At 68.0% G+C, this 55,916-nt stretch carries 51 protein-coding genes and 1 tRNA gene (2 of these 52 only partly in view); 23 read left to right on the top strand and 29 right to left on the bottom strand.

Going from position 1 to position 55,916, the window contains the following annotated elements:
- Nucleotides 1-625 carry the 3' portion of a MalY/PatB family protein gene (locus tag ACZF5Y_RS00550; RefSeq protein ID WP_497533870.1) on the top strand. It extends 548 nt beyond the left edge of the window, so 625 of the gene's 1,173 nt are visible here — the last part of the coding sequence; its start codon lies off the left edge, out of view; it ends in the stop codon at nt 623-625.
- 206 nt (nt 626-831) lie between these two features.
- Here ACZF5Y_RS00550 and ACZF5Y_RS00545 read toward each other — a convergent pair whose 3' ends face one another.
- From ACZF5Y_RS00545 to ACZF5Y_RS00485, 13 genes are all read right to left on the bottom strand, one after another.
- The gene (locus ACZF5Y_RS00545; protein ID WP_497533869.1) at nt 832-1,851 is read right to left on the bottom strand and encodes a PLP-dependent cysteine synthase family protein; all 1,020 of its coding nucleotides are present in this window, start codon (nt 1,849-1,851) and stop codon (nt 832-834) included.
- A gap of 375 nt (nt 1,852-2,226) precedes the next feature.
- Complete coding sequence (locus ACZF5Y_RS00540) at nt 2,227-3,615, bottom strand: M20/M25/M40 family metallo-hydrolase (protein ID WP_497533868.1); 1,389 nt, start codon at nt 3,613-3,615, stop codon at nt 2,227-2,229.
- A gap of 122 nt (nt 3,616-3,737) precedes the next feature.
- Nucleotides 3,738-6,758 carry a thioester domain-containing protein gene (locus tag ACZF5Y_RS00535; RefSeq protein WP_497533867.1) on the bottom strand — a complete coding sequence of 1,007 codons (3,021 nt, stop codon included), beginning with the start codon at nt 6,756-6,758 and terminating at the stop codon, nt 3,738-3,740.
- Nucleotides 6,759-6,937: 179 nt separating this feature from the next.
- Entirely contained in the window at nt 6,938-7,657 is a 720-nt protein-coding gene (locus tag ACZF5Y_RS00530; RefSeq protein WP_497533866.1) for a B3/B4 domain-containing protein, read from the bottom strand.
- Nucleotides 7,623-9,044 carry an amino acid permease gene (locus ACZF5Y_RS00525; protein ID WP_497533865.1) on the bottom strand — a complete coding sequence of 474 codons (1,422 nt, stop codon included), beginning with the start codon at nt 9,042-9,044 and terminating at the stop codon, nt 7,623-7,625. Before ACZF5Y_RS00525 ends, ACZF5Y_RS00530 begins: the two co-directional genes overlap by 35 nt.
- Nucleotides 9,041-10,156 (bottom strand): histidinol-phosphate transaminase, encoded by a 1,116-nt coding sequence (gene hisC, locus ACZF5Y_RS00520; protein ID WP_497533864.1) that lies wholly within the window; start codon nt 10,154-10,156, stop codon nt 9,041-9,043. The genes ACZF5Y_RS00525 and hisC overlap by 4 nt, the downstream gene beginning before the upstream one ends.
- 146 nt (nt 10,157-10,302) lie before the next feature.
- Nucleotides 10,303-10,791 (bottom strand): Lrp/AsnC family transcriptional regulator, encoded by a 489-nt coding sequence (locus tag ACZF5Y_RS00515; protein WP_497533863.1) that lies wholly within the window; start codon nt 10,789-10,791, stop codon nt 10,303-10,305.
- A gap of 31 nt (nt 10,792-10,822) precedes the next feature.
- Nucleotides 10,823-11,395 (bottom strand): GNAT family N-acetyltransferase, encoded by a 573-nt coding sequence (locus tag ACZF5Y_RS00510; protein WP_497533862.1) that lies wholly within the window; start codon nt 11,393-11,395, stop codon nt 10,823-10,825.
- Nucleotides 11,392-12,435 carry an LLM class flavin-dependent oxidoreductase gene (locus tag ACZF5Y_RS00505; RefSeq protein WP_497533861.1) on the bottom strand — a complete coding sequence of 348 codons (1,044 nt, stop codon included), beginning with the start codon at nt 12,433-12,435 and terminating at the stop codon, nt 11,392-11,394. The genes ACZF5Y_RS00510 and ACZF5Y_RS00505 overlap by 4 nt, the downstream gene beginning before the upstream one ends.
- Nucleotides 12,432-13,460, bottom strand: a complete 1,029-nt coding sequence (locus tag ACZF5Y_RS00500; protein ID WP_497533860.1) for an LLM class flavin-dependent oxidoreductase — start codon at nt 13,458-13,460, stop codon at nt 12,432-12,434. The genes ACZF5Y_RS00505 and ACZF5Y_RS00500 overlap by 4 nt, the downstream gene beginning before the upstream one ends.
- 61 nt (nt 13,461-13,521) lie before the next feature.
- The gene (locus ACZF5Y_RS00495; RefSeq protein ID WP_497533859.1) at nt 13,522-14,283 is read right to left on the bottom strand and encodes an amino acid ABC transporter ATP-binding protein; all 762 of its coding nucleotides are present in this window, start codon (nt 14,281-14,283) and stop codon (nt 13,522-13,524) included.
- Nucleotides 14,280-15,032 carry an amino acid ABC transporter permease gene (locus tag ACZF5Y_RS00490; RefSeq protein ID WP_497533858.1) on the bottom strand — a complete coding sequence of 251 codons (753 nt, stop codon included), beginning with the start codon at nt 15,030-15,032 and terminating at the stop codon, nt 14,280-14,282. The genes ACZF5Y_RS00495 and ACZF5Y_RS00490 overlap by 4 nt, the downstream gene beginning before the upstream one ends.
- 66 nt (nt 15,033-15,098) lie before the next feature.
- Complete coding sequence (locus tag ACZF5Y_RS00485) at nt 15,099-15,965, bottom strand: transporter substrate-binding domain-containing protein (protein ID WP_497533857.1); 867 nt, start codon at nt 15,963-15,965, stop codon at nt 15,099-15,101.
- 178 nt (nt 15,966-16,143) lie between these two features.
- On the opposite strand from ACZF5Y_RS00485, the gene ACZF5Y_RS00480 reads away from it, so the two are divergent.
- The 6 genes from ACZF5Y_RS00480 to ACZF5Y_RS00455 all read left to right on the top strand — a co-directional run bounded on the left by ACZF5Y_RS00480 (nt 16,144) and on the right by ACZF5Y_RS00455 (nt 22,776).
- Complete coding sequence (locus tag ACZF5Y_RS00480) at nt 16,144-17,295, top strand: AAA family ATPase (RefSeq protein WP_497533856.1); 1,152 nt, start codon at nt 16,144-16,146, stop codon at nt 17,293-17,295.
- A complete protein-coding gene (locus ACZF5Y_RS00475; protein ID WP_497533855.1) occupies nt 17,280-17,924 on the top strand; it encodes a Pr6Pr family membrane protein in 645 nt (214 codons plus the stop codon). Before ACZF5Y_RS00480 ends, ACZF5Y_RS00475 begins: the two co-directional genes overlap by 16 nt.
- Nucleotides 17,925-17,998: 74 nt before the next feature.
- The gene (locus ACZF5Y_RS00470; protein ID WP_497533854.1) at nt 17,999-18,208 is read left to right on the top strand and encodes a heavy-metal-associated domain-containing protein; all 210 of its coding nucleotides are present in this window, start codon (nt 17,999-18,001) and stop codon (nt 18,206-18,208) included.
- A gap of 2 nt (nt 18,209-18,210) precedes the next feature.
- Nucleotides 18,211-20,457 carry a heavy metal translocating P-type ATPase gene (locus ACZF5Y_RS00465; protein WP_497533853.1) on the top strand — a complete coding sequence of 749 codons (2,247 nt, stop codon included), beginning with the start codon at nt 18,211-18,213 and terminating at the stop codon, nt 20,455-20,457.
- 124 nt (nt 20,458-20,581) lie between these two features.
- A complete protein-coding gene (locus tag ACZF5Y_RS00460) occupies nt 20,582-21,766 on the top strand; it encodes a MarP family serine protease (RefSeq protein WP_497533852.1) in 1,185 nt (394 codons plus the stop codon).
- Between the two features lie 86 nt (nt 21,767-21,852).
- Nucleotides 21,853-22,776: an ankyrin repeat domain-containing protein gene (locus ACZF5Y_RS00455; protein ID WP_497533851.1), complete on the top strand. Its 924-nt coding sequence runs from the start codon at nt 21,853-21,855 to the stop codon at nt 22,774-22,776.
- Between the two features lie 26 nt (nt 22,777-22,802).
- Here ACZF5Y_RS00455 and ACZF5Y_RS00450 read toward each other — a convergent pair whose 3' ends face one another.
- The 3 genes from ACZF5Y_RS00450 to ACZF5Y_RS00440 form a co-directional block, all read right to left on the bottom strand.
- Nucleotides 22,803-23,453 carry a GntR family transcriptional regulator gene (locus tag ACZF5Y_RS00450; RefSeq protein WP_497533850.1) on the bottom strand — a complete coding sequence of 217 codons (651 nt, stop codon included), beginning with the start codon at nt 23,451-23,453 and terminating at the stop codon, nt 22,803-22,805.
- A 69-nt stretch (nt 23,454-23,522) separates the two neighbouring features.
- Nucleotides 23,523-24,752 (bottom strand): sensor histidine kinase, encoded by a 1,230-nt coding sequence (locus ACZF5Y_RS00445; protein WP_497533849.1) that lies wholly within the window; start codon nt 24,750-24,752, stop codon nt 23,523-23,525.
- The gene (locus ACZF5Y_RS00440) at nt 24,749-25,423 is read right to left on the bottom strand and encodes a response regulator transcription factor (protein WP_497533848.1); all 675 of its coding nucleotides are present in this window, start codon (nt 25,421-25,423) and stop codon (nt 24,749-24,751) included. The genes ACZF5Y_RS00445 and ACZF5Y_RS00440 overlap by 4 nt, the downstream gene beginning before the upstream one ends.
- Before the next feature lie 125 nt (nt 25,424-25,548).
- Between ACZF5Y_RS00440 and ACZF5Y_RS00435 the strand changes: the two genes are divergently transcribed.
- The 5 genes from ACZF5Y_RS00435 (at nt 25,549) to ACZF5Y_RS00415 (ending at nt 30,140) form a co-directional block, all read left to right on the top strand.
- Complete coding sequence (locus tag ACZF5Y_RS00435; protein ID WP_497533847.1) at nt 25,549-26,025, top strand: hypothetical protein; 477 nt, start codon at nt 25,549-25,551, stop codon at nt 26,023-26,025.
- Between the two features lie 39 nt (nt 26,026-26,064).
- Complete coding sequence (locus tag ACZF5Y_RS00430) at nt 26,065-27,132, top strand: peptidoglycan-binding protein (protein ID WP_497533846.1); 1,068 nt, start codon at nt 26,065-26,067, stop codon at nt 27,130-27,132.
- A complete protein-coding gene (locus tag ACZF5Y_RS00425; protein ID WP_497533845.1) occupies nt 27,129-27,854 on the top strand; it encodes an ABC transporter ATP-binding protein in 726 nt (241 codons plus the stop codon). The genes ACZF5Y_RS00430 and ACZF5Y_RS00425 overlap by 4 nt, the downstream gene beginning before the upstream one ends.
- Nucleotides 27,842-29,047 carry an ABC transporter permease gene (locus ACZF5Y_RS00420; protein ID WP_497533844.1) on the top strand — a complete coding sequence of 402 codons (1,206 nt, stop codon included), beginning with the start codon at nt 27,842-27,844 and terminating at the stop codon, nt 29,045-29,047. The genes ACZF5Y_RS00425 and ACZF5Y_RS00420 overlap by 13 nt, the downstream gene beginning before the upstream one ends.
- An 85-nt stretch (nt 29,048-29,132) precedes the next feature.
- On the top strand, nt 29,133-30,140 hold the full coding sequence (locus ACZF5Y_RS00415) for a putative FMN-dependent luciferase-like monooxygenase (RefSeq protein WP_497533843.1): 1,008 nt from the start codon (nt 29,133-29,135) through the stop codon (nt 30,138-30,140).
- 36 nt (nt 30,141-30,176) lie between these two features.
- Here the strand turns inward: ACZF5Y_RS00415 and ACZF5Y_RS00410 are convergent, their stop codons facing one another.
- On the bottom strand, nt 30,177-31,577 hold the full coding sequence (locus ACZF5Y_RS00410; protein ID WP_497533842.1) for an MFS transporter: 1,401 nt from the start codon (nt 31,575-31,577) through the stop codon (nt 30,177-30,179).
- Between the two features lie 117 nt (nt 31,578-31,694).
- On the opposite strand from ACZF5Y_RS00410, the gene ACZF5Y_RS00405 reads away from it, so the two are divergent.
- Nucleotides 31,695-32,264: a helix-turn-helix domain-containing protein gene (locus ACZF5Y_RS00405; protein ID WP_497533841.1), complete on the top strand. Its 570-nt coding sequence runs from the start codon at nt 31,695-31,697 to the stop codon at nt 32,262-32,264.
- Between the two features lie 35 nt (nt 32,265-32,299).
- On the opposite strand, the gene ACZF5Y_RS00400 is transcribed toward ACZF5Y_RS00405, so the two are convergent.
- Both ACZF5Y_RS00400 and ACZF5Y_RS00395 read right to left on the bottom strand, forming a co-directional pair.
- The gene (locus ACZF5Y_RS00400; RefSeq protein ID WP_497533840.1) at nt 32,300-32,917 is read right to left on the bottom strand and encodes a TetR family transcriptional regulator; all 618 of its coding nucleotides are present in this window, start codon (nt 32,915-32,917) and stop codon (nt 32,300-32,302) included.
- Nucleotides 32,918-33,406: 489 nt separating this feature from the next.
- Nucleotides 33,407-33,868 carry a MarR family winged helix-turn-helix transcriptional regulator gene (locus tag ACZF5Y_RS00395; protein WP_497535353.1) on the bottom strand — a complete coding sequence of 154 codons (462 nt, stop codon included), beginning with the start codon at nt 33,866-33,868 and terminating at the stop codon, nt 33,407-33,409.
- 169 nt (nt 33,869-34,037) lie between these two features.
- Here ACZF5Y_RS00395 and ACZF5Y_RS00390 point away from each other — a divergent pair, with 169 nt between their 5' ends.
- Together ACZF5Y_RS00390 and ACZF5Y_RS00385 are read left to right on the top strand one after the other, a co-directional pair.
- Nucleotides 34,038-35,282, top strand: a complete 1,245-nt coding sequence (locus ACZF5Y_RS00390; protein WP_497533839.1) for an MFS transporter — start codon at nt 34,038-34,040, stop codon at nt 35,280-35,282.
- A 45-nt stretch (nt 35,283-35,327) separates the two neighbouring features.
- Entirely contained in the window at nt 35,328-36,152 is an 825-nt protein-coding gene (locus tag ACZF5Y_RS00385; protein WP_497533838.1) for an aldo/keto reductase, read from the top strand.
- A gap of 252 nt (nt 36,153-36,404) precedes the next feature.
- Here the strand turns inward: ACZF5Y_RS00385 and ACZF5Y_RS00380 are convergent, their stop codons facing one another.
- The 4 genes from ACZF5Y_RS00380 to ACZF5Y_RS00365 all read right to left on the bottom strand — a co-directional run bounded on the left by ACZF5Y_RS00380 (nt 36,405) and on the right by ACZF5Y_RS00365 (nt 40,599).
- Entirely contained in the window at nt 36,405-37,775 is a 1,371-nt protein-coding gene (locus ACZF5Y_RS00380) for an LCP family protein (protein ID WP_497533837.1), read from the bottom strand.
- Between the two features lie 139 nt (nt 37,776-37,914).
- Nucleotides 37,915-38,340 (bottom strand): DUF1801 domain-containing protein, encoded by a 426-nt coding sequence (locus tag ACZF5Y_RS00375; protein ID WP_497533836.1) that lies wholly within the window; start codon nt 38,338-38,340, stop codon nt 37,915-37,917.
- The gene (locus ACZF5Y_RS00370) at nt 38,337-39,467 is read right to left on the bottom strand and encodes a PQQ-dependent sugar dehydrogenase (protein WP_497533835.1); all 1,131 of its coding nucleotides are present in this window, start codon (nt 39,465-39,467) and stop codon (nt 38,337-38,339) included. The genes ACZF5Y_RS00375 and ACZF5Y_RS00370 overlap by 4 nt, the downstream gene beginning before the upstream one ends.
- 58 nt (nt 39,468-39,525) lie before the next feature.
- Nucleotides 39,526-40,599, bottom strand: coding sequence for an alanine racemase (locus tag ACZF5Y_RS00365; RefSeq protein WP_497533834.1), 1,074 nt, complete (start codon nt 40,597-40,599; stop codon nt 39,526-39,528).
- Nucleotides 40,600-40,658: 59 nt separating this feature from the next.
- On the opposite strand from ACZF5Y_RS00365, the gene ACZF5Y_RS00360 reads away from it, so the two are divergent.
- Together ACZF5Y_RS00360 and ACZF5Y_RS00355 are read left to right on the top strand one after the other, a co-directional pair.
- Nucleotides 40,659-41,099 carry a MarR family winged helix-turn-helix transcriptional regulator gene (locus tag ACZF5Y_RS00360; RefSeq protein WP_497533833.1) on the top strand — a complete coding sequence of 147 codons (441 nt, stop codon included), beginning with the start codon at nt 40,659-40,661 and terminating at the stop codon, nt 41,097-41,099.
- 172 nt (nt 41,100-41,271) lie between these two features.
- The gene (locus ACZF5Y_RS00355) at nt 41,272-42,735 is read left to right on the top strand and encodes an MATE family efflux transporter (protein ID WP_497533832.1); all 1,464 of its coding nucleotides are present in this window, start codon (nt 41,272-41,274) and stop codon (nt 42,733-42,735) included.
- A gap of 24 nt (nt 42,736-42,759) precedes the next feature.
- Here the strand turns inward: ACZF5Y_RS00355 and ACZF5Y_RS00350 are convergent, their stop codons facing one another.
- On the bottom strand, nt 42,760-43,392 hold the full coding sequence (locus ACZF5Y_RS00350) for a hypothetical protein (protein WP_497533831.1): 633 nt from the start codon (nt 43,390-43,392) through the stop codon (nt 42,760-42,762).
- 254 nt (nt 43,393-43,646) lie between these two features.
- Here ACZF5Y_RS00350 and ACZF5Y_RS00345 point away from each other — a divergent pair, with 254 nt between their 5' ends.
- The 3 genes from ACZF5Y_RS00345 (at nt 43,647) to ACZF5Y_RS00335 (ending at nt 45,617) form a co-directional block, all read left to right on the top strand.
- Nucleotides 43,647-43,958: a DUF2853 family protein gene (locus tag ACZF5Y_RS00345; RefSeq protein WP_497533830.1), complete on the top strand. Its 312-nt coding sequence runs from the start codon at nt 43,647-43,649 to the stop codon at nt 43,956-43,958.
- Nucleotides 43,959-44,078: 120 nt separating this feature from the next.
- Entirely contained in the window at nt 44,079-44,921 is an 843-nt protein-coding gene (locus ACZF5Y_RS00340; RefSeq protein ID WP_497533829.1) for an alpha/beta fold hydrolase, read from the top strand.
- Between the two features lie 57 nt (nt 44,922-44,978).
- Nucleotides 44,979-45,617, top strand: coding sequence for a TetR/AcrR family transcriptional regulator (locus tag ACZF5Y_RS00335; RefSeq protein WP_497533828.1), 639 nt, complete (start codon nt 44,979-44,981; stop codon nt 45,615-45,617).
- Nucleotides 45,618-45,620: 3 nt separating this feature from the next.
- On the opposite strand, the gene ACZF5Y_RS00330 is transcribed toward ACZF5Y_RS00335, so the two are convergent.
- From ACZF5Y_RS00330 to arr, 3 genes are all read right to left on the bottom strand, one after another.
- Nucleotides 45,621-47,246: an MFS transporter gene (locus ACZF5Y_RS00330; protein WP_497533827.1), complete on the bottom strand. Its 1,626-nt coding sequence runs from the start codon at nt 47,244-47,246 to the stop codon at nt 45,621-45,623.
- The gene (gene glsA, locus ACZF5Y_RS00325) at nt 47,243-48,277 is read right to left on the bottom strand and encodes a glutaminase A (RefSeq protein ID WP_497533826.1); all 1,035 of its coding nucleotides are present in this window, start codon (nt 48,275-48,277) and stop codon (nt 47,243-47,245) included. Before glsA ends, ACZF5Y_RS00330 begins: the two co-directional genes overlap by 4 nt.
- 150 nt (nt 48,278-48,427) lie before the next feature.
- Nucleotides 48,428-48,853, bottom strand: coding sequence for an NAD(+)--rifampin ADP-ribosyltransferase (arr, locus tag ACZF5Y_RS00320; RefSeq protein WP_497533825.1), 426 nt, complete (start codon nt 48,851-48,853; stop codon nt 48,428-48,430).
- A 130-nt stretch (nt 48,854-48,983) separates the two neighbouring features.
- Between arr and ACZF5Y_RS00315 the strand changes: the two genes are divergently transcribed.
- Nucleotides 48,984-53,579 carry a type VII secretion EssC family protein gene (locus ACZF5Y_RS00315; RefSeq protein WP_497533824.1) on the top strand — a complete coding sequence of 1,532 codons (4,596 nt, stop codon included), beginning with the start codon at nt 48,984-48,986 and terminating at the stop codon, nt 53,577-53,579.
- A 31-nt stretch (nt 53,580-53,610) separates the two neighbouring features.
- On the opposite strand, the gene ACZF5Y_RS00310 is transcribed toward ACZF5Y_RS00315, so the two are convergent.
- Entirely contained in the window at nt 53,611-54,180 is a 570-nt protein-coding gene (locus tag ACZF5Y_RS00310) for a GNAT family N-acetyltransferase (protein ID WP_497533823.1), read from the bottom strand.
- A gap of 257 nt (nt 54,181-54,437) precedes the next feature.
- Nucleotides 54,438-54,520, bottom strand: a tRNA-Leu gene (locus ACZF5Y_RS00305).
- A 134-nt stretch (nt 54,521-54,654) separates the two neighbouring features.
- Here ACZF5Y_RS00305 and ACZF5Y_RS00300 point away from each other — a divergent pair.
- Nucleotides 54,655-55,530, top strand: coding sequence for an FHA domain-containing protein (locus tag ACZF5Y_RS00300; protein WP_497533822.1), 876 nt, complete (start codon nt 54,655-54,657; stop codon nt 55,528-55,530).
- Nucleotides 55,527-55,916, top strand: the 5' portion of a protein-coding gene (locus ACZF5Y_RS00295) for an FHA domain-containing protein FhaB/FipA (protein WP_497533821.1). 186 nt of this gene lie beyond the right edge of the window; 390 of the gene's 576 nt are visible here — the first part of the coding sequence; its start codon is at nt 55,527-55,529; its stop codon lies off the right edge, out of view. Before ACZF5Y_RS00300 ends, ACZF5Y_RS00295 begins: the two co-directional genes overlap by 4 nt.

Below are 55,916 nucleotides of genomic sequence, written 5' to 3'. Positions count from 1 at the left end.
GCTCCTGCCGCTCGTCGACATCGTTGAGCGTCACGGCGGGCGCGTCTGGGCAGACGAGATTCACGCCCCCATCATCTACGACGGCCGGGCGCACGTACCCTACGCCACGCTCTCGCCCGAGGCGGCGGCGCACACCATCACCGCGACCTCCGCGTCGAAGGGGTGGAACATCCCGGGCATCAAGTGCTCGCAGATCATCTTCTCGAACCCCGCCGACGCGAAAGCGTGGCCGCAGATCGGGCGCTGGCCATCGCACACGACCGGCCACCTCGGCGTGCTCGGCACCATCGCCGCCTTTGACGACGGCCGCGACTGGCTCGAGGACCTCGTGGCGCACCTCCAGGGCCACCGCGACCGGTTCGCCCGGCTCACGGCCGAGCACTTGCCCCACGCCCGCCTGATTCCGGCACAAGCAACGTACCTCGGCTGGCTCGACCTCCGCGCCTACGAGGTGCGAGAAAGCCTGCAGCGATTGCTGCTGCGCGACGCGAACGTGGCCGCAACCGACGGCCGGCACTGCGGGCGCGATTTCCGGGGCTTCCTGCGCCTGAACTTCGCGACCCCGGGCGCGATCCTCGACGACACGTTTGCCCGCATCGCGGCCGTGCTCCCGCACGGGGAATAGCGCTCGAGCAGCGTACACCCCGGCCCCGCACGTACCAGGACCGCGAGTGAGCAATCTCTGAACCTGCAGCACAGAGGCCCCGCGAGTGAGCACTATCTGCTCTCCCGCGGGGCCCACACCTCCATGAATTACTCACCCATCCCCACACCCCACGTGCTGCTTGCGCAGAGGGGATGGGTGAGAGTCTGAGGTCGACCGGCTCGGGGCTACCCGAACACTCCGGCCGACAAATATCGCTCACCCGTATCCGGGATCACCGCGACGATCGTCTTCCCCGCGTACTCGGGAAGACGCGCGAGGCGCAGCGCCACGGTGAGCGTCGCCCCTGCCGATGGGCCGACGAAGAGCCCCTCTTCGCGCAGCACGGTTCGCGCGGTCGCATACGCTTCCTCGGCTTCGACCTGCTGCACCTCGTCAGGTACGGACGCGTCGAAGTTCGGGGGCAGCTGATCTTCTTCGAGCCCCTCCACCTGGTGCACGCCGTCGATCTCGGCCGGGTGGGTCTGCTCCTCGCTCGGCAGCGACGCCTCCCCCGGCTCCGCGACGACGACGCGAAGATCGGGCTTCTGCTCTTTCAGATAGCGACCGGCACCCGACACGGTGCCCCCGGTGCCGACCCCGGCGACGAAGACGTCGACCTCGCCCAGCGAATCCCGCCAGATTTCGGGGCCGGTCGTCTCGTAATGCGTCTGCGGGTTCACGGGGTTCGAGAGCTGGCTCGTGAGATACGCGTCCGGGTTCTCGCGCTCGATTCGCTCGAACAGTTCGGTGAGTCCGTCGGGGTCGATGAAGATGCCGTTCGGCACCGAGATGAGTTCGACGCCGAGCGCCTCGAGAATCTTGCGCTTGTCCGGGCTCGTGTTGTCGCCGAGGTAGAACTTCGTCGGGTAGCCGCGTGCGGCGGCGATGGCGGCGAGCGCGATCCCCGTGTTGCCACTGGTGACGTCGACGATCGTCTTGCCGGGCCGCAGATCGCCTTGCGCCTCGGCATCGCGGACGATAGCCCACGCGATGCGATCCTTCACACTCGACAGCGGGTTGAAGAACTCGACCTTGGCCAGGATGCGGGCCTGTGCGCCGCCGCGCTCGGCGAAGCGGTGCAGCTCGAGCAGTGGTGTGTTGCCGATGAGCTCCGTGATGTCGTGCGCGATCGGGCGGGAGATGCCATCGGCGACGCTGTCGGCGGCAACGGTGTCAACGGATTCGGCGGTCTCGATCGCGGCCATGTCATCTCCTCACGGTGCACCGCGGGGCTTCGCGGTGAGGCCACACTACGAGTCGTGAAACGGCGGCGCGAGCATCGGCGTCACGCGGATTCACGGGGCGTCACACCCGGCAACATCATGAATCGTGATGAACGCCGACCCTCCCCGCAGTTGCCCGCAGCTCCTCGCCGTTCTTCGCCACCCTCGCCACCCTCGCCTCCGGAAGCTTCGGCATCTTTGGTTCAACAGGAGAAATCGCGCGCTGCGTCCCCAACCCCGAAGAACCATCCGCAAGACGCGATTTCTCCTGTCGGAGCGAAGGAGGGGAACGCGCGTACCCGGGCGCACACCTGAGCAGCCACGCTTGCGCGCGCCCACGCCGCACCGCGCCCACCCCTACGCGTCGCGCAGCAACTCCGCCGTCACGCGCGCGCAGAAGTGGATCGCGCTGACCGGCACGTGCTCGTCGGCGGCGTGAAATTGCCCGTAGACGTCGAAGTCGAGGGGCACGCGGAGCGGAAAGAAGCCGTACCCGGCAATGCCGATCGACGAGAAGTGCTTGTTGTCGGTGCTCGCCGGCAGCAGGTAGGGCACGGCGACGGCCTTCGGGTCTTGCACCGCGAGCGCCGCGCGGATCGCACCGACGAGCGGGCCGTCGACCGGCGCCGTGTTCGCCGGCCACCACGGCCCCTCGGTCACTTCGATGTCGGGGCCCGCGAGTTCGGCGAGACGCGCACGCACCTCGTCTCCCTGCCCGGGAGCGATGCGGATGTCGAGCTGCGCCTGAGCGATGCCGGGAATGATGTTCACCTTCGACCCGGCCTGCAGCACGGTCGGCGTCGCGGTACTGCGCGAGCTGGCCGCGACGGTCTCGCCCACGAAGCCGAGCTCGGCGAGGGCGCGCGCAAGCCCCTCCTCGGTCGCGGTCGCCTCGTCGGCAATGCCGAAAGCCTTGAGAAACGCTTCGAGCGCCTCGCCCCGCACGAGCGGAAAACGGTGCTCGCCGATTCGCGTCACCGCGCGGGCCAGTGCCAGTACGGCGTGATCGGGTTCGGGGCGCGATCCGTGGCCGGCACGGCTGCGCGCGGTCAGGGTCGCCGATGCGACACCCTTCTCGCCCACGGCGACGAGGTACGCTCGCCGAGCGTCGCCCGGCGCTACTGCCCCGCTCGCGTCGCGCGCGGGCAGCGGTGCCGAGAACCCGCCGACCTCGCCCACCGACTCCGTGACTCCGGCGAACAGTTCGGGGCGGTGCTGCACCAACCATCCGGCGCCCCAGCGGCCTCCGTTCTCTTCGTCGGCCAGGAACGCGACGACCAGGTCGCGCCGCGGCCGGATGCCCTCGCGTGCAAAATGCCGCAGCACGGCGACGACGGCGCCGCCGAACGGTTTCATGTCGACCGCTCCGCGCCCGTAGAGCATGCCGTCGTGAATCTCGGCTCCGAACGGCGGGTGCGTCCACTCCTGCCCCACGACAGGTACGACGTCGTGGTGCGCGTGCACCAGAAGCGCTCCGGCCGCCCGGTCCGTGCCCGGAATGCGCACCACGAACGATCCGCGCCCGGGCTTCGGCTCGATGAGCTCTCCGGCAATGCCGACCTCGGCGAGGCGGTCACGAATGAACTCGGCGGCGCGGGTCTCACCGTCACCGATCGTCGCGGGGTCCCCGGTATTGACGCTGTCGATGCGAATCAACTCGCGTGCAAACTCCAGCGCCTCCGTTTCGAGAGTGGAGGGTGCTTCGGGGTCGGCAAGCTCAGCAGCCGTCGGCTCGGACGTCGTCATGGGCGGGGTCCTTTCGCTCGGAGCACTTCCATTCTGGCGACCGGCAAGACCTGGCGGTGGCTGAGGCCCCGATATGACGCGAAGCGACACCGTGCGGGCGCCGCGGGCCGAGCCACGCCCCCTTACTCGACGAGCTTTCTGGCTTCGCGCGTGTGGCGCACACCGATCCACCACACCCCGCCCGCAACGATCGTGAGCAGGATGGCCGAGGCCCCGAGACCCCACAACCCGTTCGCACTCGCACCGGTCACGGACAGACCCGGTGCGCTGGCGGCCGCACCGGCCGCACCGGCCGCAAGGTCAACGGCGGTCGCGGGGACGCTCGGAGTGCTGGGCTGGCCCGTGGTGTCCGGATCAACCGAACGCACCGGCTCAGCCGGATCGCCAGGCCCTGCGGGTTCGGGATCACCCGGGCCGACGGGATCCACCGGATCTCCGGGCCCGTCCACCTCGATCGCGGCGGCCACCTCGAGCGGGGCGCTCGCTGATCGAGACGAGTCCGCGCCGACGCCGAACAGCCGATCCTGCCCGATGCTCGCCGCCGCGGGCACCGTGATCGTCGCAGCGAACGCGCCCGACTCGTCGGCCACCGCCTGCAGCACCTCGATCCCATCGGCCTCAAGGGTCAGCGCCACGGCCTCGCCGGAGCGGTACCCGCTGCCGCTCACACCGACCGCGCCACCGATGGCAGCTCGATCGACGCTGGTGGTGAGTTCGGCCGGGGGTGCGACCGCGTACGAGAACGCATAGGTGGCCGACCCGGTGATCGAGGCGACTCCGAGCTGCACGAGCACGGGGCCGTCGGCGTTCGGCGTGGTGAGCGCGCGCGCCGTCGTCCAGTTCACCGCGGACGTGCGCGCGGTGAGCACCGCGTCTCCGGCGTCGGCGTCTCCGGCGCGCACCCAGAATTCGGATCTCGGCGCGACCACGAGCTCGGAGACTGGCTCGGCCGTCGGATCGGTGAGCAGCGTTGCATCGGTGGCGTCCGCGAAGCTCACCGACAGGGCGCTCGAACCGTCGACGGTGAAGGGGCCGATGAGGTCGCTCGCCGACTCACGCACGAACACGTCGGTCGCGGCGGTCACCGTCGCCGACGGTGCGGGTGCGGCGACGGGATTCGCATCGGCATCGGCAAGCAGGTATCGGTAGACCTGCACCACGTTTGCCGCATTCGCGTACTGCCGGTACTCGTAGTTCGGTTGTGCACCGAATACGCCGAAGCCTTCGAACGACACTCCGGCGATCTCGACCGCCTGGGTCGGATCAGCAGCGCCCGAGAACACGATGCGGTAGCGCGTGGTCGCCGATCCGTAAGTCGCTCCCGAGGGAATGTTGCCGCTGACGCGCGTCTCACTCGAGCCGCCTGCGAACGCGTGGGTGACCGAACTGGTCGAGACGTCCGAGAACGTCATCCCGTCCGTGCTGCGCTGCAGCTTCCACGATGTCGGAGTGGCCCCCGCCGCAGCACCGTCACGAGTCGTCACGGCGTACGATCGCGGCTCGAAGTTTGCGGGGAACGTGAAGTCGATCGCTGCCTGGCCAGGTGCTGGTGCCTGCCAAGCGGTGGTCGCATCGCCATCGAGCACCGCCGCGGCCGAAGCGCCGTCGGCAGCCGTCGCCGCGTTCGGTGTGGCATAGCGGGTCGTATCGAGTTCTTTGCCGTCGGTGGCGTGCCAGATAGCGGCCTGCGTGGCGGCAATGGCTTCCCAGTTCTTGATGGTGGCGGATCCCGGAGCCAGCAGACCCGCGGATTGCACCGCGGCGGTCAGCTGGGAAGTGGTGCGCGTCGGGTACGACTGCTGCAGGATCCGAGCGACACTGCCCTGCGCGGCGTTGTCTGCAAGGTGCGGTGCCGCGTTCCAGTCGCCCTCGGTGAAGGCCGAGCCGCTTGCGAGAACCGGCCCCTGCGCGGCATTGATCGCGGTACCGGCGAAGCGCGCGGAGTACACGTCAGCGCTGCGATCTGAGCCGTTGCCCGTCAACCCGATGAGATCGGTCGTCGTCGACGTGCCGTCGGTGAAGGTGAGCTTCTCGAGCGTGGCGCTCAGCTCACCGCGCGGCATGTAGGTGTAGCTGCGCGTGGTGGCCGCACCGTTGGCGTCGAACTGGCCGGGGGCGTTGCGATCGATCTGCCACGTCACCGGCAGTTCAGTGTTCGCCGACTGACTCGAGGTCGAGAGCACCGCGAGGTTCTCTCGGGCGGCGAAAGGCGAGACGTTCTGCTTGCCCAGTGCCGCGTTCACGACTGTGGTGGAGATCGCGGCGGTCTGCGCGCGAACGGTCGTGGCACCATCGGCCGCGGGTGCCGCGGTCGGCTGCACCCAGAACACGGTGCCGGGCTGCTGCGCGCCCGTCAGCGCCTGGCCGGTCGAGCCGACGATGTTGGCTCCGCCGGATGTGGAGAGCGTGGCGGGCGCGCTCGACGTCAGGGTGAATGGACCGAACGCCGCGTCTGCCTCGACGGAGAACGCGGTGCGGCCGTTCTCCGCAGCGAGACTCACGGTCGGAGCGGCGCCCGTGGAGGCATCTTTGCCCGCCGATTCCTGCACGAGGTATTGGTAGAAGAGTCGCGTGCGCGCAGAGTTCGCTGACGTCGCGGTGAGGTCGAGGTCGACCCCATCGGTGATGTGCCAGATGGCCGCCTGTTGCGCCGCGATCGCCTCGCTCTCGCTGAAGGTGCCCGTCGGGAAGGTGGCGAACTGCGGAATGGCACGCAGGCGATCGCGCAGCACCGCGGTGGAACTCGCGGGGAATCCATTCTTCAAGATCCATTCCACGGCTCCTCGGCCGGCCACGGCGGATGCCTGCGGCAGACCCGACCAGTCGGCCTGCGTGTAGTTGTGGTTGCTTGTGGGCGGAGTGCCGGTGAAGTCGACCGAGTAGCTCGACGAGCTCGCGGCCGATCCCTGACCCTGCAGCGCGTACTGCTTGGTCGCGTAGGTCGAGGTGCTCCCGACGATGCGGATTCCTGCGCCCGACGACGACGAGCCGAAGTACTTGTACGTGTCACCTACCGCAGCTGCGGCGGGTGACACCGCGCCGAGCGCAGCGGCGAGGGCGAGCAGGCCTGCCGTAGCGGCCGCGGCGAGCCGCGTGCGCCGATACTGCGTCCGCACGCGAACAGGGATCTCGTGAATAGGCATGAGCGAGAATCTAGATTGCTTTTGCACAGGATCCAATCGCATACGTCACTTTATGCAATACGTCCCATAAGCAAAACCGCAACGGGGCATGGTTTCCCATGCCCCGTTCTCGCCAGTGAAGGGTAAGCAATCCGCGCGGTGGCCCCGTTTGGGCGCAAGAGCCGCCTCCCCAATGACCCCTACCCGAGATCGACGACCGGATGCTCTCGATCGATCCAGCCCAACGTGCACGTCGCATTGAGTTCCGTATGCACCAGGTCCGCGAGCGCGCGTTGAGCTGCGCGCAGACGATCCTCGTTCTCATGAGCAAAACCGTCGATCGGAAACACGACATCCGTCGTCTGCGAAGAAATTTTTCCGACATCACTCTGGCGCCGGGTCCACCGGCGCGTGCGCACCTCGTCCCCGCTCGCATACACGATCTCTCCAACTTCGGGTCGCTCGAACGTTTCGCCACCGAAGGGCACGAATATATCGGCAGCATTGGCTCGACGTACCCAAAGGTCACCGGCGAACGATTCGATGTCGTGCGCACCGATCGGAACGCGATGAGTGATCGACACCGCGTTTCCCGCATCGACGATGGGCGTGATGCTCGGCAGCCCCTTGCCCTTGGCGACGCGCGTGAGCAGCGCCTCAATTGAACACAAGAACTTGTTCGGGTTGATCCCGACCTCGGTGAATGCCGCGCGATACGGGGCCACGTCATCCGACCCCTTCACCCGCACGCCGGCGAGCTCGGTGCCGGCAACAGCCACCGCGGCATCGAGTTGCGCCGCGACCGCCGGTGCAACTTCGGAGATCCGGATCCCTCGTGCGACCACCACAGCGATACAGAGCTGCGGCAGGAGATCGAAGACCTCGCTACGGACGCCGAACCTTGCCGCGATCACCGCCACGCTGCGTCGCCGCCGCGATGATTGCCAGCAGCGCCGTGAGCCCGAAGGTCAGCAGCAGCTGCGTGCGCGCGGCGGTATCGAACATCACGAGCACCATGACCGCGAGCAGCAGCGCAAGCGTCGTGTACGACAGCCACGGGAACCCCCAGAAACGGATGGGCAGCTCGAGGCCCTCGCGATCGGCCCGGCGTCGCAGCACGATCTGCGACACCACGATGGACGTCCACACGATGAGCAGCGTCGACCCGACCACGTTGAGCAGCGCCGGAAGCACCGCATCTGGCCACGCCCAATTGAGGCCGACGGTGACGAAGCTGAAGAGCACCGACCCCGAGACGGCGGCCCACGGCACCCCGTTGCGGGTGATCGAACGCACGACCCGCGGAGCCATGCCGCGCTCACCGAGCGAGAACGCCATGCGCGAGGCTCCGTAGATATTGGCATTCATTGCCGAGAGCAGGGCCACCACCACGATGATCGACATCGCGAGGTCGACGCCGGGCAGTTTGAGTGCGCCGAGCACGGCGGCGAACGGCCCCGATTGCACGGCGGCGTCGTCCCAGGGCAGCACGGACACGATGACGAAGATGGAGCCGATGTAGAAGATCAGGATGCGCACCATGACGGAGCGCATCGTGCGACGGATGTTGCCGCTCGGATCTTCGGATTCGGCCGCCGCGATCGACACGACCTCGGTGCCGCCGAAGGCGAACATCACGATGAGCAGCGCACCGGCGATACCGACGAAGCCAGTCGGCGCGAAGCCGCCGTGGGCGACGAGATTCTGCAGGCCGAGCGGCTCATTGCCGGGAAGCAGGCCGACGATCGCGAGGATGCCGACGACGAGGAAGAGGAGGATCGCGCCGACCTTGATGAACGCGAACCAGTACTCGAACTTGCCGTAGTTCGCGACGCCCAGCAGGTTGATGGTGGTGAGCGCCACGATGAAGACGAGCACCCATACCCACTGCGGCACCACCGGGAACCAGGCGGACACGATTGCCGCAGCCCCGGTTGCCTCGGCCGCGATGACGACGACGAGCTGGATCCAGTACAGCCAGCCCACGGTCGCCCCCGCGGTGCGCCCGAATGCCCGGTGCGCGAAGGTGCTGAACGCCCCCGAGCTCGGGTACGCCGCCACCTGCTCGGCGAGCATCGCCATGACGAGCACCACGATGAAACCGGCGACGATGTAGCTGATCAGCACCGCGGGGCCGGCGATGTTGATCGCGCTGCCCGAGCCGACGAACAGACCAGCGCCGATGGCGCCGCCGAGGCCCATCATGGAGACCTGGCGCCTCGTGAGCGTAGTGCGCAGCGTTCCCGTGTCGAGGAACTCGCGGTCGTCCGGCGCCGTCGACCGAACGCCCAGATCCTGCGCGCTCATCGGACGACCGCCTCGGCGCCGAACTGCGCTGCAGCATCCTGACTGACCGTGCCTGCCGGCGCGAGCGCGGCGAGCACCCGATCCGTGTCGCTGGGAATGCCGCACGAGATGCGCACCCCCTCGCCCGGGAAGACACGCGCAATGACGCCGCCCGCCTCGAGCAGGTCGCCGATCTCCTCGGGGGTGCGCCCGTTCGTGGCCCCGGCCGCGACCCACACGAAGTTCGCCTGCGAGCGCGCCGGGTCGTAGCCCCAGGCGTCGAGCGCCACGAAGAGCCGCTCGCGCTGACCGGTCACCTCGGCGATGCGCGCGGCGAGCTCCTCCTCAGCGGCGAGCGACGCGACGGCGGCCGCCTGCGCGAGATTCGTCACGCCGAACGGCACGGCCACCTTGCGCAGCTCCTCGGCGGTCTCGCCTGGCGAAACCGCGTAACCGATGCGCAGGCCAGCCAGCCCGTAGGCCTTGGAGAACGTGTGCAGTACCGCGACGTGTGGAAATTCGCGGAACAACTCGAGCCCGTTCGCGCGGTTCGGAGTGCGATCGAAGTGCACGTAGGCTTCATCGATCACCACGAGCACGTCGCGCGGCACCGCATCGACGAACGCGCGCAGGGCCTCCGCCGGAACGACGGTGCCGGTCGGGTTGTTGGGGTTGCAGATGAAGATGAGGCGCGTGCGCGGGGTGATGGCGGCGAGCATCGCGTCGAGATCGTGGCGCGCGTGCGCGTCGAGCGGCACCTCGACGGGCGTCGCCCCTGCGATGCGCACGAGCGACGGGTAGGCCTCGAAGGATCGCCACGCGAAGACGACCTCATCGCCCTCGCCCGCGGTGGCGTGGATCAGTTGCGACGCGACCTCGACGGATCCGGCGCCGACGGTCACGCTCTCGACGGGTACCCCGTGCCGCTCGGCGAGTGCTTCGCGCACCGCGCTCGCACCCATGTCGGGGTAGATCTGCACGCGATCGAGCTCGGCTGCGACGGCCGAGACGACGGAGGGCAGCGGCGGATGCGGGGACTCATTGGACGACAGCTTGCTGGCCCCTGCGGGGGCCGGTCGCCCCTGACGATAGGGCGGCACTGCGGCGAGGCTCGTACGACGATGTAGCGACATGATTCTCCTGTGAACATGAGCGGTCGGATGCGACCAGACACACGTTAGGGAATCGCAGGGCGCTAGACAATAGCGCTTATTTTGACTGTAAGTGTTGCGCAGAAATGCTGCGGAATCGCCGCCTGCACCTCACAACTTGTGCACTACTACGCGGATGGTGCGTTCGACGACTGCGGCGCGCTGTGCACGAGCGGGAGTGTGCGGTTGGTGAAGTGAGTGGCGAGCGCGATGCGCGTGGAGACGCGGATCACCCCGTCGGTGTTCGAGATGAGATCGAGCACGCGCTGCAGGTCGATGGTGGATCGCGACACGAACGACGCCATCATGTCGAAGTCGCCGGTGATCGTGTGGAGTTCCGTGATCTCGGGAATGCGCGCGAGCCCCTCGGCGATGGTCGTGTGGCTTACGTCCTGCCGCACCTGAATCGTGCAGAAGGTGCGGAGCACGAAGCCGAGCGCCGAGGGGTCGATCGACGGCGCCTCCGACGAGATCACGCCGCTGGCTCGCAGTTTGTCGAGCCGACTCTGCACCGTCGCGCGGGCCACCCCGAGTCGCCGGGCAGTCTCGATCACCGAGATGCCGGTGTCGGTGCACAGCAGCGTGATCAGGCGCACGTCAAGCGAGTCGATGTTCATCGGCACCATCATAGAACCGGCGCCCACCGCGTCAGGCGGCGAGCGGAGCCGCGGGTGCCGCGTACCGATAGCGGTACGCGAAGAGATCGAACTGGCGCACCCCGCCGATCCAGAGCCCGTCGTTCTCGGTCGCGCGCTCAAAACCGAGCGACTCGTAGAGCGCCTGCGGCCCGGTCATGTGCGGTGCGGTTTTCAGCACCACCGCCGACCAGCCCTCGAGGCGACCCACCTCGATGACGTGGCGCATGATCTTCGCACCCACCCCGCGCCGTCGCGCCCGCACCGATACGGCGAGCAGCCGCAGATCGAGCTCGTCGGGCGCAAAGTCCTCGTGCAGCAGGTCGCCGCCCGAGCGCCGGGTGGTGACGCTGCCGACGAGTTCGCCCGTGCCATCGACGGCGACCCACACGTCGTACGCGCGATCCCGCACCTCCGCGTACTGCATCTCGTCGCGAGCGTGCTGCGACGGCCCGTAGTCGGTGTCGTAGGCCTCCCACACGAGCGCGTCGGTCGCCGCGTACTCGTCGGGCCGCACTCGGCGCACCTGAATGCCGGTGTCCGTGCTGGCAATCGAGTCGGCCGCTCCTGTGGTCGGCTCGCTCATCCGATGCCCCGCTCGGTCGCCGGCGTCCAGCCGAGCGCCGGCCCCAGCCGAGTCGCGAGCGTCTCGATCAGGTGCTTCCATTCGGCGAACTCGAACTCGAACGGCAGATGCACTTGGTAGTCGTCGGCGCGCTGGAACGCAGCGTCGGCGCGAATCTCATCGACGAGCTCGTCGACGGTGCCGATGAGGTCGGTCGAGATGATGGTCTTCTCGCCGTGCACGCGGCCCACGCGCCCGGCACGACCCGCGATGTATTCGCGGTACTTCGCCACCTGGCTGGGCGTCGCGCCGTCGACGGGCAGGATCACCCGCGACACGTTGACCCGTGCCGCGTCGCCGAGCGGGTGCGCCGCACGGAACGCGTCGATCTGCAAGCTCTGCTCGCGCGCGAAGTCGGTACCGCCGTCGTGCGTCGACGAGATGTTGCCGAGCAGCAACTGGAAGCCCGCCTCACCGGCCCAGGTCACCGACTCGAGCGATCCGGCGCCGTACCAGAGTCGGTTCGCGAGACCGGGGCTCAGCGGCTCCACGCGCGGGGAGTCGAAGTCGCCGCCGATGCCACCGTACGCTTCGACCTCGCGCACTGGCGCTCCCGAGACGAGCGAGCGCAGCAGCTCCACGCGGCCGCGGCCGTAATCCTCGACGCGCCAGCCGTCGTCGTGCACCAGATCGTTGACGGCGTCGGGGTAGCGCGGGGCGTGCAGGCTGAACCCGGGCTGCAACCGCCCGCCCGAGAGCACGTCGGCGGTGCCGAGATCTTCGGCCAGGCGGAAGGGGTTCTCGAATTCGAGCGGCGTCACCGCGGTGCCGAGACCGATGCGTGAGGTCGCTTGCGACAGCGCACCGAAGTACACCGTCGAGGTGCCAAGGCCGGTCTGCAGGTGCCGCGTGCGCAACCATCCGTCGTCGAGCCCGACCGCTTCGGCGATGCGGAAGAGCTCGATGCCGTCGGCGAACGCGGCCGCCGGCGTGGTGTGCGAGAACGGCACGAGGTGGTTGAAACTCAGGCGCCCGAGGGGGCGCGGCTCGACGGCGCTCATGCGGCGGGGGTCCAGCCGAGTGCGGGGCCGATGCGGGTGGCGAGCTGGTGCAGGATCTGCTTCCAGTCGTCGAGCTCGAACTCGAAGGGCAACTCGAACAGGTAGTCGTCGGCTGCTTGGAATGCGACGTCGTGCTCGATGAAGTCGACGATCTCGTCGAGCGAGCCGAGCACGTCGAGCGCGATGATCGTGTTCTTGCCCTGCACCTGCTTCGTGCGCGGGGTGCGCGCCTCGGCGTAGGCGCGGTACTTCGCGGCTTGCTCAGGGGTCGCACCGTCGGTCGGCACGATGACGCGGGCGACCGTCACCCGTGCTTCTTCGCCGCGCGGGCTCGCTGCGCGGAACGTGTCGATCTGATTGCGCTGCGCCTGCGAGAAGTCGGTGACGCCGTTTTCGGTCGAGCTGATGTTGCTCACCAGCCAGTTGAGATCGGCCTGCCCCGCCCACTCCGCCGAGCGCAGCGACCCGCCGCCGTACCAGAGGCGATCCGAGAGCCCGGCACTGTAGGGCTCGACGCGCGGGGAGTCGAAGTCGCCCCCGATGCCGTTGTACGCCTCAACCTCACGCACCGCATCACCCGCGAGAAACGAACGCAGCCGCTCGATGCGGCCGTACCCGTAATCCTCCTCGCGCCAGCCCGAGTCGTGCACGAGGTCGTTCACTGCGTCGTCACCGGGCCGCGGCGGGTGCACGCTCAGGCCGGGCAGCACGCGGCCGCCCGAGAGCACGTCGGCGGTCGCAAGATCTTCGGCGAGACGGAACGGGTTTTCGTGCCCCACAGGAATCACCGCCGTGCCGAGTGCGATCCGCTCGGTCACCTGCGACAGCGCACCGAAGAGCACTGCGGGCGACGGGAGCCCGCGCTGCAGGTGGCGAGTGCGCACCCAGCCGCCGTCGAGACCGAGTTCTTCCGCGTATCGGAAGAGCTCGATCGCGTCGCGGAACCCGCCTTCCGGCTCATCGGCGTCGAATGGGACGAGGTGGATGAAACCGAGGTGCCGCAGCGGTCGGCGTGCAGTGGTCATGAGTGCTCCTTGGGGCGGCGGCTGTCGGGCCGCGGGTGAGGTCGGTGCCGAAGGCGGCGAATTAGATCTGATAGTCGATACGCCCGATGGCGATGTGATATTCCCGCAGAAATTCTCGTGTGCGCGGCTTGGCACCGGCGCCGAAGAAGGTGTCGGGCGCGGCGTCGTCGATGATGCTTCCTCCCTCGAGGAAGAGGATGCGCTGGGCCACGTTCCGCACGAAGTTCATCTCGTGCGACACAATCGCCATCGTCTGTCCTTCGGCGGCGATCTCGCGAATGGTCGCGAGCACCTCGCCGACGAGCTCCGGGTCGAGCGCCGATGTGGGCTCGTCGAGCAGCAGCACCTTCGGCTGCATGGCGAGCGCCCGCGCAATGCCAACGCGCTGCTGCTGACCTCCAGAGAGCTGCGCCGGATACTGCTGCGCGTGGTCGGCGAGCCCCACCCGGTCGAGGTACGCGAGCGCATCGCGCTCAGCGTCTCGCCGCGGGAGCCCGCGGATAATGCGCAGCCCCTCGGCGACGTTCTCCTGCGCGGTCTTCCGAGAGAAGAGGTGGAACTGCTGAAACACCATCGCGGTGCTGCGTCGCAACGCCAGCACGTCGGCACGCTTCGCCGTACTGGCGTCGACGACGAGATCACCGATCGCGACGGTCCCCGAATCAGGTCGCTCTAAGAAGTCGATGCAGCGCAGCAGGGTCGACTTGCCGGCGCCCGACGGCCCGACGATCGCGGTGACCTGCCCCTCGGCGAGCGTGAGCGAGAGTTCGTGCAGGATCCTCCGCTCGCCGAACGACTTCGAGAGATTCGAGAGGGTGATCATGCGGGCACCTCATCCTTCGCGGCGCGCATGCGGAACGTCTTCGGGGCGAGCGCGCGCGGCCGCTCCATGCGCTGCTCGACGATGCGTGCGATTTGCTCGATGACGACGGTCAACGCCCAATAGATGATCGCCGATGCCAAGTAGGCCTCGAAGAAGCGGTAATCGCGGCCGCCGAGAATTTTTGCGAACGCTGTGATCTCAATCACCGAGACGACGAATGCCAGCGACGACGCCTTCAGCATGCCGATGAAGTGATTGACGAGCGTCGGGAATGCGACGATCGCGGCGTTGGGGATCGTGATGCGGCGCAGCGTCTGCCACGGGGTCATGCCCAGCGCGTGTGCCGCCTCGATCTCCTTGCGATCCACCGAGAGCAGCGCCGCCCGGATGGTCTCAGAGCTGTAGGCCGCCTCGGTGAGGGCGAAGGTCATCGCAGCGACCAGGAACGGCGAGATTGTGAGCGCGTCGAACGAGGTGCCGAACTGCGCGTTGATGTACAGGATCGCGATGGGCACCGCGTTGACGTTCAGCAACAGCTGCACGAGTTGGGGTGTGCCGCGCAGGTAGGAGACGAGCACTGCAGTGATCTGGCTGAGCACGGGCACGCGCGCGATCTTGATCAGGGCCATGATGAGGCCGAGCACGGTTCCAAGTGCGGTAGCGACCACGCTGAGTGCGAGCGTCACCGGGATGTAGGGCAGCAGCGCGATCGTGTATTTGACGAGCGCGTCGAAGTCGATGATGTTCATGTGGGGCTTGGGTGAGCGCAGAGGCACGAGTGCGCCGCGCGAGTCTCCCCGCGCGGCGCGATCGCACTAGAGCTTCGGTGAGACGTCGATGCCGTCGAAGAACTGCTCGCTGAGTTTCGTGAGCGTGCCGTCTTCGTTGAGCTCCTTCAGCGCACCGTTGATCTCGGGCAGCACCGTGTCGAGGTTCGGGGTCTGCTTCGAGAAGGCGTACGCCGAGAGCAGGTTCGTGCCGAAATCCTTGACGAGGTAGTCACCGTCGAAGGGCACGAAGGTGACCGGCAGATCCTGATCGGTGCCGTAGCCCTTCGACACCACCTTGTCTTCGAGAATGAAATCGACCGCGCCCGTTGCGAGGTTCTTGTGCTGGGTCTGCAGGTCGGCCTCGGAGTACTCGATCTGGATGGCCTGATCGGGGTGCGCCTCGTTGTGCGACTCGAGGATGCGGGTGAAGTTCAGCCCCGCCTCGCCATACGTCTTCTTGCCGGCCAGTTCGTCGAGCGTCGTGACCTTCTCGAGGCCCGAGCCGTCTTTCACGGTGATGCCGAACTGGGCCTGGATGTTCGCGTCGCTGAAGTCGTACTTCTCCTTGCGCTCATCGGTCACCGAGAGGTTGTTCGCGACAATGTTGAAGCGACCGGAGTCGAGACCCGCGAAGAGGGCGGGGAACTCGGCGGTCTCGAAATCGAAGGCGATGTCGGGCAGCTTCTCGTCGATCGCGCGCAGCACCTCGATGTCGTACCCCGTGAGCGTGTTGTCGTCATCGAGGTAGGTGAACGGCTTCGGCGAGGCGCCAGTCGCCACGAGCAGCGTCTGCACCTCGGCCGCGTCGCTGCTCTCCGCCTCTGCACTGGCCGTGGTGGAGCAAGCGGTCGCACCGAAGGCGAGGGCTGCGAGGGCGCCGATGACGGCGGTGGTTCGAACGATGCGCTGCATGGTCTGGGTGGTCCTTTTTTCGGGGAAGCGGCGAACTGCCAGGCATCAGCGTAGGAAGTAGTTATGTATCCATCAAAATTATGTGTCGCATTCTTACTACTTATTTCGTTACGGCGTCATCCCAGCCCTGCCGACCGGCACCAAGCCCACTGTCGGCGGCAACTGTCACAATGCCTGCATGCTCACCACCTTCGCCGTCGGCGGCTACCGTTCGCTCGTCGATGTCATCGTGCCACTGGGGCAACTCACCGTGATCTCGGGCGCGAATGGCACCGGAAAGTCGAACCTGTATCGCGCCCTGCGCCTGCTCGCATCGGCCGGCGAGGGGCGCATCGTCGGCGCGATCGCACGCGAAGGAGGGCTCGAAAGCGCGCTCTGGGCGGGGCCGGAGGTGCCCGGCGGGCAGGGCGGCCCACGCTCTCGCCCGGTGTCGCTGCGCCTCGGGTACAGCTCTGACGAGTACGGCTACCTCACCGACCTCGGGCTGCCGCAGGTCGACCCGGCTCGCAGCTTCTTCACACGAGACCCCGAAGTGAAGCGCGAGCAGGTGTTCGTCGGCCCGTTCGCGCGCCCGGCCTCCGTGCTGGTCGACCGCACGCGCGCGGCAGTGCGCGTGCGCGAGAACACCGGCTGGCGTGCGCTGCCGCAGATGCTCGGCCCCGGCCAGAGCGTGCTGCTCGATCTCGAAGACGCGACGGCGCTGCCTGACACCCTGCGCGTGCGGCACCGCATGGCGCAGTGGCGCTTCTACGACCACTTCCGCACCGACCCCGACGCCCCGTCGCGCGCGCCGCAGGTCGGCACGCGCACTCGATGGCTCAGCGGCGACGGCGCCGACCTCGCGGCGGTGTGGGCGACCGCGATCGAATCCGCGCAAGACCGCGAACTGAACGGTGCCGTCGCCGACGCCTTTCCCGGTTCTCGCGTCTCGATCGACGCCGCAGGCGGGGTGTTCCGCCTGCTGCTCGAACAGCCCGGCCTGCTGCGCCCGATGACCACGGCCGAGCTCTCGGATGGCACGCTGCGCTACCTGCTGCTCTGTGCGGCGCTGCTCCCCGCCGATCCGCCCCCACTCATCGTCGTCAACGAGCCCGAGGCGTCGCTGCACGAAAGCCTGATCCCAGCCCTCGGTCAGCTCATCGCGACCGCGGCCCGACGCACCCAGGTCATCGTGGTCACGCACTCCCGCGTGCTGCATCGCTCGCTCGCCGAAGCCGGCATCGGCTCTGGCGAGCATTCGTCGATCGAGCTCGCTTCCGACGGCACCGGCACGCAGGTTGCCGGGCAGGGCATTCTCGACGTACCGCGCTGGGAATGGCCGAAACGGTGATGGCGGCGATCGCCCGCGCCCGCATCACCGTCGGTGCTGCGGTACTTCTCGTGATGGGCCACACCTACTCGCTCGGCACCGGCGGATGGAACCCCTTCGACTTCTTCGGCTACTTCACCAACCTCACGAATCTGCTCACCGCCGCGGTGCTGATCACGACCGGAATCATGGCGCTGCGTCGCCCCAGGGTGCCCGAGCCACCGTGGCTGCACACCGCCCGCGGCGTCGCTGTCGTGTGCATGCTCATCGTCGGGGTCGTGTACAACGTGCTCGTGCCCGGCACTGGCTCAGCGCCGCCCTGGGTCAGCGCCGCGCTGCACATCGTGATGCCAGCGCTCATGCTGCTCGATTGGATCTGCATCGGCGACCGCGGTGCGCTCCCGTGGCGCCACTGGTGGGCGGTGTTCCCTTACCCGTTGGCCTGGCTCGCCGTCGTGCTCATGCGCGGCGCCACCGACGGCTGGGTACCCTACGGCTTCCTACTGCCCGCGCGCGGAGCGGGTGCACTCGCGGCGACGTGCGGTGGGCTGCTCGTCGCGCTCGCAGTGAGCGGAGCTGTGGTGTGGGGGCTGAGTCGGTTCGGCGGGGTGATTCGCCGAACGCCGCTGCAGCAGGAGACGACCCCTTGAAAGATACCCCCCATGGGTATATGGTGGCAGCGATGGAACACCTCCATCGTGCACCGATCCGAAGGACGACCAACATGACCACCACCGAATTCACCGTCACCGGCATGACCTGCGGTCACTGCGAGCGAGCGGTGCGTTCCGAGGTCGGTGAGATCCCGGGCGTCTCTGAGGTCTCCGTCAGCGCTTCCACCGGTCACCTCGCGGTCGTCACCAACGGCCCCGTCGACTCGGCTGCAGTGCTCGCCGCCGTCGAAGAGGCCGGGTACACCGCGCAGGCGGCCTGATCATGTCATCGACCACGCTCCCGTACGAGCTCGAGATCGGGGGCATGACCTGCGCCTCCTGCGCCATGCGCATCGAGAAGAAGCTGAACAAACTCGACGGAGTCGAGGCGACGGTCAACTACGCCACCGAAAAGGCTCGCGTACAGGTGCCCGCAGACTTCGATCCCGCGCGGCTCATCGCCGAGGTCGAGAAGACCGGCTACACCGCTGCACTCCCGAAGCCGCCGGCTCCCGAATCTACTGAACAGCTCGCCGAGCAGCCAGACTCCGAGCTCACCGCACTGCGCCACCGACTCATCGGCGCGATTGTGCTGTCGGTTCCGGTGATCCTGCTCGCCATGATTCCGGCCCTGCAGTTCACCTACTGGCAGTGGGCCTCGCTCGCGCTCGCCTCGCCGGTGATTATCTGGGGCGCCTGGCCGTTCCACCGCGCCGCCTGGATCAACCTGCGCCACGGTGCCGCGACGATGGACACCCTGGTCTCGGTTGGCACGTCGGCCGCCTATCTGTGGTCGCTCTACGCGCTCTTCTTCGGCATGGCCGGCATGCCCGGCATGGTGCACGCGTTCGAGTTCACCGTGCAACCGAGCGACGGGGCGAACAACATCTACCTCGAGGTCGCGGCGGGCGTCACAATGTTCTTGCTCGCGGGCCGCTACTTCGAGCAGCGATCGAAGCGCCAAGCCGGCGCCGCGCTGCGGGCCCTGCTCGAACTCGGCGCGAAAGACGTCGCCCTGTTGCGCGACGGCGTCGAGACCACCATCGGCATCGGCGACCTCGCCGTCGGCGACACCTTCGTGGTGCGCCCCGGCGAGAAGATCGCTACCGACGGCGTCATCGTCTCGGGTCACTCCGCGATCGACGCCTCCATGTTGACCGGAGAATCCGTGCCCGTCGAAGCGGCCCCCGGCGATGCAGTGACCGGCGCGACCGTGAACACGAGCGGTCGCCTCGTTGTGCGCGCCACCCGCGTCGGCTCGGATACGCAACTCGCGCAGATGGCGCGCCTCGTCGAAGACGCGCAGTCGGGCAAGGCAGAGGTGCAGCGGCTCGCCGACCGCATTTCAGGCGTCTTCGTTCCCATCGTGATCGTGATCGCCCTCGCGACGCTGGTCGCGTGGCTTGTCGCGGGATTCCCGGCGGCGAGCGCGTTCACGGCCGCTGTCGCGGTGCTCATCATCGCCTGCCCGTGCGCACTGGGCCTCGCCACCCCGACGGCGCTGCTCGTCGGCACCGGGCGCGGGGCGCAGATCGGCGTGCTCATCACCGGCCCCGAGGTACTCGAGTCGACCCGCCTCGTCGACACCGTCGTGCTCGACAAGACCGGCACGGTGACCACCGGGCGCATGTCACTCGCTGAGGTCATCACTGGCGCGGGCACCGATCGCGCCGAGGTGCTTCGCCTCGCCGGCGCACTCGAAGACGCCTCGGAGCACCCGATCGCCCAGGCCATCGCCACCGGCGCCACGGCTGAGCTCGGCGCTGCGCTGCCGGAGGTCGACGGCTTCCAGAACCTCGAGGGCCTCGGCGTCAGCGGAGTCGTCGATGGGCATGCCGTGCTCGTCGGTCGGCGCGCGCTCATGGAGAGCTGGGCAATCGCCCCCGATGCGACGCTCGTCGAGGCCATGGCCTCCGCTGAGCACGCCGGCCGCACCGCCGTGCTCGTGGCGTGGGATGGCGAGGTGCGCGGCATGCTCGCTGTTGCCGACGCGGTGAAGCCGACGAGCGCCGAGGCGATCCGCCAACTCACCGAACTGGGCCTCACGCCGATACTGCTCACCGGCGACCATCGCACGGTTGCCGAGCAGATCGCCGCGGGAGTCGGCATCACGGAAGTCATCGCCGAGGTGCTGCCTCGCGACAAGGCCGATGTGATCTCGCGGCTGCAGCGCGAGGGGCGGGTTGTCGCGATGGTGGGAGACGGCGTCAACGATGCCGCAGCGCTCGCGCAGGCCGACCTCGGGCTCGCCATGGGCACGGGCACGGACGCCGCGATCGAGGCCTCAGACATCACCCTCGTGCGCGGCGACCTGCGCAGTGCGGCCGACGCGATCCGGCTCTCGCGGCGCACGCTCTCCACGATCAAGGTCAACCTGTTCTGGGCGTTCGCCTACAACGTGGCCGCGATTCCACTCGCTGCCCTCGGGCTGCTGAACCCGATGCTCGCCGGTGCTGCCATGGCGTTCTCGAGCGTCTTCGTGGTGGGCAACAGCCTGCGACTGCGCTCATTCCGCAGCCGCGCGGTGTAGTCGGCTGACGCTCTCGGAATAGCGCCGTTCTCACACCGAGCCTGCGCTCCCTTCCCAGGCCCGATCGCTACAGTTCCGGAAAGCACCGGGCTGCGGGCCCGTGCACGACCGCCCAGGAGACCCGATGCTTCCGATCGCCGACATCATCATGCTGGTGGTGCTGATCGCTGCCACGATCTTGGGGGTCCGCTCCGGCTTCTTCTCGGTGCTCGGTGCGCTCGCCGGGCTCGTCGTCGGGGCCGCTCTTTCGCCGTGGCTGCTGCCCATCATTGCGCGCGAGATCCCCGAGAACGCGTGGCGCAGTGCGGCCGTCGTCGGCTCGGCGGTGCTGCTGCTCGCGGTCGGGGCCGGGCTCGGGTCGCTGGTCGGGTCGTGGTTCAGGCGCGGGGCTGATCGCCTCAAGCTCCGCTTCGCCGAACGCCTGCTCGGCGGGGCGCTCGGCCTCGTCGCATCGGTCGTCGCGGTCTCGCTCATCGGTGCCGGCATCGCATCGTCGGGGGTGCCCGTGGTGTCTTCGGCCGTCGCATCGTCATCGGTGCTGCGCACACTGCAGCAGTGGACGCCGGCTCCCCTGACTGACGCGGCCGCACGCCTGCAGGCTGCGGTGCTCGACGACACGGTGATCCCGACCGTCGACGCCCTGCTCGATGGCGACCTCGGCGTCTCCCCCGACGTCGCCGCAATCGACACCGACGACCCCGCGCTCGCGCAGGCCGCGCAGTCGGTCGCGCGCATTTCGGGGGTCGCGTACGGGTGCTCGACGATGCCGACGGGCTCGGGGTTCGTCGTCGCGGAGGATCGCGTGGTCACCAATGCCCACGTCGTCGCCGGCGTCGACACCCCGCTGGTCGAGCTGCCGGGAGAACCGGCGCGCGACGGCCAGGTCGTGTACTTCGACCCGATCGACGACCTCGCCGTCATCGCCGTCGACATCGATGCGGCGCCTCTACCGATCGATGACACCCTCATTCCCGGCAGTGCAGGCGCAGTCGAGGGCTACCCCTACGGCGGACCGTTCACGACCGTGGCGGCCGGCGTGCTGGCGACGCGCGACGCTCCGATCGCCGACATCTACAACTCGTCGACATCACCGCGGTCCATTCACGTGCTCTCGGCGAATGTGCGACCGGGCAACTCCGGGGGCCCGCTGTTGACTGCAGAGGGCGGGGTCGCCGGCGTCGTCTTCGCGCGCGATACGCAGCGCGAAAACGTGGGGTACGCGATGACCGTCGCCGAGCTGCTGCCGGTGCTCGCAACGCTCGACTCGGCCACGTCGCCCGTCTCCACCGGCGCCTGCATCCCGGGCTGACGCCGAGGAGCGGCCCGCTTCGCGCACGATCACAGTTCAACCGATCGGTTGACGCGCCGGGTACCCGAGGTTTCTACCGTGGAATCATGCCTGCTCCCACCCGGTTCCCCGCCCGCCTCACCTCCACGCTCGCCGCAGCCGCGATCGCCGCGATCGCTCTCTCGGGGTGCGCCCCCGAACCCGAGGCGCCGGTTGATCCGACCCCCGCGAGCGAAACGAGCATCCCACCGGCGACCTCGACTCCCGCGCCCGAACCCGCCCCCGACCCGGCACCCGAGGTGCGCGCCGACCTGGAGGGCCTCAGCACCGCTGAACTGAACACCCGACTCATCGCAGCAGCATGGGCCGACGACGTTGCCGAGGCGACCGACCTGATCACCGCCGGCGCTGACGTGAACGCGCAAGACGAGACCGTGCAGAGCGCCTACCTGATCGCGACGAGCGAGGGGTACGACGATCTGCTCGCGCTGACGTTGGAGCACGGCGCCGACCTTGCGACCCTCGATTCGTACCACGGCACGGGGCTCATCCGCGCGGCCGAGCGCGGACACACGTCGGTCGTCGGCACCCTCATTCAGCAGGGCATTAGCATCGACCACATCAACAACTACGGCTACGTCGCGCTGCACGAAGCCCTCATCTACGCGAAACCCGACCAGGTGCAGCAGTATCAAGACACGGCCCGCGTGCTCATCGCCGCCGGAGCCGACCTCAGTATCGCGACCGGCAACACCGGCCAGACGCCGTCGATGCTCGCCGAGCAGTACGGTCTCGGTCGTCAGGCCTCGCTCATCGCGCGGGCCATTCACTCTCCCGTCGCCCCGGCCGACGCGCAGGCCGCACTGTTTCGCGCAGCCGCTACCGGAGACCCCGACCTCACCGCGCTCGCATTGCGCGCCGGTGCTTCGATCTCGGAGCCCGATGCTGACGGCCACAGCGCACTCGACCTCGCCCGCGCGAACGATCACCCCGTCACCATCACCCTGCTCGTCGCACTCGGAGCGCAGTAGGGCGATGGGGCGGCCGCAGGCCGGCGCTACTCCACGGCAATGAAGTGCATCTGCTCGATGCACCGCTGCGCCGCGTGCGCATCCCGAGTATCGACCGCGTCGCTCAGTGCGGCCGCCGTATCGCGCAGCTGCTCCCACTGAATGAGCCGATCGGTGACCGTCACACTGAGGTGGAATCCGATCGACGTCACCGACTCACCGACGACGCGGCGCAATGTGCGGTTGGGGCAGAGCCCCACAAGCATCTCGTGCAGCCCCTGCAGTGCGGGCACCGCCCGCTCGGCGTCTTCGGCTGCCGCCGCCTGCCCGACTGCGCCGATCTGGCTCTGCAAGCGCGCTCGTGACTGTCGGTCGAGCTCGGGCACGACGAGCCCGATGACACCCGCAGCGAGGGCGCCGATCGCCTGAATCTCTTCGACGGCCCGATTCGGGTCGGGCAGCACCACCCGCGTGTGACGCTGCGCTTCGGTCTCGATCAATCCGTCTGCCGCGAGCAATGCCACCGCCTCGCGAATCGGCGTCCGCGAGATGCCGAGCCACTCCTGCAGCGCAACATCGTCCAGTCGTTCACCAGGCTCAAAGGTGCCGTTGAGTATCGCCGCTTTCAACGAGTCGTAGGCGTCATCGCGCAGGGTGCGGCGCTTCTTCGTCGGCGTCAGAGGAACGGGAACTGGCATGGCACACCCTTTCGAGTCGCGACTCGGAGAAATTTGGATATGCCAATGGTAACGCCGCACGTGTGCGGGTCAGTCCGGGAAGCCGACCCGCACCTCGAGCCCGCCGCCCGCCTGCGCTCGCGCCGAAACTTCTGCGCCGTGCGCTCGAGCGATCGAGGCGACGATCGCCAACCCGAGACCCGCGCCCTCGCCCGGGCGATGCTGACGCGGATGCAGGCGGCGGAAGGGTTCGAAGAGACCGTCGACGAGCGCCGCGTCGATCTCGGCGCCCGTGTTCGACACCACGAGTGTCGCACCGGTTCCGGTCTGCCCGGCCGACGAGGCGTTGCCCGGCGTCAGCACAACCGACGCCAACCCCTGTACCGACAGGTTGTACGCGATCGCGTTCTCGACGAGGTTGCGCACGAGGTGCTTCAGCAGCACGGCGTCACCGTTCACCTGCGTCGGGCCCGCGGGTGCCGCCACAGTCAGTGCGATGCCGCGGTCGGCGGCCGCCGTTGCGCATTCCGCGGCCACGCCGCGCGCCACCTCGTCCAGCTGCACAGGTGCCTCGTGCTGCAGCCCTTGGTCGCTCGATGCGAGCAGCAGCAGCCCCTCGAGCAGATGCTCGTTGTCGATCGCGGCATCGATCAGTTTCTCGCGGATGCGGGCGACTCGTTCGGGCGTCGGGTCGACGAGTCCGATCTCGGCGGCGCTGCGCTGCACGGCGAGCTGCGTGCGCAGTTCGTGCGCGGCGTTCGCAACGAAGCGCTGCTGCGACCCGACGAGCGTATCGATGCGGTCGAGGAGTTCGTCGAAGGTATCGGCGAGCTGTTTCAGCTCGCCGGGGGGCGCGTCGAGGTCGATTCGCCGTGACAGGTCGGTGACGGCGATCGAGCGGGCTGCGGTCGCCATCTGCCCGACGGGGCTCAGTACGCGGCCGGCGAGCCACCAGGCGAGCCACATGGAGAGGGCCCCCAGAATGACGAGCAACCCGATCGCGATGACCAGGTATTGGGTCAGCGCGGCCTCGGTCGCCACCACCGAGATCGCCTGGGTCATCGCGAACTCGCCGCCCCCGTCACCGATGGCTTCACCACCCTCGGGCAGCACTGGCTGAGCCGCCTGCGTGTCGGGGAACTGCCCCATCTCTACCGAACTCGCGGGGTCCAGCGCGACGAGAATCGCGTCGGGCAGCGACCACCGAAAGGCGAGGTACACCGCGATGACGAGCACCGTGCTCATCGCGATCAACAGCCCTCCGTAGACCAGGGTCAGCTTGCCGCGTTCGCCAAAGGCGGCACCCCGCAGCCGAATCATGACGACTCCTCGCTCATCGTCAAGCGATACCCCACCGCGGGAACGGTCACGATGACCGCGGGTTCACCGAGCTTCTTGCGCAGCTTGCTCATAGTGATGCGCACGGCGTTGGTGTCGTAGCTGGTGCCCGACTCCCACACCTGCTCGATGAGGTCTTCGTTGCTCACGACGCCGCCATCGGCGCGGGCGAGAGCCTCAAGCACCGCGAATTCTTTCGGCGAGAGCTGCAGGTGGCGCCCGTCTCGGGTGGCGGATCGCGCCACCGTGTCGACCGTCACCTCTCCGCGACGCAGCGTCGGCGGCTGCGCAGGGTGTACCCGCCGCCCGAGCGCAAGTACGCGCGCGAGCAACTCCTGATGCGCGAACGGCTTGGACAGATAATCGTCGGCGCCGAGCGCGAGCCCTCCGACTCGATCCTGAATCGAGGTCGCCGCCGTGAGCATGAGCACGCGCGTGAGCAGACGCTCGTCAATGATCCAGCGGCAGACGTCGTCACCGCGCAGGCCGGGCAGATCGCGGTCGAGCACGGCGACGTCGTACTCGCCGAATTGCAGCAGGCGCTTCGCCTCGAGCCCGTCGTGTGCGACGTCGACCGCGAGTGCGGCGGCTCGCAACCCTTCGGCGATCATCTCCGCCAGAAATTCCTCGTCTTCCACCACCAATACGCGCATGGCTTCATTCTCGCCGGTGCCCGTGTGTCGAAATCATATCCGCCGACGATAGAGCACCGAAATCGGCGCATCGAGTGAACTGGCACCACCGCCGAACCGGGCGGCCCCACGAACAGGAGAGACCGATGACCCCCACGAAGAAGTTCGCCAAGATCGCCGCACTCGCCGCCATCCCCCTGCTGCTCGCCGGGCTCGCCGGCTGCACCTCGTCGGCTGACGGTGATGCGAAAGGCGACACGAAGAGCTCCTCCAGCACCGGCGGCGTGCAGGCCCAAGGCGAGTACGACGAGTGGTACCTGGGGTTCGCGAAGTGCATGCGCGGGAAGGGCGTCGAACTTCCCGATACCCCCGAGCCGAGCATGTCGATCTCCGCCGACGATGGCTACGTCGAGGCGAGCGAGGCGTGCCTGAACGAAGTCGGGGCTGCGCCGGGGCAAGACGCGGGCGACGACAGTGCGACGAACGACGCCATGCGCCAGACAGCGAAGTGCTTCCGCGAGAAGGGCTACGACGTGCCCGACCCGAAGCCGGGCCAGGCGGGCATGATCCCCGATGCCCCGCAGGACGTCGTCGACCAGTGCCTCGCAGCGAGCGGTCGCTAATCGTCGCATTTCACACCCCCGCTTCAGAAGGAGATACTCATGAAACGCAGAATCGTCGCAGTCGCGGCTTGGTTCCTCGGCCTCGCCCTCATCGGCGGGGTCGCGGCTGCGGCGATCTCGCTGCGTCCGGCGCCCGAATCACCGCAGAACGAATCGCCGCACACCTCGACCGCCGAGATCGAGCAGGGCACGCTCGAAGGCTCGAGCAGTGCGTCTGGCTCTCTCGGGTACGGCACCCCGCGTGACCTCGACCCGACGCTCTCGGGCGTGCTCACCTGGGCACCCGACCCCGGCGCGAATGTTGGGCTCGGCCAACCGCTCTACTCGGTGAACAACGACCGGGTGTACCTCATGTTCGGCGCAACGCCCGCCTGGCGCGAGTTCAAGACCGGCATGCCGAGCGGTCCTGACGTGCAGCAGCTCGAAGAGAGCCTGCAGGCGCTCGGCTTCTTCGGCGACACCCCAGATGAGGTCTTCGACTGGGTGACTCGCGAGTCGATTCGCGAGTGGCAGGATGCCACCGGGCAGAAGCGCACCGGCGAGATCGCACTCGGCGAGGTCGTCTTCGAAGCGGGCAGCGTGGGCGTCGCCAACGTACCGAACCCGGTCGGGTCCGCGGCGGCGCCGGGCACACCGGTGCTCGCCATCACCGATCCTGCACAGCAGGTGCAAGTCGACCTCTCGCTGTCGGATCAGCGTCTCGCCGTGGTCGGAGCAACGGTAGAGATCGAGCTCCCCGGCGGCACGACAACGCAGGGAACCGTGCAATCGGTCGGTATTCCCACCGAGCGCAAGGACGACCAGTCGGGCGAGAAGAAAACGGTCATCCCGGTCGCCATCTCGCTCGACGATCCATCTGCCGCGGGCGACCTGCAGGAAGCCTCCGTCACGGTGCAGTTCCCCTCCGAGCGCCGTGAAGATGTGCTGTCGGTGCCGGTCGGTGCGCTGCTCTCGCTGCCGGATGGTACTTTCGGCGTCGAACGCGTCGCCGAAGACGGAACCACGAGCCGCGTGCCCGTTGAAACCGGACTCTTCGCGGGCGGACGGGTCGAGATTTCAGGTGACGGCCTCAAGGCCGGCGACACTGTCACGGTGCCAGACGCATGAGCGGCGCAGATATGAAGGCCATCATCGAGCTCGATGCCGTCGAGCGCAGCTACGGCGAACCGCCGGTGCTCGCCTGTGCGGGCGTCACCCTCTCGATCGCGACGGGAGAACTCGTCGCGATCGTCGGGCCGAGCGGTTCGGGCAAGTCGACACTGCTCAATCTCATCGGCACCCTCGACCGGCCGACCGCAGGGTCGGCGCGCATCGACGGTCTCGACGTGCAGCAACTCTCGGATCGCGAACTCTCCGCGGTGCGCGGGTCACGGATCGGCTTCGTGTTCCAGCAGTTCCACCTCGCCGAAGGGGTCACCGCGGTCGACAATGTCGCTGACGGGCTGCTGTACGCCGGCGTCCCGGTGCGCGCGCGTCGAGACGCCGCACGCGTCGCACTCGAACGGGTCGGCCTGTCGCATCGCCTCGACCATAAACCGCATCAGATGTCGGGCGGCGAACGTCAACGCGTGGCGATCGCCCGCGCGGTGGTCGCCCGGCCACCGCTGCTGCTCGCCGACGAACCGACCGGCAACCTCGACAGCGCTTCGGGGGCCTCGGTGATCGAGCTGCTCTACGAACTGAACCGTCAGGGCACCACGGTCGTCGTGATCACCCACGACGCCGAGCTCGCCGCCGAACTCCCCCGTCAGATCGCGATTCGCGACGGCCGGGTCGTCTCGGATACCCGTACCGCACCCCTCGGGGAGGAACCCTCATGCACCACGTGACCTCGACCACCGCTTCACCGCGTTCGCGCCTGCTGTGGCGCGACGTGCTGCGACTCGGCTCGACCGGATTGCGAGCCAGGCCGGTGCGCGCGATTCTCTCCGCACTCGGCATCGCCATCGGCATCGCCGCGATGCTGTCGGTCGTGGGCATCTCGGCATCGAGCCAGGCACGACTGAACGACGAGCTCTCCGCACTCGGCACGAACCTGCTCACCGCGCAGGCCGGCACGGACTTCGCCGGCAAGAACGTGCCACTCCCTCTCGACGCCGTTGGCCGTGTCGCACGCATCGACGGCGTGCAAGAGGTCGGCAGCACCGCATTGCTCGACGAGTACGTCTATCGCAATCAGCTCGCCGATCCGGGTGCAACCGGGGGCATCAGCGTGCTGGCCGCGCATCTCTCACTGCTCGACGTGGTCGGCGGGAGGTTGCGCGCGGGAGCGTGGCTGAACACGGCGACGGCACAGTACCCCGCCGTCGTCTTGGGCGCGACCGCAGCAGAACGACTCGGTATCGGCTCGCCGGGAGCGCAAGTGTGGCTGGGCGGGCAGTGGTTCACCGTCAGCGGCATTCTCGAGCCGGTCGCGCTCGCGCCCGAGATCGACACCGCCGCACTCATCGGTGAGCCCGTCGCCGCCGAGCTCTTCGCGTTCGATGGCAGCCCCACCGTGGTCTACGAGCGTTCGGATGACGCCTCTGTGTCTCAGGTGCTGGCCGCGTTGGCCCCCACGTTGAACCCCCAGGCCCCCTCCGAGGTCAAGGTATCGCGCCCCTCCGACGCACTCGCCGCCAAGAACGCCGCCGATCAAGCGTTCTCGGGCCTGCTCGTCGGCCTCGGCTCGATCGCGCTGCTCGTCGGTGGCATCGGTGTCGCGAACACCATGATCATTTCGGCACTCGAGCGCAAGCGAGAGATCGGGCTGCGGCGCGCGCTCGGCGCGACGCGGGCGCACATTCGCCGCCAGTTCCTCGCCGAATCACTCTTGCTCTCGCTGCTCGGCGGTCTGCTCGGGGCCGTTATTGGTGTCACGGCGACCGCAGGAATGGCGCTCGCGAACGGCTGGCCCGTGGCCTTGTCGCCCGCCGTGATCGCCATCGGCATCGGTTCGACCCTCGCCATCGGCGCGGTCGCCGGGCTCTACCCCGCTGTACGCGCGGCACGGACGCCACCGACCGCCGCGCTGGCGGGGTGATCCGCCGACCGTCGTCATCGCGAGTCACGCACCCGAGCGGCACCAGTAGCCTGGATGCAGCATCCCCACCGCAAGGAGTCGCACCATGACCGCTGCCCGCCTCGGGCTCTTCACCCGCCTGCTCGAACCCGTTTCGGCCGCCGACCGCTACCGCTTCGCGCTCGAACAGATCGATGCGGCAGAGACGCACGGATTCGCCTCGGCCTGGGTGGCGCAGCACCACTTCGGGGAGCACGAGGGCGGCCTGCCGTCGCCGTTCGTGCTCCTCGCGGCAGCGGCCCGCGGCACTTCCCGCATCGAGCTCGGCACCGGCGTCGTCACCCTGCCGATCGATGACCCGCTGCGCGTGGCCGAAGATGCTGCCGTGCTCGATGCCCTGAGCGGCGGGCGCGTGCAACTGGGCATCGCCTCGGGTGGAACGCCCAGCTCGTTCGCACCGTTCGGCCACGACTTCGCACGACGCCGCGAGATCTTCGACGAGCACCTCGCCGTGCTCGACGCCGCGCTCGCGGGCAACGGGGTGCGGGGCACCGAGGCACGCATCTACCCCGCGGCCGGCGATCTGGGGCGACGCATCTGGCAAGGCACGTTCTCGGCCGAGGGCGCAGCACGAGCCGGGCGTCGAGGCGATGGACTCATGCTGTCGCGCACCCAGCCGCGCACGGCCGAGCGCCCCGACGCACCGCTGCATGAGATTCAGCACCCGATCGTCGAGGCGTATCGCGCGGCCCTGCCTAAAGGCACCCCCGAGCGCGTGCTCGCGTCGCGCACCATTCTCGTCGTCGACGCCGAAGATCGGGACCGCGCGCTCGAACTCGCCGACGCGGGGCTGCGCCGCCTCGCGCAGCAGATGCACGGAGCCGACGCGGAGGCGCTCTCGATCGACGAGCTCGCACGTATTACCGACACTCACGTCGGCACCGCCGACGAAGTGATCGCCTCACTGCGCGCCGACGAGATACTGGCCCAGGCGACCGACGTCACCGCGCAGGTGCACTCCATCGACGCGACCCACGAACTCACGCTGCGCTCAATCGAGCTGCTGGCGACCGAGATTGCGCCCGCGCTCGGGTGGCACGTGCACCCCGCCTAGCCGATCACCCCGACGCGCTCACGCCCGGCTCGACACTCACACCCGTCGCGATCGCGCCGCGGTGCCGGCGACGCCGAGCAGCACGACACCGCACGCCAGCACGGTGATCCACGCCGGCAGCGATGCCGCGATGAGCTGCGGCCCCGAGGTGTGCGCGACGAAGCTCGCCGCGAGCGCAATGCCGATCGCGGTGCCCACCTGTCGCGCGGTCGATGCGGTGCCACTCGCGACACCCGCGCGATCCGGCGCAAGCCCGTTCACCGCCGTGTTCGTGATCGGCGCGTTCGCGAACCCCACCCCGATACCCACCGCGAGGTAGACCGGAGCCCACCATGCCGGGCCGACACCCCCAACAACGCCGAGGAAGAGCGCCCCGCCGAGCGTCAGCGCGATCGCGGCGATCATCAGGGGCAGCCGCGCGCCCGAGCGCCCCACGAGGTACCCGGCGATCGGCGCACACACCGTCGAGGCGATCGCCATCGGCAGCGAAGCGGCCCCGGCCGCGAGGGGAGTCCAGCCGAACGACTCCTGCAGCAGGAGCGTCGTCGTCAGCAGGGTGATGCTGAAGCCCACGAACACCGCGATCGCCCCGACGACCGCTCCCACGAAGCTCGGCACGTGAAACAGCGCGAGGTCGATGAGCGGCTGCACCGTGCGGCGCTCGACCAGCACGAAGGCCACGAGCAGCGCGACGAACGCGATCGCACCGCCGAGCACGCCGGGGTGGCCCCAGCCCACGCGCGGCCCCTCGATGAGCAGCGCGACGCCGGTGCCGATCACGAGCATGAGCAGCGCCTGACCCGGCACATCGAGTGGGCGAGCGTGCTGTCCGCGCGACTCCGGCACGAAGATGGCGACGAGGATCATCGCAGCGGCGATCACCGGGGCGTTGATCCAGAACACTGCGCGCCAGTCGAACGCGGCGATCAGTGCGCCGCCGACGAGCGGCCCCGCCGCCATACTCACTCCGAACACCGAGCCCCACACGCCGATCGCCCGCGCGCGTTCGGTCGGGTCGGTCATCACTTGCACGACGATCGACAGCGCTACCGGGGTGAGCATCGACGCTCCCACCCCCTGCAGTACGCGCGCGGCGATGAGGGCCCCGGGATCCGACACGCACGCGTATACGATCGATGCCGCGCCGAAGACCGCCAACCCGATCTGGAACACGCGTCTACGGCCGAATCGATCAGCCAGCGCCCCGGCCGTCATGAGGAGGCTTGCGAACGGCACCGTGTACGCGTCGACCACCCAGGCGAGGCTGCCGCTGCCGACCCTGAGCCCGGCACCGATCGCGGGGAGTCCGACCGTGACAATCGTCGTATCGAGACCGACCAGGAACAGCGCCGACGCGCAGATCGCGAGGATTGTCCAGCGTCGACGGGCGGTGGGAGCGGAGGTGGACGTGGGCGGAGGCGTGCGGGTGGCAGTCATCGACGGTACCGGTCTTTCTGGCTCGACGTCACGCGATCGCGTGCCGAACAGCAGTCAGTGTCTCCCGAAGTGCATCATCGCGCCGAGAGTTTTTGCGGAATCTGCAAAAATACCGACATGGACTGCGACGTCGACGAAACCATCGCCGCAATCGGCCCCCGAGTGCGCGAGCCGCGCCGCGCCCGGCACTGGACGCTCGCCGATCTCTCCCGACGCACTGGCTTGTCGGTCAGCGCACTCTCGCGGCTTGAGACCGGCCACCGCCAGCCCACACTCGACCTGCTCCTGCCCCTCGCCGCCGCATTCGCCATCGCGCTCGACCACCTGGTCTCCGCACCGGCAACCGGCGACGCGCGCGTGCACCTCTCGCCGCGGCGTTCGCAGAGCGGGGGTGTGATCGTGCCGCTCACCGAGTCGCCCGGCAACGTCAGAGTGTTCAAGCAGGTGCTCGGGCCGCGCGAAGTTCGCCTGCGGTCGCATGCTGGGCACGCCTGGCTCTATGTGCTCGCCGGAACCCTACGACTTATTTTGGACGGTGCGGAGCACTGTGTCGCCCCCGGTGAAACCGCGGAATTCTCTTCGCTGACCCCGCACTGGTTCGGACCGGCCGATGGTCGGGCCGTCGAGATCTTGCATCTGTACGGGCCCCGAGGCGAACGTGCCGTTTCACGCGTCGCGGCGCACTAGCGACAGGGTGCGCTCGGGGCCTCTCCGGCAGCCGCCTACTGCGCGGGACGCAGCAGCCGTTGCACGAGGGGCAGCGCGCGCTCGATACGCGCGGGCAGCGAGGCCCAGCGGTCTGCCATGCCCGACATCATCTGAGCGCCGATGTAGATCTCGGTGATGAGTTCCGCGAGCAGCTCAGGTGCCTCGGTCGTCGTAATCGACCCCTCGGCGACTCCCTGCTCGATCAGTTCGAGCGTGGCCTGCTGCCATCGAGTGTACGAATTGTGCCCGTGCTCCTTGAGCTCTTCGGGCAGCGAGTCGACCAGCTGCAGCCCTGCTTGCACCAGGGTGTCGCCCGCCATGAGCTCAGCAAGGCGCGGCAGCATCACCAGAATGGTGTCGTAGGCCGAGCGACCCACCTTGATTTCTTCTTCGAGAAGTGCGCTCATGCGATCCTGCTGCACGGTGAGCACCGCTTCAGCGATGTCGTACTTGTTGCCGAAGTGGAAGTAGATCGAGCCCTGGCTCGCACCGGCCTCGTCAGAAATGTCTTTCAACTTGGCCTGATCGTAGGTGAGTCGCGAAAACACGCGACCCGATGCCTCGAGCAGCGCCAGTCGGGTTTCGATTCCGCGCTGCTGCTTCGTGCCAGCGCCCTCAATGTGTGGTGCCATCGGCGACTCCTCGGAACGTCTTGTCTCCACCGGTTCCGGTGGGCATAGGTCAAAGATAACGGCCCAGTTTTGGTTTTCGCCGCAGATTGGCGCAATGGCGCACAATCCGTTCGAATTTATCGCATTTCGTGCACATGTGCGCACACGATCCGAGATCAGTGCGAATTGTATGTCGCATTTTGTGCCAGCATTGAGTGTTCTTGGCTCAGGTTTGCTGCGCGACTTGGATCGGCTAAGCCGCGCTTCGAAGCCGAACCGGACGCGACCTGCTCCCCGCTCCACACTCCCCGCCCAACGCCCACCTTCGCTCGCGCAGGAGAAACCGCGAGTCACGGAGCGCCGGCCAGGATTCCGACCGCACGACGCGATTTCTCCTGCGCGACGAAACGCTGCGGCTGGCACACGCGCCGGCAAAGCGCCGGCACGGCGCTGGCAGGCAGGGCGCAGGCACGCAGGGCGCAAACGCAAGTACGGCGCCGCCCGACGCATTCAGGCGGCTGGCTCAACCCCCGCGTGCGATTCCTGCAGCGCCCGCACGACCGGGGCGAGCTCGGGCTGCTCGGCCGCCTCGGCCAGCGCACGCTCGAGCGTCGCGTCGTGCAGCGGATGCGCTCGGTCATAGAGCGCATGGCCAGCGGCGGTGAGCTCCGTGTAGATGCCGCGGCGGTCGTCGGCGCAGAGAATGCGCGTGAGCAGGCCTCGGTCTTCGAGGCGCGTCACGAGGCGGGTGGTGGCGCTGGCACTGAGTGCCGTGGCTCGGGCGAGCTGCTGCATGCGCATGTGCCACCCGTCTTGACGATTGAGCGCGTCGAGCACGGTGTACTCGACTACCGAGAGCTCGACCGCTGCGGCGAGCGCTCGCTCGAGTTCCGCCTCGATCAGGGTGTGCAGCGCGGCGAGCGTGCGCCACCCGTGCGCGCGAATTTCGACGGCGTCGTCGGCAATGCCCATCATGTCTCCCGGTGCTCGGCGTACGCGCGATCCGGTACACACTGCTGCATGCACGGCGCGCGAGCGCATTCGTTGCTTGCGCCGACTAATTGCGTGTGCAATCATTATCTGCGCTGACGCAATATCCCGCGCCTGCAACTAGTTTACTCGGAAAGCTCAGGAACACCACATGCCACTGGGACTCATTGCCCTCGCTCTCGGAGCCTTCGGAATCGGGCTCACCGAATTCGTCATCATGGGCCTGCTGCCGGAGGTCGCCACCGACTTCGGGGTCTCGGAAGCGGCCGCCGGGTGGCTCATCTCGGGCTACGCACTGGCCGTCGTCGTCGGCGCGCTCGGCCTGACCGCCGCCACCACGCGGCTGCCCCGCAAGCCTGTACTGCTCGGCCTCATCGTGCTCTTCATCGTCGGCAACGCGACCACGGCCCTCGCGAACGGATATGACCTCGCCATGGTCGGCCGCATCATCGCCGCACTCAGCCACGGCGCCTTCTTCGGCATCGGCTCGGTCGTCGCGGCCTCCCTCGTCGCCCCCGGCAAACAGGCCCGAGCGATCGCGATCATGTTCACCGGCCTCACCGCTGCGAACGTGTTCGGCGTTCCGTTCGGCACGTTCATCGGTCAGCAGTTCGGCTGGCGATCCACCTTCTGGATCATCTCGGCCATCGGGCTCGTGGCCTTCGCGGGTATCGCGATCCTCGTCCGCGCGCCGCGCGACCACGCCCCGGCTGTCAGCCTCCGCTCCGAGCTCGGCGCATTCCGTTCAGGCCAGGTCTGGCTCTCGCTCACCGTCACCGTGCTCGGCTACGGCGGCATGTTCGGCGCTTTCACCTACATCGCCTACACGCTCACCGAGGTGACCGGCTTCGCGAGTTCGACCGTGCCCTGGCTGCTCGTGCTCTTCGGCCTCGGGCTCGTCATCGGCAACTGGGCCGGCGGTCGCCTCGCCGATCGGTCGATCGACGGCAGCCTCATCGGGTTCATCGCCGCGCTCACCGTCGTGCTCGTACTCTTCGGCCTGCTCGCGTCGTCGCCGACCGCCACCATCTTGATACTCGTGCTGATGGGCGGCTTCGGGTTCGGCACCGTACCCGGCCTGCAAAGCCGGGTCATGCAGTACGCCGGCGGAGCGCCGACGCTCGCATCGGGCGCCAACATCGGCGCATTCAACGTCGGCAACGCGCTCGGCGCCTGGGCGGGCGGCGTCGGCATCACGCTCGGCCTCGGCTACACCGCACCCATCTGGATCGGCGCCGCCCTCACCACCGTCGCACTCGTCGTGATCATCGCGGCGGCAACTGCCGCGCGGCGCAGCGCCGGCGCGAGTCGCCCCGCCGCCAGGCACCTCGCCGCGCAGCACGCAGCGGAAGATCTGCACTCAGCGGACTCCCTACAGCCCGAACCCACCCGCTGAGCGCAGCTCACCCACCTCCACACACCCACCGCACCAGGAGACCCCATGACCATCCCCACCATCACCCTCAACTCGGGCATCGAGATGCCGCAGCTCGGCTTCGGCGTCTTCCAGGTGCCTGACGACGAGACCACCGCCGCCGTCACCGCGGCGCTCGAGACCGGCTACCGCAGCATCGACACCGCCGCGATCTACGGCAACGAGATCGGCGTCGGTCGCGCCCTCGCCGCATCTGGCATCGCCCGCGACGAACTGTTCGTCACCTCGAAGGTCTGGATCGACGACCACGGCATCGACGGCGCCCTGCGCGCCTACGACGCGACGCTCGAGCGACTCGGCCTCGACGCGCTCGACCTCTACCTCATTCACTGGCCGACGCCAGCACGCGGCACCTACGCCGATACCTGGCGTGCGCTCGAGCGACTGCTCGCCGAAGGTCGCGTGCGGGCCATCGGCGTCTCCAATTTCGAGCCGGATCATCTCGACCACATCGCGAGCGCGCACGGCATCGTGCCCGCCGTGAACCAGGTCGAACTGCACCCCGCGCTGCAGAATCGCGCGGTCGTCGCCGCGAACACGGCGCGCGGGATCGCCACCGAGGCGTGGAGCCCGCTCGCTCAAGGGGCGGTGCTCGGCGAGCCGGCGATTCGCGACATCGCCGCCCGGCACGGCAAGACGCCTGCCCAGGTCGTGCTGCGCTGGCACCTGCAGCAGGGCCGCATCGTGATTCCGAAGTCGACGACGCCCGCGCGCATCGCCGAGAACTTCGACGTGTTCGGGTTCGCGTTGTCGGGCGAGGAGCTCGCGGCGATCGACGGCCTGGAGCGCGACGGTCGCACCGGGCCGCACCCGGCTCAGTTCAACGGGTGAGACGGTGCGCCGGTGCCGCGGCACCGCGACGCCGCGGCACCGCGCTCAGCTCCGATCTTTCGTGCACACGGAGAACTTCCATCGTTCGGACGATGCGCCAGATTTCGACCGCATGAGTGAATTTTTCCTGCAGGACGGGAGACAACCGGGGCATCAGGTGTCGGATCGCCGGCTCAAGCGGGGCGACCCTGTCAGGGCACGAGGCGATACCACACCGCACGAGGCGGCCCAGCAGACCAGGGATGCGCCCGGTCAGAGCACCGTGCGCCCCTGCGAGCAAGTGACGGTGGCGGCGTTCTGACCGGTGATCCCCTCGCCCGTCGAGGTCGCGGAAGCGTCAGCTGTTGCGGAGGTATCAGCTGTCGCTGCATCGGCGCCGGTTGAGGAATCAGCCGCCGCATCTGCGACAGACGCGGCACCGCTCGCATCCGCAGTGGAGTTGGCATCGGAGTCGGCAGCGGCAGCGGCCTCGGCATCGACTCCGGCCTCGACAGCGTCGACCCCGCTCGCGTCGGCGACTCCCCCGGCGTCGGCTGATCCCACCTGATCCTCCGTGACGACGCCTTCACCGGTGCCGCCCACCGTGATCGGCGTTCCACTGATCAGTGCTTCGTTCAGCGCAGACGCCTGCGGTTCGAGGGCGACGAGACGCCCTTCGGCGTAGGGGTGCCGAGCTGTGGGGTACTGCACGAAGGTGATGTTCTCGAGCTCGATGTTTTGCATCGTGCCGGCCGCGGCCTGCAAGAAGGGCATCGACTGCATGTTCGATGAGAGCACCATGTTGCTGATTGCGGCCTTCGCGAGCCCGTAGACCTTCACCGGGTCTGACAGCGTTTCGGCGCTCTTGAGCTTGCGCATGAGCGCCGACATGAACACCTGCTGATTGCTGATACGACTGGTGTCGCCGCCGTCGCCCACGCCGTAGCGGGTGCGCAAGAACTGCAGCGCCTCAGTGCCCTCGAGCGTGACCTGACCGGCGGGCAGATCGAGATCGGTGTTCGGGTCGACGATGGGTTGGGCAAGACAGACCTCGACGCCGCCGACAGCGTTCGACATCGCGATCACCCCGTCGAATGAGATCTCACCGGCGTAGGGAATCTCGAGGCCGGTGAGTTCCGACAGGGTCGCCGCGACGCAGGGAAGTCCGCCGCTGTTCAAGGTCGAATTGAGTTGCTGCTCGCTCATCGCAGAGTAGTAGTCGGGCTCGCCATTGGGCCCGGGGCAACTCGGAATCGGCAGCATCAGATCTCGCGGGAAACTCACGACCGTCGCGCTCTGGTGGTCGGCGGCGATGTGCAGCAGCAGGTTGACGTCGTTGAGGTTTCCCTCTTCACCGTCATCGATGCTCTGCCCCGCACGCGAGTCGGTACCGACGACGAGCACGGTAAGCGGACCGTCGATGGTGCCCGACGAGATTTCAACCGGGTCGCCGCCGGGAAGTTCGACGGTATTGATGCCTCCGACGAGGCTCCACACGGCGAATGCTCCGACCGCGACGGTGCTGAGCGCAACGGTGAGGATCGTCGCGACCGCAAAGCGCACCCCGTTCGCCCACGGATTGGACGCACGCAGCTGCCCGTGTCGAACCTGATCGGTCATCGGGAGGTCTGAGGTGGGGCGCATGCTGTCCCTTCACGTGCCGGCGAATGCTGGTCGGTCGATCGCGTGCTCCATGTCTACTTCATCGGGCGGCCGGCGCGGGGGCGCACGCGCCGGGGGCCTGGGAACTCAGGTGCGCGGCCGCAACGCACGTCGCCTCCGATCACCCGGGATCCGGGAGCGCCTGAATCCAGGCGCGCACCGCGCGCTCGAACGACTGCAGAGCAGCTTCGACCTCAGCGTTCGAGGCGAAGGTGATGATCTCGCGGTTGTGCCCAGCTCTGCGCGACCGGCTGCCGACCGCTTCGATCGAGATTTCGTCGATGTCCGGGCGCGCTTTTGCGCCCGTGTGGAGGATCACCTGAAGCTGAATGGGGCGCCGCATACTGAACGTCGCGAAGTCGATGGTGTTCCACGTGAAACTGGGCGCCTGCCACTTCACTGATTCGGTCACCCCCGCATCTGCGCTGAGGATCGCACGGCGCACCGAGCGGGCGCCGTCGGCGAGCGCGTGCGGGTTCGCCGCGAACCAGGCCTCGACGTCCTCCGACCCCGAAACCGGGCCCGATCCCGACTGCGACCGGCTCACGAGCCGGCCTCCTCCGTCACTTCGAGCACTCGGTCGTCTCCGGCGCCCGGCGCGCCCCGCCCATCCGTATTATTCGTGAGCACCCACAACCGGCCGTCGGGAGTTTCGACGGCATCGCGAATGCGGCCGAACTCACCGGCGAGATGCACCGTCGAAGTACTGAGCTCGTCGAGCGGCACCGCGCGCAGCGCCGAACCGCGCAGATGCGAGATCCACAGATGCTCGTCGTGCACGGCGATTCCGCTCGGGCTGGCTTCGTCAGGAGTCCACTGCTGCACGGGGTCGGCGAACCCGGCGACGCCCGCACGCCCCTCCACTTCGGGCCACCCGTAATTGTTCCCGGCTTCGATCACATTGAGCTCGTCCCAGGTGTTCTGCCCGAACTCGGATGCGTACATCGTGCCGTCGGGCCCCCAGGCGAGCCCCTGCGGGTTGCGGTGGCCGAGGGTCCACACCGGCGAGCCCGGCACCGGGTTGTCATCGGGCACGCCGCCATCGACGGTGACCCGGAGTATTTTGCCGCCGAGCGACGACGGATCTTGCGCCGACTCGCGGTCACCGGCATCTCCCGTCGTCGCATAGAGCATGCCATCGGGCCCAAAGGCGAGGCGCCCGCCGTTGTGCGTCGACCCTGCCGGAATCCCGTCGACCAGCACCTCGGGCTCACCAACGCCGAGTCCGGTTCCGACCCCCGACAGCGTATATCGCAGAATCTGATTCTCACTTCCGCGCGTGGCATACGCATAGAGCGCGTCATCACGCACTGCGAGCCCGAGCAGCCCAGCCTCTCCCCCGTGGGTAACCCCTTCGACGGTGGTGATCTCTCGCGTTGATCCGTCGCCCGACAGCATGAGCACGCGCCCGGAGTCTCTCTCGCTGATCACCGGGGTATCGCCGTGAAACGCAATCGACCACGGCGCCGCAAGGCCCTCCGCAACGACCGCGCTCTCGATCGATTCGGTCGCTGCCGTCGTGGGCGTAGGATCACCCGAGCTCGTCGCACCGCCCGCATCGGGGTCGGTGCATCCGGCCAGGGCGATCCCGAGCAGCGCCGCGGTCACGGCACCCACACCCGCTCGCCCGACACGGCCGTGCCGATTCAGCGGGGAGGCTGCACGACCCATCATGCTCGCAGCCTACGTGCGCGATGCCCCGGTGCACCAGCCCCGGCGATACGCCCAACCCTTAGGTATTGCACCCGCGCGCGTCGACCGGCCACACGGTCACGGCCCCGTCGCCAGCGATGCATGCGTAGGCGTCGCTGAGGTTGACCGCGACGCACACGTGATTCGGCACGATACGCACTCGCGTGCCTACCGGTACGTCGAGCCCGGTAATGGTCGCGTGGTGCTCAGAAAGGGCGGTAATGCGCGCATCGGGGTGCTCGAGCACCCGCCCGAATCCGGTCGAGTAGGCTCCGCGATCCGTCGCCAGCATCTTGCTGCCGGCATCCGCAATGACGTGCGCGTCGGTGCGCGATACCACCGTTGCCAGCACTTGCGCGGCGACCTGCTCGGGCTCCATCGCACCGAGCTCCCACTGCTGCGCGTCACCCAGCGCGTAGACCCCGGGGTGCATCTCGGTGAGCACGTCAGCATCGGCGAATGCGGCGGAAGGCGATGATCCCCCGCTCAGCACCGAGACCGCGACGCCGGCGTCGCGCAACGCATTCGCCGCTGCGGCGAGCGCCGCCGCCTCGTCGCGTGCGGCCGCGGCCCCCCCTTCGGGGTGGTAGCTGTGCCCGGGAAACGTGAAGACGCCCACGACGTTGAGCCCGCAGGATTGAGCCGCGGCGGCGATCTCGCCGGCGCGCGACGGCTGCACCCCGCTGCGGTGGTGCCCGGAATCGACCTCGACGATCAGCTCGAGGCGATCGCGCAGTGCCGCCGGCACCGCGTCGGCGAGCCGCGCGGCCGACTCTGCAGAGTCGACGCCGATGCGCACTCGAGCGAGGCGCAGCAGTTCGAGCAATTGCGGCCGCTTCGCCGTGTCGACCCACAGCGTGTAGGCGATGCAGAGATCGTCGAACCCGGCGCGGGCGAACACGAGCGCCTCCGATACTGTCGCCACAGTGAGGCCGACCGCGCCCGCAGCGATCTGGCGGCGGGCGACCTCGATCGACTTGTGCGTCTTCGCGTGGGGTCTCAGTGCGATGCCGCGGGCTCGTGACCACGCCGCCATGCGGTCGATGTTCGCCTGCAGCACGGTCTCATCGAGCAGCAGAGCCGGGGTCGGGAGCGCGTCGAGTGAGGTGTTCATGGCGCCAGCGTAGCAACGATCAATTGACAGTTTGAGACCTAACGGTTAGTGTTCTAACCATGAACGAACGACCGAGCTTCGATACTCCCCTGCAGCTGATGCGCTGGATCGGGTGGGCGCAGCGCAAAGGCGCCGAAGAATGGGTGCGCGAGCGCGAGCTGACCCAGGAGCAGAGTTTCGTTCTCGGGTATCTGCAGCGGCAACCCGGCGCGATCCAGCGCGACATCGCCGAGATCACACGCACCAGTGCCGCAAGCGTATCGAGTCTCCTCCAGGGGCTCGAACGACGCGGACTCATCGAGCGACGCAGCGACGCCGAGAACGCGCGCACCAAGCGCGTCTTCGCGACCCCCGCAGGCATCGCTCTCATCGACGGTTTCACCGACGCCATGCTCGCCCTCGACGACGGCTTGCTTGCACCGCTCGACTCGAATGAGCGCGAGCAGCTGCGATCCCTCCTGACCAAGATCACTGCGGAGCTGCCCGAGCCGACCCGCTAGCGGTCGGCCTCCCCCACCTTTCTACATCCGCCCCCGCGCCCCCGGCGCCAGGGGTCGAATCGGTGCGCCCGCACGAGCGCACGCACCGCCGGCGCTGCGCCATGCCCGAAATCGGGCAGCGCAGCGCTGCCCGAAATCTCTCGACGCTTCATCCACTCCAGATCGGATTCCCATGACCACCATCGATCCGGCGCCTACCGACACCGCGCCCACCGACACCCGTTCCGACACCGCCGCGGCCAAAAATCGCCGCATCCTCTCCTCCGCCCCGATCTTCAGCGCGCTCGTGCACCTCTGCGTGCCGATGGCCGCCGCGATGGTCGTCGGCGCCGTCTACAACGTCATCAACGCCGGCTTCATCGGCGCCCAGCACGACACGAGTCTGCTCGCCGCCATCACGTTCGGCACCCCGCTGCTTGGCCTCATCATGGCGGTCGGCGGGGTCTTCGGCGTCGGCGGCAGCTCGCTGATGTCGCGCCTGCTCGGCGCTTCCGAACACGACCCCGAGCGCGCCGCAGACATCAAGCGCGTCGCCGCGTTCGCGCTGTGGGGCGCGGTCATCACCGGCGTCGTGCTCGGCGCGATCGGCCTCATGCTGCTCGATCCACTCGTCGCAGCCCTCGGTGCCGATGCCGCCGCGGCCGCTCCGACCGCAGCCTACGTCGCGGTCATGCTCGCATTCATGCCCATGCTCGTCGCCGCGTTCGCGCTCGAGCAGATCGTGCGCTCTGAAGGCGCCGCACGCCAGGCGATGATCGGCATGATCATCTCGACCGTCGGTAACCTCCTCTTCGACGTGCTGTTCATCCTGGTGCTGAACTGGGGCGTGGCCGGTGCTGCGCTCGCCATCGGTCTCGGCAACGTCGCGAGCATCGTCTACTGGCTCGTCTGGTTGCACCGCAACAGCGCCAACGTGAGCTTCGCGCCCCGCTGGTTCACGCTGCGCGGCGACATCCTGAAGCCGGTGTTCGGCATCGGCGCGAGCGAACTCGTGCAGGCATCGTTCCTCATCGTCACCACGCTCGTGCTCAACCACCTCGCGGCCGCTTACGGCGACGACGCGCTGGCCGCCATGGGCGTCGCAGTACGCATCGCGCAGGTGCCCGAGTTCCTCGTCATGGGCGTCACCATCGGGGTGCTGCCACTGCTCGCCTACACGTTCGGCAAGGGAGACGGCGCACGCCTGAACGCGGCGCTTCGCGGCGCCGCCCTCACAGTCGGCACCATCGTGCTCGTCTTCTCGGGCACCGTCTTCATCTTCCGTGAGCAGGTGTTCACCCTCTTCTCGACCGACCACTCGGTGCTCGCGATCGGCCTGGTGATCCTGACCGCACAGTTGGTCGCCACCATCGTCAACGGATTCACCGGCCTCATCACCTCGCTGTTTCAGGCCACCGGTCTCATCGCGCCGGCGATGGGCATCTCGCTCGCCCAGGGCGTGCTGTTCGTTCCGATCGTGCTGCTCGGCAACGCCTGGTTCGGGCTCGGCGGCATCATCTGGGCGCTCACCGTGACCGAGGTACTCGTCTTCGTCGCGGGCGCCGCGCTGTGGCTCGCGAATCGGCGCCGGATCGCCTCCGGCCTCACCGAGGGGAGCCCCGAACGGGCAGAAGCAGCGCTCGAGCCCGCGGCGTAGCCGGGCGCCCGGGTGTTGCGCCCCTTAGTTGCCGTACACCTCGGCAAACCCCGCCTCCCACTGGGGGGCGTCGGCCGGGCAGAGAAAGCCGGTACCGAACACCATGATGCTCGCGACGTTGCGCTCGGCCACCGCCCGCTGATCGTCGGGGAGCGTATCGGGCACGAGCGCCGGCAGCAGCGGTTCCGTCTGGAAGTGCGAGATGAACGTGTCGGTGTCGACCTCGTGCCCGTTCAGAATCGACGTCTCACACGCGTCGGCGGCGAGCGCGAGGGCTGTATGCTCCGCCTCGGGCGTCCAGGTGCCGCCCTGCGACTCAACGTAGCCCCGCTGCTGACTGATGAACTCCTGCTGCTGCGGGGTGACCGCGGTCAACAACGAGCCGTCGAGCGGCAGCTGCTGGTCACGGAAGAATTGCTCGCGCTCCGCGAAGGCGTCGCCGAGATCATCGCCGACGCCACCGTTCGCCGCGTCGTCTTCCGTTTCCGGAGTGGGCGACGCAGTGGTCGGTGCGGGGGTCGCGGACTGCGAAGCGTTCGACCCGCCACCACTCGCGAGCGCAATCATGTCGGGGAGCGAGACGCACCCGGTGAGCGCGACGGCCCCGAGCAGCGTCGCCGCCGCGAGTCCAACTCGGAACTTCGGTTTCGCATGCATGCGCGGGTCCATTCTGATGGTCTGGCGGTCGCGGCCGGGTGATCCGGCACCGTCTTCGCAACGTACCCCAACAACCGCGAACCCACCAGGGGTCGCGCTCGACCGAATCCGAAATACGTCGCGCGCCGACCCGAGCCGCAGCTGAATATTCACCTGCAGTCTCGCCGCCGTGCATCGAATACCTCCATACTGATCGCGAGCACCCACTCCAACCGCGCGGCACCGAACGGTGCCCCGCCCAGAAGGGAACACCGATGAGCGCACTCGCAGACATCCGCCTCTACGCCCCAGACGCTGACGAGGCCGTGGTCGCGAAGTTCGAGACCACCTACGCTCTCGCGCTGCAAAACGCAGACGCGCGCCTCGTCGCGTTCAGCGACCCGGCCGAACTCGCCACGGTGCGCGAGAACTTCGTGCGCGGCAAGCTCGGCATCACCGCTTCTGACGCAGAGATCGATGCGGCGATCGCGGCCATCGGCGAGCGCGTTCCCGGCCGCCGCCAGCGCCTCACCGTGTACTACCTGCTCGCCGAGCACTACGGCAAGCTCTCCGTCTTCGGCGGCTAGAGCCGCTTCGCCGGTCGGTTCGGCCCAGGGGCCGGTCGCCCGCGTTCGCCGACGGCTCATCTTCGACGTCGGGTGACGCCGGTGGCGCACTCGCGCGCCTGCGCGGAGTAGCCTGGAATGATGACCATCGACGCGGCACCCAAAACCCTCGCCGACATTCCCACCGCTGCCGAGTTTCTCGCCGACGCACGATCGGCGCGTGCCGACGACGGAACTGAACTGCGCTGGTTCTCGCACGGCTCCGGTGAGGCCGTGGTGCTGCTGCAGGGCCAAGCGACCTCCGCACTCGGGTGGGAGCCCGTCGCACGCCGTCTCGCCGCCGACTTCCGCGTGATCCGGCTCGAGCAGCGCGGCATCGCCGGCTCCGAAGCCGGCGACCCCGACCTGATCACCACACGACTACTCGCGAGTGACGCACGCGCCGTGCTCGATGCAGCGGGCATCGAAACCGCACACGTCGTCGGGCACTCGATGGGAGGCAAGATCGCGCAGTGGGTCGCGATAGATGCGCCCGACCGAGTGCAGTCGCTCAGCCTGATCGCCACGAGCCTCGGCGAACGCGATGAGCAGCCGCGCGACACTGACGCTTACCGACTGCTCTACGGAGGTACACGAGCGGATCGCAGCGCGCTGTTCTTCCACGACGCCTGGGCGCAGCAGCACCCGGTCGCCGTGCAGCGGTTCTTCGACATCGACGGCGCACGCGCCACCCTGCGCGCCCTCAGCCGCGCGAGCAGCAGCCACGACACCACCGAGCAGGCTGCCCGCATTACCGCGCCGACGCTCGTGCTGCACGGCGACGGCGACCGCCTCATTCCGCTGGGTTCCGCAGAGCGACTTGCCGCCGCCATCCCCGAGGCCGACTTTCGTGTCTTCGAAGACCAGCTGCACGGCCTGCACCTCGAGAGCGACGCCGCCATCACGCTGGTGCACGACTTCATCGCTGCCAACGCCGCCGACTGATTCTCCCGCAGCGCAGCCGGCTCACCTGAGCAGCACCACCCGGTTTATACTCCGAATATGAGCCCGGAAGCGAATGAGCCGCGGGGTGACGTGCGACAGACGCTCATCGACGCGGCACTCGCGGTCGTATCTGAGGTCGGAATCGCGAAGACCACCACACGCCGCATCGCCGAGGCGGCGGGCCTGCCGCTCGGCAGCCTGCACTACTGGTTCGCCTCGAAAGAAGAGCTGCTCGACGCGGTCGCCGCGCACCTGCTCGATGGCGTATCGCGCACGCTCGCGGCCGACGCGCCTCGCGCGACGCTTGCGGCACAGCTCGACTGGCTGCTCGAGAGTTCGCTCTCTGCGCCGGTCGACGCGCACCTCGCCTTTTACGACATTACTGGGTACGCGATCCGTCGCGGCAACGTGCAGCTCACGCGGCGTATGCAGCAGCACATCCGCGTGAACTGCGAGCGCGCGCTCGAACCGTGGCGGCAGGCACTTGAAACGCAACGGCCCGGCAGCTTCGAACCACTGGTCGTGTTGGTGAAGGGGTACTGCGTCGGTGCCTGGTTCGCTCACGTGACGCAGGATCGCTCCGACCTCGTCGGCAGCCTGCGCTATCTGGGCGAGCTGCTCGGTGACATCCCGCGCGTCGCATCGGCATCTTCTGCACCATCCGCGCCTTCCGCGCCTTCCGCGCCAGCCGCCTAGCGTTCAGGCCTGCTCCGGATCCGGAATCTCATCGGGTTGATAGCGCGGCAGCCGCGACGCGGGGAGCGCCGCGATCGCACTGATGCCGGCGAGAATCAGGAAGCCGAACTTCAGGGTGCGCAGCCGCTGCTCCTCGTTCAGCGCGACGGCTGCCTCGACCTGCTCGGGGGTCGCCGTGGTCGAGTCGAGCGCGGCGCGCAGCTCGTCGTTGCCGACGAAGTTGACGGTGTCGAGATCCACCTGCGACACGAGTTCGGCTGGCAGCTCCGGGTGATCCTGTACCGATTGCGCGACGCCGGCCGTGAGCAGCGTCACCAGCACCGCGCCCATCACCGCGGTGCCCACCGCTGAAGCGAGATTCTGCGTCGTGCCGCGAATCGACCCGACGTCGCCCGCGAGCTCCTTCGGCGCCGCCGTCACGAGCACGTTGAAGACGAGGGTCACGAGCGCGCCCTGCCCGATACCGAACACGATGAGACCGACGATTGTCGGAACCGTCTCCCAGTTGTTCGTCACGACGAACGCGAGCCAGAGCAGCGCCGCGGTCGTGAGTGCGAACGAGAACAGCGCGATCGTGCGGGGAGCAAAACGCCCGTAAAACCTGACGATGAGTGTGGCCGTGATGAACACCGTCAGATTGAACGGCATCATCGCGAGCGACGTGTCGAATGGGGTGCGGCCCTGCACCACCTGAATGTAGGTCGGCAGCGTGAAGTTCACCGCGGCCTCCATCAGCACGATGATGAACATCGCGTAGATCGCCGCGCGCTCCTCCGGCCGGTCGAGCACGCTGAGATCGACCAGCGGCGTCTTGCCCGCCCGCATGCGGCGCCGGGTCCAACGGAAGAAGAACTGCCCGAACACCACGCCCAGCACGATGAGCAGGGGTGCCGGCGACATGCCGAGCACGGTGAACGGGGCGCTGTCGCGGGCGAGCAGCATCCCCCAGCCGTTCAAGTTGTTGAAGCCGAGCGTGAGCATCACGATTGCGGCGCCGATCAGCACCGACGCAACCAGGTCGATGCGCACCGATTTGTTGCCCCGATCGGAGCGCAGCCCGAAACTCAGCAGGAAGACCGCGACCGCGAGGCCCAGCGTGATGAAGAAGATCGGGCGCCAGCCCACCAGGGTTCCGAGCGTGCCGCCGATCAAGAACGCGCTCACTCCCGAGAACGCGCGCGCCGAGCCCAACGAACCGACCGCGGTCGCCTGCTGGTCTCCGCGGTAATTCTCCGCGATGAGCGCGACGAGCGCCGGCACGATGATCGCCGCCGATGCGCCCGCCAGCACCTGGCCGCCGATCGCCCAGCCGATGCTCTGCGAGAAGATCATCAGCAACGACGACCCCGCGAACAGCACCACCACGATGCGGAAGATCAGCACCCACCCCACCCGCTGCCCGAGCTTCGCGCCCGTCATCACCAGCGCCGCCACCGCGAGGCCGTACACCACGATCGTCGTGCTCGCCGTTGTCGGCGGCACTCCGAAGTCGGCGACCATGCCACCGAGCGAGATCGGCAGGGCGGCAACGTTGAACGACATCAGCACCTGCGCGAGGAAGAGGCCGATCATCGGCCCCCACGACCGGCGCTCGGAGGTGCTCGTGGGGTCGGCGGTCGCAGTGCTCATAGTGCCTCCGGGTCATCGCTGGGGTGTGGGGCTGGGGCTGACTCTGGCTGCGACGCGAAGAGGTTCAGCCCGAGCGCCCGTGAAAGGAACGCACACACCCGCTGCCCGCGCACGCTGTTGCCGGCGGAATCGAGCGGCGGCGAAAACACGCCAATCGCCCCTTTGCCGGGCGACACCGCGACGATGCCGCCGGCGACCCCCGACTTCGCCGGCACCCCGATTTCGTAGAGCCACTCGCCCGAGCGCTCGTACATGCCACACGACGCCAATACCGCGAGGGTGTCTCGCGCGACCTCGGCAGAGACCACCTGCTCCCCCGTGACCGGGTTCACCCCACCGTCGGCGAGGGTCGCGCCCATCACAGCGAGGTCGTGGGCCGTCACCGTGAGCGCGCACTGCCGCGTGTACGTGTCGACGACGGCGTCGGGGTCGGTCTCGAGGCGGCCGTAGCCCTCGAGCAGCCGAGCGATGGCGCGGTTGCGCGTGTTGGTGCGCATCTCTGAGCGGTACACCTCGGCGTCGATCTCGAGTTCGCGGCCCGCGAATCTGCCGAGCCCGTCGCGCACGCGACCCCACCGTTCGTCGTGCGTCGCCGCCGGCATCAGTGCAGTGGTGGCGATGGCGCCGGCGTTGACCATCGGGTTCATCGGGCAGCCACCGTTGAGTTCGAGCGCCATGACCGAGTTGAACGGCAGGCCCGTGTTGTTCACTCCGACGCGGTCGTGCACCGCCTGATGACCGATGGCGTCGCAGACCAGCGCGAAAACGAACGCTTTCGAGATCGATTGGATCGAGAACGCGTGGACGGCGTCACCGTACTCGTGCGCGCCGCCCGCAACGTCGACGACCGAGATGCCGAAGAGGTCGGGTGGCGCCTCAGCGAGAATCGGAATGTAATCGGCGACTGAGCCCTCGCGGTGCGATGCATATCTCGCGTGCGCTTGCCGCACGAGGTCATCGATGTCGGTTGGGGCCGGCAGCGCTCCGGTGAAGGCGCGCTGCGGCACGCCCTGCAGGTCGACTTCGAACATCCGGCCCTCCCCTGTCGGGTACCGAGATCACGATGCCTTCAGTAAACCTCTCCACGCATAAGAAACGCAATGGTGGGTTTCGGTGCAGTGCGCGCATGCTCCTGCGACCGCCGCGGTCGCTGGTTGCCCCCGATCACGAATGATGCGGTGTCAGTTCAGGATCTCCCCGCGCTCCTCAGGTGACACGTTCACGATGCGATCTCGCCAGAATTGCAGGGCTTCGGGTGTCAGCCGTTTCCATTCGGTGACTTCGCGCACGACTCTCAGCGGCGCGCTGCTGCGGTATGAGCGCGTGGGGTTGCCGGGAAACTTCTTGTCGGTGACGTTGGGGTCGTCCTCGTATGTGCCCGTGGGCTCGACCTCGTAGACGCGGGGCTTGGGGGCTGCGCCGCCCGCGAGCTCGGCGGCGAGTTCTGCCGCGAGGCCCGCGCCGTCGGCGGCTGCGGTGAAGTAGATGTGCCGCATGATCACCTCGGGCCGGTAGTTCGACGGCCGCCCGGCCTTGAGCAGGCCGCCGGGCTGAACGTCGGCAATCGTGCCGTGGAAGAAGGGGCCGGTTTCGCCTGAGAGCGTCATGTGAGTCTCCGTTTCTGGCAACACACAGCAGAGTACGCGTGCGTGCCGTCATGAGTGCCCCTCGGCGGCTCTCGCAAACGCTGTGGATAACGTCTGCAAACTTCCGTGCGCGTGTGCTTCACTCCACCCTATGAAGTTCCGACTCTCCGTAACCGAGTACCTCGATGACGTGCACCAGCGCGCTCGAGACGTGACCCTCACGTGCGATGCCACATCCACGGTCGGCGAGCTGGCTCGCGATCTTGTGCGTGGTGGCGCCGGTCACCCGCAGCTCATTCCTTTCGCGGTGCACCGGCAGGCACCGTTGACTCTCCGCATGACACAGCCCGACGGCACGGTACTCATTCTTGATGCGGGCGATCTCACCGGGAGTTCTGGCCTCGTCTCGGGTGCGCGCATCGAACCCGTACTCGAATCGCATCCAGGCTACGGGCGTCGCACCAGACTCGCGATCGCCGCCCTGACCGTTATGAACGGCTCACAAGAGCAGGTGGTCTTTCTGCCCTCCGACAGCCATACGACCATCGGCCGCGACCGCGCGAATCGAGTGGAGCTGCACGACCCCGGGGTGTCTCGACGTCACGCGATCCTGCGTCGCATCGGCGACTCTCTGGAAATCGAAGACCTCGGGTCGGCGAACGGCACCGCAATCATCGGCACGAATGGCGAGCGGCTCAAATCCACGTCCCGCATCATTCGAGTCGAACGAACGGCGGTCGTGGAGTTCGGCACGATTCGCGTGCAGGTGACGCTTGGCCCTCCGTCGACCACGCCTGCGCCATTCGACAGTACGGTGCAACACGTGCAGTCACCGGTTGTCGATCCGGTATTCGCCCCGCCGGTTCTCGATCTGCCCGCGCCACCTGACGAGGCCGAACCCACACGATTTCCCCTGATCGCGATGGTGGCCCCGCTCCTCATAGGTGGAGTGCTCTACCTCACCACGCACTCGACAATGAGCCTGATCTTCGTCGCGCTGTCGCCACTGATCATGGTCGGCTCGTGGCTCGACAATCGGCTCACTCGCCGAAAGTCGACCCGGCGCAAGCTCGACGAATTCGAGGCCGGCCTGGCGCAGAGTCAAGAAGCACTCGAGGCCAACGTTGCGCGCGAGCGCCTCGGTCGAGATGCCGAATCCCCCTCCGCAACAACGCTCGCAAACGACGTCGCGCAGCGCAATCCGCGGGTCTGGTCGCGTCGCCCGGAGCACCGTTCATTCCTCGAACTGCGGCTGGGCACCGGCTCACTGCCCAGCCGCAAAGCGGTGGAGCTGCCGGCTCGCGGCAAGATCGCCGCCGCGCAGTGGGCGAGGCTGACCGAGCTGCACGACCGCTACGCGACAATCGATGCCGTCCCCGTAATCGAGCGACTCGACCGCTGCGGATCGTTGGCCATCGCCGGGCACCCGGCATGGGCATCAGGATCCGCGCGCGCGATCATGCTGCAGCTCACCGCGCTGCACTCGCCTGCAGACCTGGTGGTCACTGCGTTCGCCAATTCCGCGCAGGCCGATGCCGATTGGGCGTGGGTCAAATGGCTGCCCCACGCCGACTCGGCATACAGTCCGATCACTGCATCCCATCTTGCGGCAGATGAACGCAGCGGAAATCTGCTGCTCACCGAACTCGAAGGGCTCATCGCCGACCGCACTTCAGGCGGTCACGCCGGGCAGGTGCGCTCCCGAATGTCAGGGAGCGCGGCAGATGCCTCAGAGCGCCTCACCCCCACCGACTGCGAACCGATACACCCTGCCGTGATCGTGCTGGTGCTCGCCGATACCCTCGTCGACCGCACGCGACTGGTGGGCCTCGCCGAAGACGGTGCCGATGTCGGCGTGCACCTCATCTGGGTCGCGGGCTCGATCGGCGACATCCCTGCAGCATGCCGCACCGTCATCGAAGCACACACCGACACCTGGCGCGCGCATTTCGTACGGCAGAGCGAGGTCGTCGAGCTGAGCGCACTCGAGGGCGTCGAGCTCCCGGCGATCCACACGTATGCGCGTGAATTGGCGCCGTTCGTCGACGCCGGCGCACGCGTTCTCGACGAGAGCGATCTGCCGCGAAGCGTCGCACTCGCACGCCTCGTGCCCGGCGACATCCTCGGAGCAGCCGACGCGATCGAACAGCAGTGGCGTGCGACCGACAGTCTGGTCGCGCACTGGCGATCCGGGGGCGAACGCTCACCGGGTGCTCTCGCCGCAATCGTCGGGCAAGGCAGTGCCGGGCCTGTCGAAATCGATCTCAGAGTGCACGGGCCCCACGCGCTCGTCGGCGGCACCACCGGGTCGGGCAAGTCCGAGTATCTGCAGACCTGGATTCTCTCGCTCGCCGCGAATTATGCGCCGGATCGCCTGACCTTTCTCCTCGTCGACTACAAAGGCGGCGCCGCGTTCGCCGACTGCGTCGGCCTGCCGCACACGGTCGGCCTCGTGACCGACCTGAATACGCACCTCGTGCGCCGAGCGCTCACCTCACTTCGGGCGGAGCTTCGCTATCGCGAGGAACTGTTGGCTGAGAAAGGCGCCAAAGATCTCATCTCGCTTGAGCGGCGCGGCGATCCTGCAGCACCGCCGGTGCTCATCATCGTCATCGACGAATTCGCCGCGCTGGCGAAGGAGATTCCGGAGTTCGTCGACGGCGTGATCGATGTCGCACAGCGCGGGCGCTCGCTTGGATTGCACCTCATCATGGCGACCCAACGGCCAGCAGGCGTCATCACCGACAACTTGCGCGCCAACACGAACCTGCGCGTGGCGCTGCGGATGGCTGATCCCGCCGACAGCTCCGATGTGATCGGCGTCACCGACGCCGCCTTCTTCTCTGCCGAAGTTCCCGGCCGCGCGGCGATCAAGGTCGGTGCCGGGCGCCTTGCGCATCTGCAAGCCGGATATCTCGGCGGCCGCGCAGAGTCCGAGCATCGCGACGCCGCCGAAGTCCGCGACCTCGCGTTCGGCGAGCGCGAGCCGTGGAGCCTGATCCCCGAAGCGCGCTCAGGAACCGCACGGGCCCACCGGGGCGCGCGCGACATCGAAACCCTCGCGGCCAACATCAGTACCGCAGCTCAACGACTCGACACCGCACCGCCACGACGCCCGTGGGTCGATCAGCTGCCCAACGAATTGTCGCTGGAATCTTTGCAGACACCGGGGTTCCCGGCCCGCGGCGCCAGACGCGGCGCATCCGCCGGCGTCGTGCTCGGCCTCGTCGACGAGCCGGAGGCCCAGCGGCAGTCCTCTTATACGGTGCATTTCGCAGAAATCGGCAACCTTGCCATCTTTGGTGGAGCAGGCTCTGGCAAGACCACCGCGCTTCTCTCGCTGGCCGTCTCAGCAGTGACCACCGATCCGCGGACGCATCTCTACGGCATTGACTGCGCCGGCGGGCGACTCGGAATGCTGAACGTTTTGCCGCACACCGGCGACATCGTGCCGGGCGACGAGCGCGACCGTGTCATCCGCCTGCTCGCGCTCGCGAAAAACGTCATCGCTGAGCGGGCGGCCGTCGATGCCGTGAACCCAGCGCCGGTGATCGTGCTGCTCGACGGGCTCGCAGCCTTCCGCGATGCGCACGAGCATCGCGGTGGCGGCGCCGACCCGTTCGCCGATCTCATCGATATCGCCGCGAGCGGGCGCAGCGTAAACGTGCACGTCGTGCTGACCTCAGAACGGTCGAACGGCTTGCCCGCCTCGCTCGCCTCGAGCTTCTCGGAACGCCTGGCCCTGAGACTGACCGCAGAAGCCGACTACCAAATGCTGGGGGTGCCGTTCGAGGCGCTCGACGAAGCCGGGCCGGGGCGCGCCATTCGCATCGGCTCGGGCGATGAGCTGCAGATCGCACTGCCCGGAGCGAGCGGTGATCTCGCAGACACTCGCGCTGCGATTGAACGGCTGGCGATGCGGCTCGGTGAGCAACTCACGGAACGGCCTGCACCCGTGCCCGCGGTTCCCTCGTCCATCGAGCGTATCGAGATTGTGCGCGGCCCCGACACCGGCACCGCGCCGTTCGCCATCGACACCGACCATCTCAAGGGCGTCGCTGCGCCGCCTGAAGGGATGGCGCTCGTCACCGGGCCGGCGGGCTCAGGGCGCACGCACGCGATTCGCTCGCTGCTCGCCGCCATAAGCGAGGACGCCAGTGTCGATGAGCGTCCATTGGATGCAGTACTGATTGCTCCGCGACGCAGTGAACTGCGCGCGGCAATCGGGTGGTCGGTCGTGGCAGACACGCCGAAAACCCGCACCGAGACCATCGAGCGCCTCACGCTCGCACTCGGCGGTACTCCGGCGGCCCCGGCGGGCCTCACGCTGCTGCCGCTCGTCGGCACTCTTCCTCATGAACCAGGTCCTTCAGAGTCCGCGGATTCCGCCAGCACCACCCCGCCACCGTTCCCCAAGCTGGGCAGTCGCGCGATCGTCGTCATCGAAGACATCGGCGGGTTCGACGGCAGTGGCAATGAGGCTGCGCTCGGCACCCTACTGAAGCTGCTGCGCCGCAGCGAAGCGACGACCATCGTCGAGGGTGAAAACGCCACGCTGGGAACCGTATGGGAACTCGCTTCGCCACTGCGCGGGGCACGCTGGGCGCTCGCGCTGCAACCCGACGCGAATGACGCGCCATCGGTGTTCACCACCCCGTTCACGCACGCGAAGCGCGCAGATTTTCCACCCGGGCGAGGATTCCTGGTGCAGAGCGGCCGCATCACCGGGGTGCACGTGGGGCTGTAGGCGAGCAGGCAATCTGCCCAAGCCCCTAGATTTAGGTTCTTATCGCGGGGTCTCGCCAAAACGTTCCGGCCTCGGTACCCGTCGCAAGACGCACCGTGCCGTGCCTCTTATATCCCAAGGCTTCGTACCGGGCATCGTTGACGGGGTTCGAGGACTCCAGATAGGTCGGAATGCCCAATTCGTCCCAGACATCCAGGCACGCCCGCAAGAGTCGCATACCCACGCCTCCGCCGCGGTTCGAAGCAGCGACCGCAAGGAGAGTGAGATACGCATGAGGTTCGTGAGGCCGGGCATCGCCAAATCGATGACCCGCATCGATGAGCGCAGTTCCCGCGTCCTCCCCCAGCAATTCACCGACAAAGGCCTCGTACCGGGATTCCGCTGCAGCACTGAACTCGGAATGCCCCGGGGGGATCCACACCGCCACACCCGCAATCTCACCGCTCAGGCCGACGGCGACACGCGAATCGGGAAATCTCAGTGCTTCCGAGACAGTGAGACGCCAGTAATCCCTCGCAGCGGTGCGCCAGTGAGGTTGCCCCGAGAACGCTGGCCCCCAGACCGGATCCTTATGGAAGGCGTCAGTGAGCACTGCTGCCATTTCCTCGATGTGTGCCGCTTCGGCCCTCTGAACGGCACTGGGAGAACGACCGCTGCGATCGACTGGGGTCATAAGGATCGCCTTTTCGGTGCGCGCAGACTCGGACGTTCACATGGTAATCCAGGTGCTCCCCGCGCCGTCACGGCCAATTCTTGGTCTCTGGACTGGTCGATAGAGAACAATCCAATTGGGCTACGCGATCACACACATGCAAAAGGCCCCGATTCAGAAGAATCGGGGCCTTTCTCAATAACTCGTGCGCGAGGGGGGACTTGAACCCCCACGCCCTTGCGGGCACTGGCACCTGAAGCCAGCGCGTCTGCCATTCCGCCACTCGCGCGAGTTGTTTCCTGAGCGTCTCCACTCAGACAACTCCCCTAGCTTAGCACCCTGGGGCCCGCACACCAAAGCGGGCTAAACTAAAGCAAACCGCCGCGGGCGCCGCCCGCGGTTCATGGAGGGACGTACCGACTCGTGGGCATTCTGGACAGCGTGGAGCGCGGGCTCGAGCGTGCCGTCAACGGCGCCTTCGCCCGAACCTTTCGCTCCGGTGTGCAGCCCGTCGAGATCGCATCAGCACTGAAGCGCGAGCTCGATATCGGTGCCGTGATCGTCGACCGCGACCGTGTGCTCGCCCCCAACCGGTTCGTCGTGCGCGTCTCTGAAAAAGACGCGACGCGGCTGCTGCAGCTCGGCGGCACGCTTGAGCAAGAGCTGCGCGGGGTCGTGCTGAAGCACGCCAAGCGGCAGAGCTACCAGCTGCTCGGCGAGCCCGACGTCGAGATCCGCGAAGATCGCTCCATCACGGCAGGCGTGCTGCAGGTCGACGCCTCGCGCGTCGAAGGAGCCGTGGACTGGGTCGCGGTCGTCGATGTCGACGGCACGCGCCACGAACTGCGTCGCGGCACCACGACGGTCGGTCGCGGCAGCGATTGCGGCATTCGCATCGGCGACAACGCTGCATCACGCAAGCACCTTGAGCTCATCTGGGATGGCGCGGCCGGCATCGCCCGAGATCTCGGCTCGACCAATGGGTCGAAGATCAACGGCCAGCGCTTCCGCGAGGCCGCGCTCTCCCCCGGCACGATCATCACAATTGGCCAGACCGGACTCCAGTTCCAGCTGGTGCCCGGCCGCTCGGCCGCCGCGCAGCGCACCCCGGCACCCGCCGCCCCGACGCGCGCGACGCCGGCACCCCAGACTTCTGCACCCGCACGACCCACAACTCACGCAGCCCCGGCCCCCGAGAGCACTCCTGCCCCGCGACGCAGCGCTGCGCCCACTCCGAACCCGAACGCGACGCCGAGCGCCGCCCCGGGGATCGACGAAGACTTCTGGAGAGGCCTGTGACGAGCGAACTCACGCTCCTGATCCTCCGCATCGGTTTCTTACTGCTGCTGTGGATCTTCATCTTCGCCATCGTGTACGCCTTGCGCAGCGATCTGTTCGGTGCCCCCGTGCGTCGCATGAAGGGCGAGTCGGGCCCGTCCGTACAGGCCGTCACCCCGCAACCGGCTTCACCAGCCCCCGCGCCGCCGATGCAGGCAGCAGCAGCGCTGCCCGCCGCTCCCAACTCGGGCCCCGCGATCACTCCCAGCGGGGGCGCTCTGCCCTCCGCCGGCGGGTTCGGCGCCCCGCAGCACCTCGTCATCACCTCTGGCGTCGCCACCGGTACCTCGATCGAGCTCGACGAAGACCTCGTCACGATCGGTCGCAGCAGCGATTCCACACTCGTC

This window comes from Leucobacter sp. WKLB1, from assembly GCF_059696215.1.
This window is presented reverse-complemented; position numbering and strand designations above follow the sequence as displayed.

Bases quoted from the DNA above. Each gene is read 5' to 3' on its own strand.
- ACZF5Y_RS00445 (WP_497533849.1), bottom strand. From the start codon at position 24,752: ATGATTCGGCTGCGGGGTGCCGCCTTTGGCGAACGCGGCAAGCTGACC.
- ACZF5Y_RS00430 (WP_497533846.1), top strand. From the start codon at position 26,065: ATGAAACGCAGAATCGTCGCAGTCGCGGCTTGGTTCCTCGGCCTCGCC.
- ACZF5Y_RS00360 (WP_497533833.1), top strand. From the start codon at position 40,659: ATGAACGAACGACCGAGCTTCGATACTCCCCTGCAGCTGATGCGCTGG.
- ACZF5Y_RS00515 (WP_497533863.1), bottom strand. From the start codon at position 10,791: ATGAACATCGACTCGCTTGACGTGCGCCTGATCACGCTGCTGTGCACC.
- glsA (WP_497533826.1), bottom strand. From the start codon at position 48,277: ATGTTCGAAGTCGACCTGCAGGGCGTGCCGCAGCGCGCCTTCACCGGA.
- ACZF5Y_RS00315 (WP_497533824.1), top strand. From the start codon at position 48,984: ATGAAGTTCCGACTCTCCGTAACCGAGTACCTCGATGACGTGCACCAG.
- ACZF5Y_RS00330 (WP_497533827.1), bottom strand. From the start codon at position 47,246: ATGAGCACTGCGACCGCCGACCCCACGAGCACCTCCGAGCGCCGGTCG.
- ACZF5Y_RS00490 (WP_497533858.1), bottom strand. From the start codon at position 15,032: ATGAACATCATCGACTTCGACGCGCTCGTCAAATACACGATCGCGCTG.
- ACZF5Y_RS00345 (WP_497533830.1), top strand. From the start codon at position 43,647: ATGAGCGCACTCGCAGACATCCGCCTCTACGCCCCAGACGCTGACGAG.
- ACZF5Y_RS00500 (WP_497533860.1), bottom strand. From the start codon at position 13,460: ATGACCACTGCACGCCGACCGCTGCGGCACCTCGGTTTCATCCACCTC.
- ACZF5Y_RS00535 (WP_497533867.1), bottom strand. From the start codon at position 6,758: ATGCCTATTCACGAGATCCCTGTTCGCGTGCGGACGCAGTATCGGCGC.
- ACZF5Y_RS00400 (WP_497533840.1), bottom strand. From the start codon at position 32,917: ATGGCACCACACATTGAGGGCGCTGGCACGAAGCAGCAGCGCGGAATC.
- ACZF5Y_RS00370 (WP_497533835.1), bottom strand. From the start codon at position 39,467: ATGATGGGTCGTGCAGCCTCCCCGCTGAATCGGCACGGCCGTGTCGGG.
- ACZF5Y_RS00365 (WP_497533834.1), bottom strand. From the start codon at position 40,599: ATGAACACCTCACTCGACGCGCTCCCGACCCCGGCTCTGCTGCTCGAT.
- ACZF5Y_RS00435 (WP_497533847.1), top strand. From the start codon at position 25,549: ATGACCCCCACGAAGAAGTTCGCCAAGATCGCCGCACTCGCCGCCATC.
- ACZF5Y_RS00405 (WP_497533841.1), top strand. From the start codon at position 31,695: ATGGACTGCGACGTCGACGAAACCATCGCCGCAATCGGCCCCCGAGTG.
- ACZF5Y_RS00450 (WP_497533850.1), bottom strand. From the start codon at position 23,453: ATGCCAGTTCCCGTTCCTCTGACGCCGACGAAGAAGCGCCGCACCCTG.
- ACZF5Y_RS00475 (WP_497533855.1), top strand. From the start codon at position 17,280: ATGGCCGAAACGGTGATGGCGGCGATCGCCCGCGCCCGCATCACCGTC.
- ACZF5Y_RS00390 (WP_497533839.1), top strand. From the start codon at position 34,038: ATGCCACTGGGACTCATTGCCCTCGCTCTCGGAGCCTTCGGAATCGGG.
- ACZF5Y_RS00545 (WP_497533869.1), bottom strand. From the start codon at position 1,851: ATGGCCGCGATCGAGACCGCCGAATCCGTTGACACCGTTGCCGCCGAC.
- ACZF5Y_RS00460 (WP_497533852.1), top strand. From the start codon at position 20,582: ATGCTTCCGATCGCCGACATCATCATGCTGGTGGTGCTGATCGCTGCC.
- ACZF5Y_RS00510 (WP_497533862.1), bottom strand. From the start codon at position 11,395: ATGAGCGAGCCGACCACAGGAGCGGCCGACTCGATTGCCAGCACGGAC.
- hisC (WP_497533864.1), bottom strand. From the start codon at position 10,156: ATGTCGCTACATCGTCGTACGAGCCTCGCCGCAGTGCCGCCCTATCGT.
- ACZF5Y_RS00355 (WP_497533832.1), top strand. From the start codon at position 41,272: ATGACCACCATCGATCCGGCGCCTACCGACACCGCGCCCACCGACACC.
- ACZF5Y_RS00385 (WP_497533838.1), top strand. From the start codon at position 35,328: ATGACCATCCCCACCATCACCCTCAACTCGGGCATCGAGATGCCGCAG.
- ACZF5Y_RS00455 (WP_497533851.1), top strand. From the start codon at position 21,853: ATGCCTGCTCCCACCCGGTTCCCCGCCCGCCTCACCTCCACGCTCGCC.
- ACZF5Y_RS00395 (WP_497535353.1), bottom strand. From the start codon at position 33,868: ATGGGCATTGCCGACGACGCCGTCGAAATTCGCGCGCACGGGTGGCGC.
- ACZF5Y_RS00415 (WP_497533843.1), top strand. From the start codon at position 29,133: ATGACCGCTGCCCGCCTCGGGCTCTTCACCCGCCTGCTCGAACCCGTT.
- ACZF5Y_RS00485 (WP_497533857.1), bottom strand. From the start codon at position 15,965: ATGCAGCGCATCGTTCGAACCACCGCCGTCATCGGCGCCCTCGCAGCC.
- ACZF5Y_RS00410 (WP_497533842.1), bottom strand. From the start codon at position 31,577: ATGACTGCCACCCGCACGCCTCCGCCCACGTCCACCTCCGCTCCCACC.
- ACZF5Y_RS00540 (WP_497533868.1), bottom strand. From the start codon at position 3,615: ATGACGACGTCCGAGCCGACGGCTGCTGAGCTTGCCGACCCCGAAGCA.
- ACZF5Y_RS00380 (WP_497533837.1), bottom strand. From the start codon at position 37,775: ATGCGCCCCACCTCAGACCTCCCGATGACCGATCAGGTTCGACACGGG.
- ACZF5Y_RS00335 (WP_497533828.1), top strand. From the start codon at position 44,979: ATGAGCCCGGAAGCGAATGAGCCGCGGGGTGACGTGCGACAGACGCTC.
- ACZF5Y_RS00440 (WP_497533848.1), bottom strand. From the start codon at position 25,423: ATGCGCGTATTGGTGGTGGAAGACGAGGAATTTCTGGCGGAGATGATC.
- ACZF5Y_RS00470 (WP_497533854.1), top strand. From the start codon at position 17,999: ATGACCACCACCGAATTCACCGTCACCGGCATGACCTGCGGTCACTGC.
- ACZF5Y_RS00340 (WP_497533829.1), top strand. From the start codon at position 44,079: ATGACCATCGACGCGGCACCCAAAACCCTCGCCGACATTCCCACCGCT.
- ACZF5Y_RS00465 (WP_497533853.1), top strand. From the start codon at position 18,211: ATGTCATCGACCACGCTCCCGTACGAGCTCGAGATCGGGGGCATGACC.
- ACZF5Y_RS00350 (WP_497533831.1), bottom strand. From the start codon at position 43,392: ATGCATGCGAAACCGAAGTTCCGAGTTGGACTCGCGGCGGCGACGCTG.
- ACZF5Y_RS00505 (WP_497533861.1), bottom strand. From the start codon at position 12,435: ATGAGCGCCGTCGAGCCGCGCCCCCTCGGGCGCCTGAGTTTCAACCAC.
- ACZF5Y_RS00495 (WP_497533859.1), bottom strand. From the start codon at position 14,283: ATGATCACCCTCTCGAATCTCTCGAAGTCGTTCGGCGAGCGGAGGATC.
- ACZF5Y_RS00480 (WP_497533856.1), top strand. From the start codon at position 16,144: ATGCTCACCACCTTCGCCGTCGGCGGCTACCGTTCGCTCGTCGATGTC.
- ACZF5Y_RS00525 (WP_497533865.1), bottom strand. From the start codon at position 9,044: ATGAGCGCGCAGGATCTGGGCGTTCGGTCGACGGCGCCGGACGACCGC.
- arr (WP_497533825.1), bottom strand. From the start codon at position 48,853: ATGACGCTCTCAGGCGAAACCGGCCCCTTCTTCCACGGCACGATTGCC.
- ACZF5Y_RS00310 (WP_497533823.1), bottom strand. From the start codon at position 54,180: ATGGCAGCAGTGCTCACTGACGCCTTCCATAAGGATCCGGTCTGGGGG.
- ACZF5Y_RS00420 (WP_497533844.1), top strand. From the start codon at position 27,842: ATGCACCACGTGACCTCGACCACCGCTTCACCGCGTTCGCGCCTGCTG.
- ACZF5Y_RS00425 (WP_497533845.1), top strand. From the start codon at position 27,129: ATGAGCGGCGCAGATATGAAGGCCATCATCGAGCTCGATGCCGTCGAG.